Source organism: Amycolatopsis sp. NPDC051716 (genome assembly GCF_040681595.1).
Classification (GTDB): domain Bacteria; phylum Actinomycetota; class Actinomycetes; order Mycobacteriales; family Pseudonocardiaceae; genus Amycolatopsis.
Genome location: NZ_JBFAZA010000004.1, coordinates 190134 through 245911, shown reverse-complemented (window position 1 = coordinate 245911; position 55778 = coordinate 190134). Strand labels below are relative to the sequence as shown.

Sequence of the window (55778 nt, the reverse complement as noted above, 5' to 3'; positions counted from 1 at the left end):
TTGGCCTTCGCGACGTACACCAGCCGCGCGCCGCCGGCCTCGGTGCGGCCCTCGATCGCCCCCAGCAGCACCGCCAGCTGGTACGCCGCCAGCTGCGGGTGCGCCTCGGCCTCCGCGCCGGACACCGGGACCTTGCCCGTCTTGATGTCGACGATCACCGGCCGACCCGAAGCGTCCAGCTCCACCCGGTCGACCCGCCCGCGCAACAGCACCCGCACCTCGTCCGAACCGCCCGCCGGCAGCTCGACCTCGATGTCCTGTTCGACCCCGGCTTCCTTGAGTTCCTTCCGGCTCTGCTCCAGCCAGGTCGTGAAGTTCCGCAGCATCTGTTCGACGCGACGCCGTTCCCGCCGGGAAAACCACGGCGCACCCGCGTCGACGCGCACCCAGGCCTCGTCCAGCGCGGCCTGCAGCTCCGCGTCCGTGCTCCCCGAAGCGACCGCCTGGGCGAGCCCGTGCACGAGCGTCCCCGTCACCGCCGCCAGCTGGGCTGGGTCGCTGCCGCCGTGGCGCTCGATCATCCAGCGCAGCGGGCACTTCGTCAGGATCTCCACCGTGGACGGTGAGATCCGGATGAGGTCGCCCGGCGGGTGCACCGGCTCGTCGCTGGACGCCGGCAGCAGGCCGTACCACGTCGAAGGGTGCGCGCCGGGGACGCGCGCCTCGGCCAGCCGTGCCAGCTGCTTCGCCGCCCGGCGACGGCGTGCGGGGTCGGCCTTGTCGTCGCAGACGACCTCGCGCAGCTCCCCCACCAGCTCGGCGAGCACCAGCGACCGGCCCGGCGGCTTCATCCGCGAGTCGAGCCCGCCGTCGTCGGCGCCGTTCTCCTCCAGGTCGTCGAGGAACCGGGACGGCCGCTCGTCCTCGCCCGACACCGCCGTGACCAGCAGCGTCTGCTTCGCCCGGCTCATCGCGAGGTAGAACAGCCGCCGCTCCTCGGCGAGGATCGGCGCGGTCTGGGAGACGGCGTCGTCGTCGACCCCGGCCATGAGGTCCTTCAGCCGCTCCACGCCGAGCACGGACCCCCGCAGCCGCAGGTCCGGCCACGCGCCCTCCTGGACGCCGGCGACGGCGACGACCGTCCACTCGCGACCGGCGGCGGCGTGCGCGGTGAGCAGCGAGACACCGTCGGACGGGACGGCCGCCGGTGCCAGCGTGTCACCCGCGATCCGTTGCGCGCCAAGGTAATCGGCGAAGGAGGCGACACTCGCGCGCGGCAGCCGGTCGACGTACCGGCCGGCGGCGTCGAACAGCGCGACGACGGCGTCGAGGTCGCGGTCGGCCTGCGCCCCCAGTGACCCGCCGCGCTCGACCTGCTTCAGCAGCTTGTCCTGGAGCCCGCTTTCCCGCCACAGCTGCCACAGCACCTGCTCGACACCCTCGCCGCGCGTCACGGCCTGGTGCGTGACGCGCAGCAGCCCGCCGACGCGCCGCACCGGCTCGGCCTCGGCGTCGGCCAGCCCGGCCAGGATGTCCCCGCCGCGCAACGCTTCCACGAGCAGTTCGTCGCTCGAGCGCTGGCCGCCGCCGGCCAGTTCGAGCCGGCGCAGGCCGCGCCGCAACCGCCGCAGCGCCAGGGGATCCGCACCGCCGAGCGACGACGAAAGCAGCATTTCCGCGAGGTCGATGTCGAGCAGTTCGGGCGACGGCGCGAGCTTCAGCACGGCCAGCAGAGGCCGCACCGCGGACTGCTTGGCCAGCGGCAGCTCCTCGGTCGCCGACCCGATCGGGACGCCGGCCGCGCGCAACGCGCGTTGCAGCACCAGGAAAGTCCGTGCGGGCGACCGGACGAGCACCGCGATCTCCGACCACGGCACGCCGTCGACGAGGTGCGCGCGGCGGAGCTGATCGGCGATCCAGCTCGCCTCGGCCGCCGGGGTCGGCATCACCCTGACCCGGACGTTCCCGCCCGAAGCACCCTCGGGCGGGACGATCTTGCGGTGCGCCGACGCGCCCGGCAGCGTCGCACCGATCCTGGCCACCGCGAGCCGCACGGCCGGGGCGAGCCGGTGGGCCGTGGTGAGCGTGACGGTCCGGCTGCCGTCCGAGTCGGCGTCGGCGAACAGGCTCGCGTCGGCGCCGCGGAAGGAGAACACGTTCTGGTCGGGGTCGCCGGCCACGACGAACTCGGCCGCGGTGTGCCCGATCATCCGGACCAGGCCGGTCTGCAGCGGGTCGAGGTGGTGGGCGTCGTCGACGAACAGGTGCCGGACGCGGGTGCGCTCGCGTTCGCGCAGCTCGTCGTCGTCCTCCAGGGCGAGCAGCGCGGAGGTGACCAGCTCGGCGGCGTCCAGCGCGGGTGCGCTCGCCACGCCGAGTGCGTTGCCGCCCGCGCCCTGCAGCTGCGTGACTTCTTCGTACTGCGCCCAGAACTGCCCGGCGGCGATCCACTCCTCGCGCCCGCGGCGGCGGCCCAGCTCGGCGAGGTCCTCGGGGCCGAGCCCGCGCTCGGCCGCGCGCATCAGCAGGTCGCGCAGCTCTTCGGCGAAGCCGGGAACCATCAGGGCGGGCCGCAGCTGCTCGGGCCAGTATCCGGCCTCTTCGTCGAGGTCACCGGCCAGGAGCTCGCGGACGACGACGTCCTGCTCGGCCCCGGCGAGCAGTCGCGGCGGCGGGAGCTCTTCGGCCATCGCCTCCAGCCGCAGCAGCGAATACGCGTAGGAGTGCACGGTGCGCACCAGCGGCTCGCGGACGGTCCGGGGCAGCGGCCGCTCCAGGTCGGGATCGGCGGTGAGCCGCCGCGTGATGTCGGCACGCAGCGCGTCGGCGGACTTGCGGGACGTGGTGAGCACGAGCACGCTCTCCGGGTCGGCGCCCTCGGCGATGCGGCGGGTGGCGGCCGAGGCCAGCAACGCCGTCTTGCCGGTGCCCGGGCCGCCGAGCACGCGGAGGAACCCGCCGGGTGCGGAGAGCACGCGCCGGGCGCCTTCGTCCCAGGTGAACGAGGGTGTGGCGGTGATCGGCGTGCGCACCAGCCGCGCGTCCGCCTGCGCCGTTCGCCTCCCGTTCACCCCGCGATGGAACCACGCCCGGTCCCCCGGGTGGCGCACCGGCACGGCTTAGCGGGGCTTCGTTCGGTGAAGGCGCCCGGCGGTGCGGCGGACGGCCACGAAAAGTGTCGTACCCGTACGGCAGAGTGTCGGTATGGACGACGTTCTGCACGAGCGCGTGCGGGAAATCATCGAGTCCGTGCCGGCCGGCACGGTCGCGACGTACGGCGACATCGCGGCCCTCGCCGGCGCGCCGTCGCCGCGGATGGTCGGCGCCATCCTGGCCGAGGACGGCCACGACCTGCCGTGGCACCGGATCCTGCGCGCGAACGGCACCCCGGCGCCGCACCTGGTCCACGACCAGCTGGAGCGGCTGCGCGCCGAGGGTGTCCTGGCCGACGGCCAGCGCGTCGACCTGCGGAAGTACCGGTGGAAACCGGACGGAGAGGACGAAACGGGGCCAGAAGGGCTGTTCTAACTCCATATTCTTAGGTTAGCCTCGCCTAATGACGACGCAGGAGGCTCTGACCTACCACCGTGCCCGGGTGAGCGCGATCCGGCCGGTCACGCCGCACATGGTGCGGGCGACCTTCGCCGCGGAGAGTTTCCGCGAGGTGCCGGCCGGGGCGCCCGACCAGTACGTCAAGGTGTTCTTCCCGCTGCCGGGACAGGAGGCGCCGGTGCTGCCGGAAACCGGCTCCGACGTCATGTCCTGGTACCGGACGTACCTGGCGATGCCGGACGACGTCCGCCCGCCGATGCGCACGTACACGGTTCGAGCCCACCGCCCGGAAGCGGCGGAGATCGACGTCGACTTCGTGCTGCACGGCGATTCGGGGCCGGCCTCGGCGTGGGCGTCGCGGGCGGCACCGGGCGACCGGGTGACGTTCGCCGGGCCGTACGGGCTGTACGCGCCGTCTGGGACTTGCGACTGGCAGCTGCTGGTGGGCGACGAGACGGCGCTGCCGGCGATCGGCGCGATCATCGAGCAGCTCCCGCCGGGCGCGCGGGCTTCGGTGTACGTCGAGCTGGCGGACCGCGCGGCGCGGCAGACGTTCGAGACGCGCGGAGCGGTGGAGATCCACTGGATCCTGCGCGGCTCGCGGCCGCTGGGAGAGGCGTTGCTGGAGGCGCTGCGGGGAGCGGTGTTCCCGGGTGGGACGCCGTACGCGTGGGTGTCCGGCGAGGCGGGCGTGGTGAAGTCGGTGCGGCGCCACCTGGTGAGGGAGCGCGAGGTCGGCAAGCGGCTGATCTGCTTCACGGGGTACTGGCGGCAAGGGATGAGCGAGGAAGCCGTGGCCCGGGAAGCCGTGCTGGCCTGACTACCCCTTGCCGAGCTTCGTGACCAGCAGCTTCACCAACGCACCCAGGCGCTGGCGGTCCGGCTGCAGCGTCTCGATGCCCGCCGCCTCCAGCGGGGCCGCCGTCACCGGGCCGACACACGCCACCACCAGCGGGCCGCGCAGCGCCGCCAAAAGCTCGTCGTAGCGGCCGGACGTGCTGGCCAGCGTCAGGAAGTTCGCCGCGGCCGGGGCACTCGTGAAGGCCAGTGCGGCCAGCTCGCCCGTCACGATCGCGTCGATCAGCTCGTGCACGGGGGTCACGTCCGGCGGCGAATGCCAGCGGTACGGCTGCACCTGCACCAGGGACGCGCCGGCCCGCACCAGCGGATCGGTGAGCTCCGGCAGCGGCGTTCCGTGCAGCTGGACGGCGACCCGCTCGCCGGCGACCCCGGCCGCGGTCAGCGCTTCGAACAGTTCCGCGTTGCTCTCCGAGGCGGCCGAAAAGGACTCGCGCAGGCCGGCACCGCGGACCGCGCCCACCGCCTTCGGACCGCGGGCGTAGATCCGGGACGCCCCCAGCGCCGCCACGAGCCGATCGCGCAGATCCCAGCCTTGGGCCGCGTCGAGCCAGCCGCGGAAGCCCGCACCCGTCGTGACCACCGTGAACCCGACCGGGGCCGCCAGCGCGCCTTCGGTGCCCGCGCGCAGCTCGGGGTCGGCGTCCAGGGGCACGATGGTGATCGTCGGCGCGTGGCGGACGTCGGCGCCGTAGCGTTCGAGGGCCGCGATGAATTCGTCCGCTCGTCGCTCGGCCGTGACCCCGATGGCGATGCCGCTCAGCTCACCCATAGAACGCGCCCATCTCTTCGATCGCTTCGGCCAGCTCCGCCCGCAGGTCCGCCGGTTCGAGGACCTCCAGGTGCGGCCCGAAGCGCAGCAGCTCGCCGATGGCCGGTTCGCCCGGCTCCACCGGCAGCTCCACGGTGAGCCAGCCGTCCGCGTCGGGCTCGTTGCGGCACTCGCGCAACGCGCGGGCGCCGACGGAACCTGCGTAGAACGGTACGAGAGCCTGCGCCCGAGGAGAAAGGCGCACCACCGCGACGCGCGGGTACATCCGGCGTTCGAACTGCTCGGACCACTCCTGCCAGTACCGCGCGAGGTCGAACCCGGCCGGCCGCTCGAACACCTCGCCCAGGTCGGTCAGCTCCAGCACCCGCGAAATGCGGTACGTCCGGTCGGTGCCGTCGCAGCGGCCCGCGAGGTACCAGTTACCCGCCTTGAGGATCAGCCCGAGCGGCTCCAGCTCCCGCTCGACGACCCGCTGCCCCCACCGTTCGTAGCGGATCCGGATCCGGTGCGACGACCACACGGCGTCGGCGATCGCCGACAGCGCCGGCAGGCTTTCGATGCCCCGGTGCCAGCCGGGGACGTCCAGGTAGAACCGCTCGGCGACGCGTCCGGCGCGGTCGCGCAGCTCGGCGGGCAGCGCCGCGTACAGCTTGAGCTGCGCCGCCGCCAGCACCGTGCCGAGCCCCAGCTCGGCCGCGGCCACCGGCAGCCCGGCCAGCGACAGCGCCTGGGCCTCTTCCTCGGTCATCCCGGTGAGCCGGGTGCGGTAGCCGTCGACCAGCCGGTAGCCGCCGGTGCGGCCGCGATCGGCGTACACCGGGACGCCGGACGCCGAGAGCGCGTCGATGTCCCGGTAGACCGTCCGCACCGAAACCTCGAGCTCTTCGGCCAGCTCCTCGGCCGTCATCCGGCCGCGGTTCTGCAGCAGCAGGAGGACGGACAGGAGGCGGCTCGCGCGCATGACCCGAATTCTGGCAGAAATACCTGACACAAGCTGACAGGTATGCCCGGCAGAGTGGTCCCCATGAACGGATTCAGCACCAAGACCTGGGAAGAAAAGATCGTCAGCGGCGTCGAGGGCGGCCCGCGGGTGGCCTACGCGCACGCCACGTTCGCGTATGAAGGCGTCATCGAGGGTGAGTCGATCTGTGACCTTCTGCTGTACTACGCGGGCGAAGGCTACGACAGCGGGCGGACGACGTCGCCGAGCTTCGAGCGCTTCGAGGGCAAAGTCGACGGTCGCGAAGGGACGTTCATCGTGCGCCACGAGTACACGTTCGACGCCAAGGGCTTCGCCTCGACGTTCACCGTCGTCCCCGGTTCGGCCACCGGCGGACTGGCCGGCCTGACCGGCAGCGGGACCGCCGGGGGCGCGACCGGCGAGGACAAGGTGGGCTACACCTTCGAGTACGCGTTCTAGGAGCCGCACGTGGACCGCCGTCAGGTACTCGCCTACCGCATCGCCGAGCACGGCCTGCACCGCTCGGCGCGGGACGTCGCCGACCTCGCCGTCGTCCGGGCCGGGCTGCAGGACAGCATGCGTGACACCGCGCTGCTCGCCCTCGCCGCCCGGCTCGACGGCCCGGTGTCCCCCGAGGACGACGAGCGGCTGGTCCTGGCCTGGACGTTGCGGGGTGCGCCGCACTACCACCTGCGATCGGAGCTGCCCGAGGCGATCCGCGCGCTGGTGCCGCTGGACGACGCGGACGCGCTGGCCCGGATGCTGTGGCAGCGCAAGGAAATGGCGGCGACCGGGCTGGCCGCGACCGAGGTGGTCTTCACGGCGGCCGCCGCGCTCCGGAAGGTCGTCACGAAGCCGATGACGAAGGGCGCGGTTTCGACGGCGGTCACGAAGGCGCTGCCGCCGACGTTCTCGCGGTGGTGCCGGGGTTGCCAGGCGACCCACATCCAGGAGCAGCTGATGCGCATCGCGACCCCGCACGCCGGGGTTCGTCTGGTCGCGGGGGCATCGCCGGCGACGCTGGCGCCGCTGGAGGGCCGCGGCCGGTTGCGGAAGACCCCGGACCCGGCCGCGGCGACGGCGGTGATCGAGCGGTACCTGCGGCTCAACGGCCCGGCGTCCCCGGGCGAAGCGGCGGAGTTCGCGGGCACGGCCCGGGCGGTGGTCGACCGCACGTGGCCGGCGGACCTGGCTTCGGTTCGGATCGACGGCAAAACGCGTTTCCTGCCGGCGGATCGCCTCGAGGCGCTGGAGAACCCGCCGGAGCCGGACCTGGTGCGGCTGCTGCCGCCGCTGGACCCGTTCATCCAGGCTCGCGACAAGGCGCTGCTGGTCCCGGATCCGGCGCGGCGCAAGGAAGTCTGGAAGATGCTGGGCAACCCGGGGGTGCTGCTCGCGGACGGCGACATCGCGGGAACGTGGCGCACGAAGGGCAGCGGCGCGAAGCTGACGTTCACGCTGACGGCCTTCGACCCGTTGCGCCCGGCGGCACGCGAGGAGGCGGAAGCCGAGGCGGCCCGGGTGGCGCAGGCGCGGGGCTTCGAGAAGCACGCGGTCACCTGGGCCGGCTGACCCCGGCCCGGCACCGCAAAGACGGCCGGGGACACAGCTTCCCGCGCCGGCCGACCACCGCCGGCGGGGGCGCCCCCCGTTTTCCACGCTACCGCAAGGCACCGACAATCCCGGTCGCCCCAAGCGCCGGCCCACCTCACAGGCTGTGGGCGTCGATGTCGCCGTAGGACGTGGTTGCCCGGATGGTCAGGGCCGCTGTGCCCTCGTTCTTCAGCGCGTTGCGGATCCGGCCGTACGTCGTCCCGGCGTCGAGCGACGCCGAGACCCCGGGAGCCACGCCGACCGTGATGTCTCCCGCCTGGGTGCTCAGCACCAGTTCGCCGCTCGCCGCCTCGGCGATGCGGATGTCGCCCTTGCCCGTGGTGATCTCCGCCGGGCCGGTCAGGCGGCCGACCGACACGTCGCCCGCGTGGGCCCGCAACCGGAGGCTCGCGGCCTCGTCGAAGCCCACCTCGCCGTGGGCGCCCGAGACCATGACGTCGCCGAGGCGGCCGACGCCCCGCAGCTCCACGCTGGCGGCCGTGACCTCCACCGACGAACCCTCGGGCAGCGAAACGGTCACGTCGAAGGCACCGGACGGACCGAAGTACTGGTTCTTGGCCTCGAGCGAAATCCGCAGGACGCCGTCGTCGAACGACACTGACGCCTGCGAAGCCGCCTTCACGTCGCGGCTCTTCGCCGGGTCGGCGGGAAGAACCTGAACGACGGTGTCCTCACGAAGGGAAGCGACGAACCGGACGCGGCCGGCGGGGATGTCGAGAACGGTGGTGATCGCGGCGGGGGTGGTGAACTTCTGCATCGGATTCTCCCTGGTGACTCGGTGTGTGAGACCACCTTCGCCGGGCCCGCTGACACCGGAAGGCCACCGCCCTGACACGGCCGCTGACACGCCGTCAGGCGTCGACAGCCAGCCGGTATCCCCGCTTCACCACCGTCTGGACGACCTTCCCGCCGCCCAGGGACGTCCGCAGCCGCCCGATCGCCGTCTCGACCGCGTGCTCCTCGCCGCCACCCGGCAACGCCGAGATCAGCTCGCGCCGCGACACCACCCGTCCCGGTGACGCCGCCAGGGCACGCAGCAACGCCATCGGTGCCGGGGCCACTTCGCGCCACTCGCCGTCCACGATGGCCGCCTGGCCGCGCAGCTCGATCGAGTGGCCGCCCGCCCGGAGGCGCGGGGAGCGGGCCACCAACGTCTCCGCCACGGTCCGGGCCAGCGCGCCGATGCGGGCGCGGTGCGGCTGGACCGTCGGCACCCCCAGTGCGGCCAGCGGGCCGGCCGTGATCGGGCCGACGCACGCCGCCACCACCGGGCCGGACAACGCCGTGACGAGGCCCGGCAGCCGGCCCGTGCGCCGGGCCAGGGCGATGAGCGACGCCGCCGCCGGCGCGCTCGTGAACGGCAGTGCGTGGATCGAGCCGTCCAGGACGCCGTCCAGGAGCCGGTCCACCGGGCCGGGGTCGACCGGGCCGACCCAGCGGTACACCGGGATCTCGATGACCTCCGCACCGGACGCCCGCAGCGTGTCCACGAAGTACGGCAGCGGCTCGCCGTGCAGCTGGACCGCGATCCGCTGCCCGTCGACCCCCGCCGAGAGCAGGTGCTGCAGCAGCTCCGCGTTGCTTTCCGAGGCGGGCGAATACGACTCCGAAAGCCCGGCCGCCCGCAGTGCGCCGGTCACCTTCGGCCCCCGCGCCAGCAGCGACGCAGTCGAAAGCCGCGAAAGCAGAGAATCCCCCAGTCCCCACCCCTCGGCCGCTTCGAGCCAGCCGCGGAAGCCGATGCCCGTCGTCGCCACCACCGCGTCCACCGGCGCTTCCAGCAGCCGCGACGTCGCCGCGTGCAGCTCGGTGTCGTCCGTCAGCGGCACGATCCGGATCGCCGGGCCGTACCGGACGCTGGCCCCCTTGCGCACCAGCAGCGCGCCGAGCTCGTCAGCCCGGCGCGCCGCGGTGATGCCGATCACGAAACCGGCCAGTGGGAGCACATCGGTCATGGACTCTCCACTTCGACCACGCCCTCTCGCACCCGCACCTCGTATACCGGCACCGAAACGTCCGAAGCGTCCAGGCACTGTCCACTGTCGAGGGCGAACCGTTCCTTGTAGACCGGCGAAGCCACCACCGGAACACCGCCCGCGTCGCCGACGATGCCGCGCGAGAGCACCGCCGCGCCACTGCACGGGTCCCAGTTGGACAGTGCGTACCACCGGTCGCCCGGCAGCCGGAAGATCGCCACCTGCACGCCGTCCAGCAGCGCGGCGACCCCCGAATACTCCGACACGACGTCCGCCGCGCACACCGCCGTCCAGGTTCGTTCGATCGACGTGGTCATCGCCGCACCTCCGGAACTCCCAGCATCACGGGCACTTTCTGCTGCCGCTCCTCGCGGAACGAGATCGCCGGGTCGGGCGCGCCCGGAGCGTTGACGAACGAGGTGAACCGGGCCAGCTTCTCCGGGTCCTCCAGGACGCCCTTCCACTCGTCGGCGTAGTTGTCGACGTGCTTGGCCATCGCCGCGTCGAGGTCCTCGCAGATGCCGAGGGAGTCGTCGACGATCACCGCGCGCAGGTGGTCGAGGCCGCCGTCCAGCTCCTCGATCCAGGGCGCGGTCCGCTGCAGCCGGTCGGCGGTGCGCACGTAGAACATCAGGAACCGGTCGATGGTCCGGATCAGCGTCTCGGTGTCCACATCGGACACGAGCAGGTCGGCGTGGCGCGGGGTGGTGCCGCCGTTGCCGCCGACGTAGAGGTTCCAGCCGTTCTCCGTGGCGATGATGCCGAAGTCCTTGCTCCGCGCCTCGGCGCACTCCCGGGCGCAGCCCGAGACCGCGGACTTGAGCTTGTGCGGCGACCGCAGGCCGCGGTAACGCAGCTCCAGCTCGATCGCCAGCCCGACGCTGTCCTGGACACCGTAGCGGCACCACGTCGACCCGACGCACGACTTCACCGTGCGCAGCGCCTTGCCGTAGGCGTGCCCGGACTCGAACCCGGCGTCCACGAGCCGCCGCCAGATGAGCGGCAGCTGGTCCACCGTCGCCCCGAACAGGTCGATCCGCTGGCCGCCGGTGATCTTGGTGTACAGGCCGAAGTCGCGCGCCACCTCGCCGATCACGATCAGCTTGTCCGGGGTGATCTCGCCGCCGGGGATCCGCGGCACCACCGAGTACGTGCCGTTGCGCTGCAGGTTCGCCAGGTACCGGTCGTTGGTGTCCTGCAGGGTCATCTGCTCGCCGCCGAGCACGTGCCCGTTGCCGAGGGTGGCCAGGATGGACGCCACCGCGGGCTTGCAGATCGCGCAGCCGCTGCCCGAGCCGTAGCGGCCGATCAGCTCGCTGAACGTCGTGATCCGGGTGGCCTGCACGATCTCGAACAGCTCCGCGCGCGACTGCGGGAAGTGCTCGCAGACGGCCTTCGACTGCTCGACGCCGGCCGCGCTGAGCAGCCTGCCCAGCAGCGGGACGCACGAGCCGCAGGCGGTGCCCGCGCGGGTGCACGCCTTCAGCTTGCCGACGGTGTCGCAGCCGTCCTCGTGGATGGCCTGGGTGATCGTGCCCTTGGACACCGCGTTGCACGAGCAGATCTGCGCCGCGTCGGGCAGCGCGTCGACGCCGACCGCGGCGCCGCCGCCCGCCGGGGCGAGGATCGCGCCCGGCTCGGCCGGCAGCGGACGGCCGACCAGCGCCCGCAGGGTGTTGTACTCGGTGGCGTCGCCGACGAGCACGCCGCCGAGCAGCGTCTTGCCGTCGTCGGTGACCACGAGCTTCTTGTACGTCCCGGCGACCGCGTCGTTGACGGCGACTTCCAGAGCGCCTTCGGTCTTGGCGTGCGCGTCACCGAAGGAAGCGACGTCGACGCCCATCAGCTTCAGCTTCGTGGACGTGTCCGGCTCCGGGAACGTCCCGCCCCCGCCGGTGAGCTGCGCGGCGACGATCTCCGCCATCGCGTAGCCGGGCGCCACGATGCCGTACACCTTGCCCTCGACCGCCGCGCACTCGCCGATCGCGTAGATCGCCGGGTCGCTGGTCCGGCAGGACGCGTCCGTGAGGACACCGCCGCGCGGGCCCAGGTCCAGCCCGGACTGCCGGGCGAGGTCGTCGCGCGGCCGGACGCCGGCGGAGAACACGACGAGGTCGACGTCGAGCTCGGTGCCGTTGCCCAGCTTGGCCAGCAGCCGCGAGCCGTCGGCCTCGATGGCGTCGGTGGACGTTCCCGTGTGGACGGTGACGTCCAGCGCCGTGATCATCCGGCGGAGCATCGAGCCGCCGCCCTCGTCGACCTGCAGCGGCATCAGCCGCGGCGCCATCTCGACGACGTGCGGGGACAAGCCCATGTCCCGCAACGCCTTCGCGGCCTCCAGGCCGAGCAGGCCACCGCCGATGACGACGGCCGAGCGCCGGCCGCGGCCCGGCTTGTCGACGGCGGCCGCGCGGATCGCGTCGAGGTCTTCGATGGTCCGGTAGACGAAGCAGCCGTCCAGGTCGTGCCCGGGCACCGGCGGCACGAACGGCCGCGAGCCGGTGGCCAGCACCAGCGCGTCGTACGAGACGACCTCGCCGGACGCCGTGGTGACCGTGCGAGCGTCCCGGTCGACCGAAACCGCCAGCTCACCGAGCCGCAGGTCGACGTGCGCGTCGCCCGCGTAGTCCGAGCCGGGCAGGGCCAGCGCGGCCGGGTCCCAGCTGTCCACGTAGGAGGTGAGCGCCACCCGGTCGTACGCCGGGCGCGGCTCCTCGGACAGGACGACGATGTGCCAGGTACCGGAGGGGTCTTCCGCACGCACCGCCTCCACGAGCCGGTGGGCGACCATGCCGTGTCCGGCGACGACCAAGGTGGGCATCTCAGACCTCCGCTCCCGCGAGCGCCAGACCGCGCTCACTCGTGGGCTGTTCGGCGGGCTTGCGCAGGTAAACCGCCCAGGTGACGGCGAAGCAGAGCCCGTAGAAGATCAGGAATCCGATGAAGGCGGGCACCCCGCTCTTCGTGTCGGCGAACGACTGCCGGAACGCGAGGTTGATGAACAGGCCACCCTCCGCGCCGATCGCGCCGGCCAGGCCGATCAGCGCGCCGGACAGCCGGCGTGCCTTGAGCAGCTCGGCCGCCTCTTCGGCGCCGTTCGCGATCGCCACCTTCGCCTTGGCGCGGAAGATCGCCGGGATCATCTTGTACGTCGAGCCGTTGCCGACGCCGGTGAGCACGAACAGCACGATGAAGGCGATCGTGAACAGCGTCAGGGACTTCGACGTCGACGCGAGGATCAGCACGACCGTGGACAACGCCATCCCGATGAACGTGAAGAAGGTGATCTTGCCGCCGCCGATCCGGTCGGCCAGCCAGCCGCCCGTCGGCCGCGAAAGCGAACCGAGCAGCGGGCCGAGGAAGGTCACCGCGGCCGCCTGCAGCGGGGTCCGGCCGAACTGGTTCTGCAGCACCAGGCCGAAGGCGAAGCTGTAGCCGATGAACGAGCCGAACGTGCCGACGTAGAGGAACGACATGACCCAGGTGTGCGGGTCCTTGACGACCTCGCGCATCGCCTTCGTGTCGCCCTTCACGGTGGCGAGGTTGTCCATGTAGAGGTACGCGCACACCGCGGCGACGACGATGAGCGGGATGTAGACGAAGAGCACGATCCGCGGCGCGGTCGCGCCCACCGTGCCGATCACCAGCAGGCCGACCAGCTGGATCGCCGCGACGCCGAGGTTGCCGCCGCCGGCGTTGAGGCCGAGCGCCCAGCCCTTGTGCTTCTCCGGGTAGAACGTGTTGATGTTCGTCATCGACGACGCGAAGTTGCCGCCGCCGACCCCGCCGAGGGCCGCGACCAGCAGGAACGTGCCGAGCGAAGTGCCGGGGTGCAGCACGACCGCGGCCAGGATGGTCGGGATCAGCAGCAGCGCGGCGGACACGACCGTCCAGTTGCGGCCGCCGAACTTCGCCACGGCGAAGGTGTAGGGCAGCCGCATCAGGCCGCCGATCAGCGTCGGCGTCGAGACCAGGAGGAACTTGTCGGCCGGGGAGAAGCCGTAGTCCTTGCCCATGAACAGGACGATGACCGACCACAGTGTCCAGATCGAGAAGCCGATGTGCTCGGCGAAGACCGAGAACCACAGGTTGCGGCGGGCGATCTTCTTGCCGGTCGACTCCCAGAACTCCTCGTTCTCGGGTTCCCAGTGCTCGATCCAGTGCTTTCCTTGGTGGGCCACGGTGTTCTCCTTCGTGCGGCGGTTCGTGGTGGTCAGTGGGGATCGGTCACTGCGCGGCGAGCCAGTTCGCGATGCCGCCGACGGTGTCGGAGCACCCGCCGCATCCCGTGGTGGCTCGCGTGGCCCGCGCCAGTGCGGGAGTGTCGGTGGCCCCGGCCTTCCAGGCCTCGATGAGCCGGCCCTTGGTGACGTTGTTGCAGCGGCAAATCACCGCCGCGGCCGGGAGGTCGGCCGGGCTGGCCGCCGGGGTCGCGCCGGTGGGCAGCGCGCGGCCCAGCAGGACGCCGAGCCGGTCCTCGGGCAGCAGCGTCCCGCGGTCGTGGAACTGGGTGATGGTCGCGGCCGCGTCGGGCAGGCCGAGCAGGATCGCCCCGGTGACACGGTTTTCGCGGACGACGAGCTTGCCGTACCGGCCGCCGGTGGGGTCGTTGAAGGTCAGCACCTCGGCGCCGCCGTCGGACGCTTCGAGCTGGGTTTCGCCCAGCGCGGCCAGGTCGATGCCGCGGGCCTTGAGCCGGGTCACGGCCGTCGTGCCGCGGTAGCGGGCGGCCGCGTTCGTGCCGGTCAGGACGTCGGCCAGCACCGACGCCTGCTCCCACGCGGGCTGGATCAGCCCGGCCGGGGCGCCGGGGTGGCGGGCGCAGTCGCCGAGGGCGTGGATGCGGCCGTCGCTGGTGCGCAGGGTGTCGTCGACGAGGATCCCCATGTCCACGTCGAGGCCGGCTTCGATGGCCAGGCTCGTTTCGGCGCGGACGCCGGCGGCCACCACGACCAAGTCGGCTGGGACGAGGCTGCCGTCGTCGAGCTTGAGCCCGTCGCCGGGCAGGTAGCGGGCGGCGGTGGCGCCGAACTTGAACGTCACGCCCATGTCGGTGAGCTGCCGGGCCAGCACGTGCCCGGCGGCCGGGTCGAGCTGGCGTTCCATGACGTGCCCCAGCGGGTGCACGACGGTCACCTGGTTGCCGCGCCCGGCCAGGCCCCGGGCGGCTTCGAGGCCGAGCAGGCCACCGCCGAGCACGGCGACCGGCGCGCCGAAGCGAGCCGCGTCGAGGATCTTGGCGCAGTCGTCGAGGCTGCGGAAGGCGACCACGCCGGGCCCGGCTTCGAGGCCTTCGACCGGCGGGATCCACGGGTTCGCGCCGGTGGCGAGGACGAGCGCGTCGTAGTCCACGCATGCCCCGTCGTCGAGTTCGACGCAGCGCTTCTCGCGGTCGATGCGGGCGACGTCGACCCCGAGCCGCAGGTCGATGTTGTGCCGCTGCGCCCACTCGTCGTCGTGCAGGCGGACGCTTTCGGCGCTCATCCCGCCCGCGACGACGGCGGACAGCAGCACCCGGTTGTAGGCCGCGTGCTTTTCGGCGCCGAGCACGGTCAGCCGGACCCGCTCGGCGATCGGGTCGCGACGGCGGATCTCGTCGGCCAACCGGGCACCGGCCATGCCGTAGCCGACGATGACGACTTCACGAGGGCTCACGCGGCACCATCCACAGTAGACAGGGAAACGGCACACACCTTGAACTCCGGCATCCGGGAGACCGGGTCGAGCGCCGGGTTGGTGAACAGGTTGGCGCGCTGCTCACCGGGGAAGTGGAACGGCAGGAAGATCAGGTCGGGCTTCAGCGACTGCGTGAACCGGACGCGCGCCACCGTCTCGCCGCGCCGGGAGCGAACCACCGCGCGGTCGCCTTCTTCGAGACCGGCGCGCTTGGCGGTGTCCGGGTGGACCTCGACGAACGCCTCCGGCACGACGTCGTTCAGCTCGCCGATCAGCCGCGTCTGCGCGCCCGACTGGTAGTGCTGCAGCACGCGGCCGGTGGTGGCCTGCAACGGGAACTCCTCGTCGGGCAGCTCGGCCGGGCCGGTGTGCTCGACCGGCACGAACCGCGCGCGGCCGTCCGGGTGGGCGAAGGCGTCGAGGAACATCCGCGGCGTGCCGGGGTGGTCGTTCTCCGGGACCGGCCAGTGCAGCGCCTCCCCCGCGCGCAGCCGGTCGTAGCTGACGCCGGAGTAGTCGGCGATGCCGCCCTTCGACGCGATCCGCAGCTCCTCGAACACCGTCTCGGCGTCGACCGGGAACCGGTTTTCCGGCTGTCCCAGCCGCTGCGCCAGTCCGTGGAGGACGTCCAGGTCGGAGCGGACCCCCGGCGGCGGCGTCAACGCCTTGCGCCGCAGCAGGACGCGGCCTTCGAGGTTGGTGAGCGTGCCGTCCTCTTCGGCCCACTGGGTCACCGGCAGGACGACGTCGGCGAGCGCCGCGGTCTCCGACAGCACGAAGTCGGCGACGACCAGTAAGTCCAGTTCGGACAGTCGCTCTTGGACGCGCTGCGAGCGCGGCGCCGAGACGATCACGTTGCTGCCGAACACCATCAGCGCCTTCGGGCCGTTCTCCTGGCCGAGCGCTTCGAGCAGTTCGGTGGCCGAGCGGCCGGGGCCGGGCAGGCTGTTCGCGTCGACGCCCCACACGCCGGCGACGTACTCGCGCGCGGCCGGGTCGTCGAGCTTGCGGTAGCCGGGCAGCTGGTCGGCCTTCTGGCCGTGCTCGCGGCCGCCCTGGCCGTTGCCCTGCCCGGTGAGGCAGCCGTAACCGGAGCCCGCGCGGCCGGGCAGGCCGAGGCTCAGCGCGAGGTTGATCCAGGCGCCGACGGTCGCGGTTCCGGTGGCGTGCTGCTCGGTGCCGCGGGCGGTGAGGATGTAGGCGTTGCGGGCGGCGGCGAGTTTCTCCGCGGCGAGGCGCATGTCGGCGGCCGAGACGCCGGTGACGCGCTCGGCGCGCTCCGGCCACCAGCTCGCGGCGATCCGCCACATCTCGGCGAACCCGCTCGTCCGGTCGTCCACATAGGACTGATCGAGGTGGCCGCCTTCGACGACGGCGTGCAGGATGCCCAGGGCCAGTGCGAGATCCGTGCCGGGGGCGGGCGCGAGGTGCAGGCTCGCCAGCTCCGCGGTCGGGGTGCGCCGCGGGTCGACGACGATCAGGTCGGTGCCGCGCAGGTGCTGGGTGAACGGCGGCATCGTCTCGGCCGGGTTCGCGCCGGCGAGCAGCACGACGTCGGCGTTCTTCAGATCCGTGACGGGGAACGGCATCCCGCGATCGGCCCCGAAGGCCTTGATCCCGGCCGCGGCGGCCGAGGACATGCAGAACCGGCCGTTGTAGTCGATCTGCGAGGTGCCGAGCGCGACGCGGGCGAACTTGCCCAGCAGGTAAGCCTTTTCGTTGGTCAGCCCGCCGCCGCCGAAGATCGCGACCCCGTCCGGGCCGTGTTCGGCCTGGATCGCTTCGAGCTTCCGGGCGACGTGGTCGAGGGCGAAGTCCCAGCTGACCGGCTCGAGCGCGCCGTTCACGCGCAGCATCGGCGTGGTCAGCCGCTTCGGGCTCGTGAGGAGGCTCCCCGAGGTCCAGCCCTTCTGGCACAGGCCGCCGGCGTTGACCGGGAAGTCCCGCGGCGTCACGCGGGTACCCTCGAGGCTCATCCCGCACTGCAGCGCGCAGTACGGGCAGTGGGTGTCGACCTGCGGCATTCGGGCACCTCCTCGGCGGTTCGGGCTTGCCCTGACGCTAAGGAGGCCTTGTTAACCGGATTCGACCGAATGTTTCAGGCAGTTGACATTGCGGCGGTACACGCGGCGCCCGGCCGGTGAGATCGACGTCCACGGACCGGGAGTCCGGAGGTCAGCGGCACCTTTCCCGACGTGACGCCCGAGGTCTTGCGACGTGGGTCACAGGCGACCCACGCCGTCCTGCTCGAAGAACCGCCGCTCGAACCACCACTGCCCGTCGTTGAGCGGGTCGGGCACCGTCTGCGCCGCGAACCGCCGGTCGATCCGGGACAGCGCGACGCCGATCAGCGCCCGTTCCCGGCGCGGCAGCTTCTCCAGCACCCTGGCGAGCATCCAGCGGGTGCCGACCGGATCGACCAGGGGGTGCGGGGACACCGGCAGGATCAGCCGGAACGGCGGCCGGGTGCCTTCCTCCCAGTCCTGGAGCAGGTCGGCGACGCAACCGGGCGAGTAGCCGGCGGCGACTTCGGCGAAGGCGAGCTGCCGCATGGCGCGGCGGGAGACGTAAGGGATCTTGTCCGGCGGCGGTCCCGCGACATCGAGTCGCCGGGCGCGGCGCAGGCTTCCGGGGCGCCTACGCGGCATGGCCCTTTCGATAAGTGGTCATGCCGCCATCGTCCCAGAATCACAAGATTCCCGACACCTCCCGCGCCGCGGCCCGCAGGCCGTCCAGCGAGGCCTGCGTCGACCTCGGGTTCAGCGCGTTCGACGCCAGCCGGAACAGCACCGCGCGCAACAGCAGCTGCGGCCACTCCGGCAGGTGCGCCCAGCGTTCCAGGAGGTCACGGCCCGCCCCGCCCCAGGCGAGGGCGTCGACCGCGACGATCGCCGCGCCGTACTCGCCCGGGCGGTAGTACGGCACGAAGTCGACGACACCCGGGACGTCGTCGCCGTCGAACAGCAGGCCGGCCAGCAGCTCGCCGTGGGCCACCTGGTGCGGGAGGATGATGCGGCGGCGGGCGCCGGCGAGGACCTCGAACCAGCGGCCGCCCTTGGTTTCGTCCAGAGGGACCTCGAGTTCCTCCCAGGCGATGCGGTCGGCGACCGCGTCGACGTCGGTGCGCGCGTCGAGGAAGTCCGGCCGCGGCAGGCCGGCCGTGGCCCGGTGCAGCTTCACCGCCGCCAGCACCGACGCGTCGCCGCGGTGCTCCGGCGTGCCGGGGATGAACCGCGACGCCGTCCAGCCGCCGACGATCCAGCGGCCGTCGGTGGACCGGACCGGCTTTCCGACCCGCAGCCCCGGCTCGCGGACGTAGTCGAGCGCGTGGGCGGTCCACAGCGTCCTGACCTTGTCGATGGCCGGCTTGAGCACGAGGTCGCCGCAGCGCCACGCCGTCGAATCCGGCAGGCGTTCGCCGCCGTCGGCGGGGCCGCCGAAGGCCGCGCAAACGTGCGCCGGAGGACGTTCGAGGGTTGACCGCACGGCCGTGACGTTACCCGGGCGGGTGTTCCTCGATCGAGAAGACGCGCTGGTCACACACGGTTTTGCCGAGCGCCCGAAATGCCGCGAAGGCCGCCTCCGGAGCCGGAGACGGCCTTCACGGGCACCACTGTCAGTAGGTCGGCAGGCTCGGGTCGATCTGCTTGGCCCAGGCGAGCACACCGCCGCCGAGGTGCGTCGCGTCCTTGAAGCCGGCCGCGTGCAGGGCGGCGAGGGCCTCGGCGGACCGGGCACCCGACTTGCAGTGCAGGACGATCGGCTTGTCCTGCGGCAGCTCGGCCAGCGCCTCGCCCGAGAGGATCCGGTCCTTCGGGATCAGCGTCGCGCCCTTGATGTTGACGATCTCGTACTCGTGCGGCTCGCGGACGTCGATCAGCGCGAAGTTCTCGCCGCTGTCGAACTTGGCCTTGAGCTCGGCCGGGGTGATCGTGCTCCCCGACGCCGCCTGCGCCGCCTCGTCGGAAACGACCCCGCAGAACGCCTCGTAGTCGATCAGCTCGGTGATCTTCGGCGTGTCCGGGTCCTTGCGGATCTTCACCTCGCGGTACTTCATGTCCAGCGCGTCGTAGCTGATCAGGCGGCCGAGCAGCGGCTCGCCGATGCCGGTGAGGAGCTTGATCGCCTCGGTCACCATGATCGAGCCGATGGACGCGCACAGCACGCCCAGCACGCCACCCTCGGCGCAGGACGGGACCATGCCCGGGGGCGGCGGCTCCGGGTAGAGGTCGCGGTAGTTGAGGCCCTTGCCGTTCGGCGCGTCCTCCCAGAACACGCTGACCTGGCCTTCGAACCGGAAGATCGAGCCCCAGACGTACGGCTTGCCGAGCAGCACCGCGGCGTCGTTGACCAGGTAGCGCGTGGCGAAGTTGTCGGTGCCGTCGACGATCAGGTCGTACTGCTCGAAGATCTCCAGCGCGTTCGACGAGTCCAGCCGGTCGGTGTGCAGGTGCACCTTGACCAGCGGGTTGATCTCCGCGATCGACTCCTGTGCGGACGCGGCCTTGAGCTTGCCGACGTCGGACTGGCCGTGGATGACCTGGCGCTGCAGGTTCGACTCGTCCACGACGTCGAAGTCGACGATGCCGAGCGTGCCGACCCCGGCGGCGGCCAGGTACAGCAGCGCGGGGCTGCCGAGGCCGCCGGCCCCGATCACCAGGACCTTGGCGTTCTTCAGCCGCTTCTGCCCGTTCACCCCGACGTCCGGGATGATCAGGTGACGGCTGTACCGGGCCACCTCTTCCTTGGTGAGCTCGGCAGCCGGCTCGACGAGCGGCGGCAGTGCTGACATGGGTCCTCCATCTCGCGCGGATCGCGTCCATCCCACTATGCACAACGCGCTCAGGCAAATAAGCCTTCCCACGTCCGGATGGTGGGACGTGCTGTTCGGGGGGTCCGGGTGGCGAAGCCCCGGATGGCACAGCGCCCTACTGCGGGGTGGGGTTGGGCCAGGAGTTGGTCTTGCAGATGTTGCCGTCCTTGGCGACCTTGCCCTTGTCGCCGCCGGGGATGTCGTTGAGCATCGCGACGTAGTCGTCGTTGACGCCGAAGGACTGCTGCATCATCACCGGCGCCGGCTGGTCGGTGCCGGGGCAGCCGACGTGCTGGTTGCCCAGGGCGTGCCCGACCTCGTGGTTGATGGCGTACTGCCGGTACCCGGTCATGTCGGGGCCGTAGGCCTTGGCGCCCCGCACCCAGCGGGCCAGGTTGATCAGCACGCGGCCCAGGCTCTTGCGGTAGCAGGAGGCCTCGAACTTGATCTGGAAGCCGCAGGCGTCCGGCCGGTGGGTGGTCTCCGGCGTGGTCAGGCTCACCCGGAAGGAGGGGTTCGGGAAGTTGGCGTCCACCCGCTGGAACGCGATCTTGCCGTCCCAGGTCCAGCCCTGGGTCGAGTTCGACAGCGTGCCCTCGACGGTCGAAGCGAAGGCGTCGTCACCGGCGTAGCTCGCCGGGTCGACGCCGTCTTCGACCTCGATGGTGTAGGTGTACAGCTTCCCGTTGCCGATCTTCGGGCCGCTGCCCGGCACGACGTGCCACTTGCCGGCGCCGGCCTGGGTGAAGGGGATGCCGTTCGGCAGGTCCGCGGTCGGCACCTTGAGGTCGACGGGGGTGGCCGGGTTCTCCGGGATGGGCTGCTCGCCGTTGCCGTCGATGGCACCGCCGCCGGAGGTGTCGCCACCCGCGGGGTCGATGCCGGACCCGGCACCCGTGCTCTGCTCGGCGATCGGCTGGGCCGGGCTGTTGGCGGTGTTGACCACGACGAGCACGGTCAGCACGACCAGGATCGGCAGCGCGTAGACGCGCCAGCCGTAGGTCTTCGTGAGCTGGGCGATGCCCGGCTTCGGCGGTGCCTCGGCCGGCTTCTCGCGCGGGGTTTCGACGTGCGGCTTCCAGGAGGCGCTCAGCGGCTCGGCACTGGTCCGCCGGCCACCGGGGCGGTAGCGGTCCTCTTCGACGCGCTGGGCCGGCGCCTTCGACGAGGGGCGGTACTGCCCGGTGCGGGGGTGGTCCTCGGCGTCCGGCGTCCGGCGGGCCGAGGCGCGGTGGGGCGTCCGCCGATCTTCGCCTCGCGCGTCGTGCTTCACCCGGTCCACCGCACCAGGGTGCCACAGCGGCGGGGCACCGCTCTCGCCGACTGGCGGATCATCGAGTGAACTCGCCACCGCCCGATCGGGCTACCAGGTGCCCGCTTCGACGTGCTCCCACATGCCCAGCACGGCCTTCGCGACGACGACCGGACGCTCCATCTGAGCCACGTGCCCGGTGCGCGGCAGCACGAGCAGCCGGGCTCGCGGGATCGCCCGCGCGGTCCGCACGGCGCGTTTGACGGAGATGACGCGGTCCTCCCTGCCCCAGACGACCAGGGTCGGCGCCTTGACCCGCGGCGCGACCGACCACAGCGACGCCTTCCCGAGCGTCGACCAGGCCCGGAAGATGGCGAACGTGCTGCGCGCCATCGCGGGCGCGGCCCAGGCGAACCCGGCGCGGGCGCCGTGCTCCTCGGTCAGCTCGTCGAGCCGGCTCTCCGGGAACCGCGACGGATCGGCGAAGCACAGCTTGATGACCTGCGCGGCGCGTTCCCGCGGCCCGAGCGCGGCCAGCTGGGCCCGCACGCGCGCGCCGACCAGCGGCAGGTAGGCGAGCGCCATCCGCGGGTCCGACAGCCGCCGCGGGTCGAGGCGCAGGTCCGGCACGGCCGGCGAAATGAGCGTCAGCGTCTTCACCAGCTCCGGCTTCTGGGCGGCGACGAGCAGGGCGATCGCGCCGCCCATCGAGTTGCCGAACAGGTGCACCGGGCCGCCGACGGCTGTGACATCCGGGGCTTCGCCCCGGGCCGGGGGCTCCGCCACCCGGACCCCCGAAAAACCGGTTTCGATGTGCTTCACAACGACGTCAGCGTGCGCCTGGAGCGTGAAGTCGAAGCCCTCTTCGGGCTCGGAGTAGCCGAATCCGGGCAGGTCGGGTGCCGTGCCGCCGGCGACCGGCGCGAGCAGCGCGGCCAGGTCGGTCCAGTTCGTCGACGAGCCGCCGAGGCCGTGGACGTAGACGGCGGGCACGCCGTCGGGGCCGGGCGTGCGGCGGACGTGCAGCCGGGCGGTGCCGACCTCTTCGAACGCCGTCGGCCACGGCGGCGGGACCGGGTCGAGCGACGGCAGGGCCCGGTTCGACAGCGGCACGTGGGTCAGTGGCGGCCGGGCTCGCACGGGGGTGTTCACGGATCCAGAATGCCCGACCCTTGGCGCGGCACACGTACCGGCGAGTAATCTTCAGGGCGACTTCACGCGGTGGCGACCCCGCCCGTCGAAGAAGCGATGACGGGAGGATGAGCATGACGGAGATGACGCGCCTGCAGCAACGTGGGGTGCGGCTGCCCCGGACCGAGCGCCGGGCTCAGCTCCTCGCCGCGGCGCAGCGGGTCTTCGCCGAGAACGGCTACCACGCCGCCGCGATGGACGAGATCGCCGAGGTCGCGGGCGTCTCGAAGCCGGTGCTGTACCAGCACTTCCCCGGCAAGCTGGACCTGTACATCGCGCTGCTGGAGAGCCACGTCGACGAGCTGGTCAAGCGCGTCCAGAACGCCCTGGACTCGACGACGGAGAACAAGCAGCGCGTCCCGGCGACGGTCGGCGCGTTCTTCGACTTCGTCAGCAACGACGCGGGCGCGTTCCGGATGGTGTTCGAGTCCGACCTGCGTGGCGAGCCGGCGGTCCAGGAAGCGGTCGACCGGGCGACGACGGCGAGCGTGGACGCGATCACGGAGACGATCACCGCGGACGCCGGCCTCGACGAGGACAAGGCGCGGCTGCTGGCGGTCGGGCTGGTCGGGATGAGCCAGGTCAGCGCGCGGTTCTGGCTGGCCCACCACCAGTCGATGAGCCGCGAGGAAGCGGTTGCCCTGACGGCCAACCTGGCCTGGCGCGGCATCGGCGGCGGCTTCCCCCTCAAGGACGGCTGACCCCAACCGCCCCAATGTGGCCTTCGGTGCGTTGAACGCACCGAAGGCCACATTGGGTGCGTTCAACGCAACCAAGGCCACATTGGGGCGCTGGTCAGCGGGCGGCGATCCGGACCAAGGCCGAGATGCGGCGGGCCACCTCGTAGGGACGTTCCTGCGGCAGCATGTGCCCGGCGCCCGGGAACCGGACGAACTCCGCGTGCGGCAGCTCGTCCGCGATCACCTTCGCGTGCGGCAGCGGGCACAGCCGGTCCTTCTCCCCCGCCAGCACCACCGACGGCACGTCGCACAACGCGCCCAGCCCGCCGACGCCGCGGTGGGCCGCGATCGCGTCCAGGAACATCCCCGCGCTCGCCGGGTGCGCGCACAGCAGCTGCTCGACGACGCTGTCCACCTGCGCGCGCCCCGGCCGGTCGCCGAACACCAGCCGCCGGGCACCCGAGCGGACCAGGCCCGGCCGCAGCCGCAGCGTGTCCGACCGCAACCGGGCCAGCAGCCGGGCGACCCTCGGCTCGAACCGCGTCACGCTCCGGCCGACCAGCCCCGGGAACCCCAGCGTCAGCTGGTCCATGTCCCCCGACGACGTCGCGACGAACGCCGCGCCCGCCAGCCGGTCGGCGACCAGTTCCGGGTGCCGCTCGGCGAGCACCATCAGCGTCATGCCGCCCATCGAATGCCCGGCCAGCACCAGCGGCCCCGCCGGGACGCGCTCGGCGATCAGCTCGGCGAGGTCGTCGGCGAGCCGGGCGATCGTGGCGCCGCCGCGCCGGGCCGGCGCCGAGCCGCCGTGACCACGCAGGTCGTAACGCAGCACGCGCAGGCCGGGGTCGAGGTGCGGGAGCACGAAGTCCCACGTCCGGTGGTCCTGCGTCCAGCCGTGGACGAGCATCAGCGTCACCGCGGAATCGGCCGGCCCGGACTGCTCGACGTGCAGCGCGGCGCCGTCGCTGGCGACGAACCGGTGCTCGACCGACGGGTTCCGCAGCCGCGACGCGGTCGTCATCGGCCCGCCGGGAGCAGGAACGACTTGCGCCAGAAGTACTTCCCGGGCAGCCCGACCAGGCCGGACTCCTCCAGGAACGGCATGATCTTCTCCCCCGCCCACGCGATCGTCCCCTGCCAGTGCGGGTTGTTCAGCGCCGCTTCGACGCCGTCGCGCGGCCGGATGCCGACCGCCTTGTAGACGTCCGGGTTGATGAACGCCCGCGTCACGAAGTACGAGATGACCGCGATGATGAACTGCTGGTAGCCGATCTCGGCCTTCGACAGCTTCGCCATGCCGCGCGTGACCTCTTCGCGGGCGAAGGTGACGTGCCGGGCCTCTTCCAGGACGTGGATCCGGTTGACCATCCGGACCAGCGGCTGGACGCCTTCGTCGTTCATCTGCTCGCGCTGCAGCCGGTCCAGCACTTCCTCCGCGACGAGGATCGCGCCGTAGCGCGCCGGGCCGTAGGAGATCGTCGGCATGAGCTTCGCGAGGCGCCGCAGCCACGGCACCGGGCCGTAGGCGGGGCAGCCGATCCGCGACGCCATCCGCGCGAACATCGTCGAGTGCCGGCATTCGTCGGCGATTTCGGTGAGCGCGAACTGGGCGTGCGCGGACGTCGGGTCCTGCTCGTAGACCTCCTTGAGCAGCATCTGCATCAGGAGGATCTCGAACCACAGGCCGGTGGTGGCGACGCTCGCGACCTCGTGCTTGCCCAGCTCGATGCGCTGCTCGGGGGTCAGTTTTTCCCAGAGTTCGGTCCCGTAGAGCGAGGACCGCTCGTCGAGGATGAACCGCTTGCCCTCGACCAGCGGCGCGGCCCAGTCGATGTCGACGTCGGGGTCGTAGAACTTGTTGGCCGACGACTTCAGCAGGCGGTCCGCGGTCTTCTCGCGATCCGGTTCCTTCAGCGTCCGCGTCATCGCCGACACCCCTTCCGGGACATGTAACTTGAGGTAACAGTTACCTGTGCGTAGCATGACCCTCGTGATCGAACGTGTCAAGCGCTCCGGCAAGCCGTCCAGCAGGTCCTCCCGCGGCGAGGAGGCGACCGGCGACGCCCGGCGCGACCGCTGGCGCAAACACCGGATCGCCCGGCGCAAGGAGTTCGTCGAGGCGGCCCTGCGGGCGCTCGACACGCACGGCCCGGACCTCGGCATGGAGGACGTCGCCGCGGAAGCCGGCGTCACCAAGCCGGTGCTGTACCGGCACTTCGACGACAAGGCCGACCTGTACGTGGCCCTCGGCCAGCGCGGCACGGAAATCCTCTTCGAGCGGCTGATCCCGGCGATCAACGCCGAACTGGCCCCGGTCCCGCGGATCCGGATGGCGCTCGACGCGTTCTTCACCGTGATCGAGGAGCACCCGAACCTCTACCGGCTGCTGGCGCACGGACGGCCGGAGAAGCCGGTCTCGTCGGACGTCGTGGCCGAGGACAAGGAACTGATCGCGACGGCGCTGACCGCGCTGCTCGGCGACTACATGCGGATGTTCAACATGGACTCCGGCGCGGCCGAGCCGTGGGCGCACGGCATCGTCGGCATGGTCCAGAACACCGGCGAGTGGTGGCTGGACCGCCGTTCGATGAGCCGCGACGCGGTCGTCGAGTACCTGACCCAGATCATCTGGGCGGCCATCGACGGGCTGACCCGCCAGAACGGCGTGGTCATCGACCCGAACCTGCCCCTGGAAGCCAACAAGGTGGTCCAGCTGGGCCGCGCCCCGGAGTCGTTGGAGGAAACATCATGAGCGAGCACGACGAAGACGGTTACCGCGGTCCGGCCACCCTGGTGGTCGACGGCGTTTCGCTGCCGGTGACGGTCGAGCTGCGCGGCTACTTCCAGCCGATCGACGGCTATTACCGCTGGTACGGCCGGGTAGCGGTGAACGAGGAGCTGACCCGGTTGGCGGGCGGCAAGAAGAAGGCCGTGTCCCTCCAGACGGGCTCCCATTCGGCCGCGGGTGAGCTTTCCGATCCGGACCCGTGGGGCCGGTACCGGATCATGGGCACGAGCACGCCGCCGTTCCACGTCCCGACGACGCTGGAGGAACTGAACGCGTAGTGGTCCCCGCGCGGGACCGCTACGCGCGGCTGGTTCAGGGCAGGCGGGTCCCGGCAGCTCCACGCCGTACGCGATGTCCGTGGTTTCAGCCCGAGCCTCGGGTCCGGTTACCGCAGCTCGCAATAGGCGAAGGCCGCCGGACGCCCCAGCTCCGCAAGTCGGACCGGGGCCGAGTTTTCCCGAGCACCCGGGCCTGCTTGGCGAGCGACGCGACCGCGTCGGAAGCCGTCCCGGCCAAGCCGCACCGACCGCACAGCGGCCGAACCGGGTGACTCAAGGCAGGCGCGGGCCAGGCAGCTCCACGCCCGGCAGCACCCCGTTCGCGATGTCCGTGGTTTCAGCCCAAGCCTCGGGTCCGGTTACCGCAGCTCGCAATAGGTGAAGGCCGCCGGACGCCCAGCTCCGCAAGTCGGACCGGGGCGAGTTTTCCCGAGCACCCGGTCCGACTTGGCGAGCGACGCGACCGCGTCGGAAGCCGTCCCGGCCAAGCCGCACCGACCGCACAGCGGCCGAACCGGGTGACTCAGGGCAGGCGCGGGCCCGGCAGCTCCACACCCGGCAGCACGCCGTTCGCGATGTCCGTGGCCCGCCACTTCGGCACGTTCAGCCGGACCGCCGTGACCGGTGCCCCCAGGAACGCCGCGGCCTCCGGGACCTTGGCGACGAGCAGCTCGCGCACCCGCGCGTCCTCATCACCGCCGACGAGCTCGGCGAACGCCTGGGCCTGCAGGAACGGCTGCATCGGCGAGCCGGTCGAGACGACGACCGAGACCACCGGGTTCTCCCGGATCGCGGCCAGCGTCCGGCCGCGGTCCTCGAGCACCAGGTCCAGGGTGAACTCGCCGCGTTCGGCGAAGTACATCCCGCCGACCCACGGCCCGGTGTTGCCCGCGGTGGCGAGGAACAGCGACTTGTGCGCGGCGAGGGTGTTCCGCACGAGATCCGCGACGGCGGTCGGTTCGAGAGTGGTCACCGGCCGAAGCTAGGCGGCGGAAAAGCGACACTCCAAGCAGAACACCACAATCCGGTGAAACCTCCGGGCACGCGAAAGCCACCCCGGGAACGTCCCGAGGTGGCTCTTGCGGGCTGGTGGGTCAGTCGCCGACGCCGAAGCCGACCTTGCGGACGTCGGAGGGGGCGATCTCGACGTACGCGATGCGGTCGGAGGGGACGATGTACTTGCGCCCCTTCTCGTCGTTGATGCGGAAGAGCCCGTCACCGGCCGTCAGGGCCTCGGCGACCAGCTTCTCCACCTCTTCGGGAGACTGGCCACTGGACACCACCAGCTCGCGCGGCGTGTCCTTGATGCCGATCTTGACCTCCACGTGGGACCTCCGCTGGAAATTCGTAAGGGATGTGCCGGCCAAGGCTAACCGAACCGGCTCGTTCCGGTGGCGCATGTGCGCGCCCGACCGCGTTGTCACTTCCGGGTACTCCATCGGGTTCAGCCCAGGCCGAGCGCCTGCATGCGCTTCGTGTGCCCTTGTTGCAACCGCCGGAACAGCGCGGCGATTCCGGAGAGGTCGCCCGAGCCGCCGATGATGAGCTCGGCCAGCCCGTCGCGCTCGGCGACGACGTACTGGGCCTGGGTCAGCGCCTCGCCGAGCAGGCGGCGGCCCCACAGGGCGAGCTTGCCGCGGGTCTTGGGGTCGGCCTCGATGCCGGCCGCGACCTCGCGTTCGGCGAAGGCCGAGTGGCCGGTGTCGGCCAGCACGGTCAGCACCAGGTCCTTGGTCTCCGGGTCGAGCCAGCTGGCGATCTCCCGGTAGAGGTCGGCGGCCAGTCCGTCCCCGACGTAGGCCTTGACCAGCGACTCCAGCCACGACTTCGGGGGCGTCGACGCGTGCCAGGCGTCGACCTGGGCGACGAACGGCGCCATCGCGTCCTCGATCTTGACGTCCTGGGCGGCCAGGTGCTGGGCGAGCAGCCCGTAGTGACCGATCTCGGCGGCCGCCATGGTCGCCAGCGCGGCCCGGCCGGCCAGCGTGGGGGCGCTGCGCGCGTCTTCCGCCAGCCGGTCGAACGCGGACAGTTCGAGGTAGGCGATCACACCCAGAAGGTCTACTACGCCTTCGGAGATCTCTTGGGGCTCGGTCACGGGGGCAGGGTATCGCCGAAGCACCCGGGCGTGTCGGGACGAGACCGATCACACTGGTTCCGGCGCGCCGGGTACTGTCGAAAAACTGCTGACCAGGTACACTGGCGTGCGATAACAAGCTTCCGTACGCCATACCGGCGACGGGAACAGGCAGGTCACGCGGCTTGCCGACGTACTGCAATGTGCGTGCACGCCTCTTCCGGCATTCCCGGGACGGACCGGTTCCGCGCTTGAAGATCAGCGCCAGGGACCAGGGTTTACTCCCGGTCGAGTGTCGAGCGGACCCACGGCTGTGCGCGCTGGTCACGAGAGAGGCGATCACCCTGACCGCAGAAATTCCCACAACCGAACAGACCCCCGCCGTCGCGCTGGAGCACAGCGAGACCGGCCCGGCCGCGCTCGACATCTCGCACCCGCTGCAGGCGGGCGTCGAGGTCGAGCCCGAAGCCCCGACCTTCGCGTCCTTCGGCGTCAAGCCGGAGATCGTCAAGGCCCTCGGCGAGGCCGGCATCGAGCGCACCTTCGCGATCCAGGAACTCACCCTGCCGCTGGCGATGGCCGGCGACGACCTCATCGGCCAGGCCCGCACCGGCATGGGCAAGACGCTGGGCTTCGGCGTCCCGCTGCTGCACCGCGTGCAGGTCCCCGGCGACGGCACCCCGCAGGTGCTGGTCGTGGTGCCGACCCGCGAGCTGTGCATCCAGGTCGCCAACGACCTCAAGGGCGCCGGCAAGCACCTGGGCATCCGCACCCTGGCCATCTACGGCGGCCGGCCCTACGAGCCGCAGATCGAGGCCCTCCGCAAGGGCATCGACGTCGTGATCGGCACCCCGGGCCGCCTGCTCGACCTGGCCGAGCAGCAGCACCTGGTGCTCGGCAAGGTCCGCGGCCTGGTCCTGGACGAGGCCGACGAGATGCTCGACCTGGGCTTCCTGCCCGACATCGAGCGCATCCTCCGGATGGTGCCGGACGAGCGGCAGACCATGCTGTTCTCGGCCACCATGCCCGGCCCGATCATCACGCTGGCCCGCACGTTCCTGCGCCAGCCGACGCACATCCGCGCCGAAGAGAACGACGCGAGCGCGATCCACGAGCGCACCACCCAGTTCGTCTACCGGGCGCACTCGATGGACAAGCCCGAGGTCATCGCCCGCGTCCTGCAGGCCGAGGACCGCGGCCTGACGATGATCTTCAGCCGCACCAAGCGCACCGCGCAGAAGGTGGCCGACGACCTGGTCGAACGCGGCTTCGCGGCCGCCGCCGTGCACGGTGACCTGGGCCAGGGCGCCCGCGAGCAGGCCTTGCGCGCGTTCCGCTCCGGTAAGGTCGACGTCCTGGTCGCGACCGACGTCGCGGCCCGCGGCATCGACATCGACGACGTCACCCACGTCATCAACTACCAGTGCCCGGACGACGAGAAGACCTACGTCCACCGCATCGGCCGCACCGGCCGCGCGGGCCGGACCGGCGTCGCCGTCACCCTCGTCGACTGGGACGAGATGCCGCGCTGGAAGCTGATCTCGGACACCCTCGGCCTCGACAAGCCGGAGCCGGTGGAGACGTACTCGTCGTCGCCGCACCTGTTCGAGGACCTGGGCATCCCCGAGGGCACGAAGGGCCGGCTGCCGCTGGCCAACCGCACCCGCGCGGGCCTGGCCGCCGAGGAGGAAGAGGACCTGGGCGGCAAGAAGCGCGGCCGAGGCCGTGGCCGGACCGGCGAGGCCGCCGCCGCGCCGGAAGAGGACGCGCCGCGCAAGCGCTCCCGGACCCCGCGCAAGCGGACCCGCGGTGGCTCGCGGGCGGCCGAAGCGGTCGAGGCCGCGGACAACGCCGCCGCGTCCGCTTCACCGGACGCCGAGGCACCCGCGTCGGAGGGCCGCACCCGGGGCCGCCGCCGCACCCGCAGCGGCAACGCCCCGGAGGCGACCGGCCCGGCCGTCGAAAAGGAGGCCGGCGAGAACGCCGAGCGTCCGGCTCGCCGCCGCCGGCGTCGCCGTCCGGCCGCGACTTCTGATACACCTGCTTCGGCAGACTGAGGCTTCTCCATCGGGGGTTCGGGTACGTGAGCGACGTCGAGAAGGCGACTGAAGAGACGCCTGCCTACGGGTCCGAGGACGTACTCGAAGACGCTCCCGAGAGCACTCCGCCCGCCCCGCGGGTCAAGGCGCGTCGTTCGCCTTGGAACCGCGGGCGGGACAGGGTGATCGCCGCCCTGATCGCGGTGGCCGTGGTCGCCGTCGCGCTGGTCATCGGCACGACGAGCGACAGCGCGGCCACCGACCGGACCGAGGCGGCGCCACCTCCGGCGTTGCCCGCGGCCCCGGACAAGGTCCCCGGGTCGCTGGCGGAGATCTGGAGCGCCCCCAGCGGCGCGACCCCGATCCCGGTCGTGGCCGGCGAATCGGTGGCCACGGCGGACGGCGGCGACGTCGCCACCCGCGACCCGCTGACCGGGCAGATCCGCTGGCACTACGCGCGTGACCTGCCGTTGTGCACGCTGGACCAGGTGTGGGGGCGGCTGAACGCCGTCTACCACAAGAGCCGCAACTGCAGCGAGGTCACGCAGCTGGACCCGGCCACGGGCCGGATCACGGCGCAGCGCAACGGCAACGCGGAGCTGGGCACCCAGCTGATCGACGACGGCTCCCACGTGACCGCCACGGGCAAGACGCTCCTCACGACGTGGCGCGACGACCTGGTCCAGAGCGCCGAGTACGGCCAGGTCCCGGCGCTGGTCAACGCGGGCAAGCAGCCCCGCACGGGCTGCACGTACGGCACGGTCGCGGCGGCGTCGGGCAAGATCGGCGTGATCGAGCGCTGCCCGGGCGACCCGAACGACCGTCTCACGGTGTACAAGGCGGCCCCGGAGAAGGACGACGAGCCACAGGTCAGCTTCAGTTCGGTGCTGGCGGGCAAGCGAGCCCGCGTGATCGCGATGTCGGGCGACCTGACGGCGGTGGTCCTCCCGGACCAGAAGCTCCTGGTGACGTTCAACGGCGACGGCACCCAGCGCGCGGCGTACCCGCTGGACCTCCCGGCGGCCGACCTGGCTGCCGACCCGCCCTCCGGAGTCGAGGCAACGACCCAGACGGCGGCGAACATGTACTGGTTCAGCGGGTCGAAGGTGGTGGCCCTGTCCCGCGACGACCTTTCGCCGCGCTGGACGCTGAGCAGTGCAGTGGGCCCGGGAGTCACGTACGCCCAGCAGCTGGTGGTCCCCATCAAGGGCGGCTTGGCGGTGCTGAACGAGAACGACGGGTCCACGATCCGCACGGTGGGCGTCGAGCGCCGCGGCTATACGGGAGCGGTCCGGCTGGCCGCGGCCGGCCCGGTCCTGCTCGAGCAGCGCGGCGCCACCCTCACCGCCCTGAAGTAGCCCGCTCCGCGTGTTGACTCCCCAATCACGCGAGATGACTCTCCAATCACGCGTGATGGCCGCCTGATCACGCGAGTCGGCCTGCGATCTCGCGAGTTCCGAGCTCAGTCACGCGAGTTCTGGTCCCGAGCACGCGCTGCGAGATGAGATCGCCGAGAGCGGGGGCATCTCGCGTGTCTCAGCAGGCATCTCACGGGACTGGGCAGGCTTCTCACGTGATTGAGCGGGCTTCTCGCGTGATTGGGCGGCCATCACCCGTGATTGAGCAGGCATCTTGCGTGCGGGGAGGCGGGACTCGCGTGATGGGGGCGGGTGCGGGTCAGGTGAGCCAGAAGAGGGTCAGGGCGGAGACCGTGAACAGGACCACCGCCACGCCTGCTCCTGCTGCGGGTGGGCCGGTGCGTCGGTCGGCGACTCGCTGAGCCAGCAGGGCCAGTACCGCCGCGACCGGGTGGCCGACCAGCAGGGTTGGGCCGGGGCCGGGAGCTCCCGTGAACAGGCAGATGCCTGCCACCGCGAGCACGCCGATCGCGAGGACGGTGAGACCGGCCGCCAGGGAGCCGGTGAACCCGCGCCACCAGCGGCCGCGGTCTTTCGCGGGCTCGGTCGGCGCGCTCGCCTCGACCTCCGGGGCCGTAACCTCCGGGCCGGTAGCCTCCGGCTCGATCCGCTCAGGGGCGACCCGCTCCTGCTCGACGGTCGGCTCGCCGGCCGCACCGGGTGCCTCGGATCGGGCGCCCGCAGGCTCGCGAAGTGCCTCAGGTCGAGCGGCCGCACCCTCGCGAGATTCCTCGGGTCGGGCGGCCGCAGCCTGGTGAAGCGGCTCAGGTTGAGCGGCCGCAACCTCGCGAAGTTCCCCGGGTCGGGCGCGCTCAGCCTCGCGCGGCGCCGCCTCGGTCAGCTCCGCACCCGCCTCGGTCCCCTCCGGCCGCACCGCTCCGGCCTCGCGCGGCGCCGCCTCGGTCCGTTCCGGACCGGCCTCGCCCCGCGGCGTCGGCGCGGCTCTGCGGGCCGGCACCTGGCCGGCTTCGGGCTGTCCCGCGGGCAACGGCACTGTCGCCAGTTCGTCGGTGTCCGGTGAAGCCACGTTCCCTCCCGTTCAGGGCGCGAGCAGGTCCCACGGCTGCGCCTGCGGGGCCGCTTCCTGGCCCGCCGCGCAGCTCGGCCTGAAGTCGCACCAGGCGCAGCGGCGGTCCGGGCGGGGTGGGAACAACACGTCCCCGTCGCCGCCCGCGTCCAGGGTATCCGTGGCCAGGCGCAGGTCTCCGGCGGTCTCTTCCGCGCGCTGCAGATGCCGCTGCAAACTCTCCGGGGTGTGCTCCGCCGCCGCGATCGTGCCCGTCGGCAGGTGGTGCAGCTCCACCGCCGTGCACGGCATCCGCAACGTCCGGGCCGCCGCCACCGCGTACAGCGCAAGCGCTTGCGACGCGCGGGCCTCGTACTCGTCCGGCGGCCGGCGGCCTGTCTTGTAATCCACGATCACCAGCGAGCCGTCACGCGCGTCGATCCGGTCCGTGCGGCCCTCGATGATCATCGACGGCCGCTCCCCCGGCGTCCCGCTGACCGGCGCCGACACCCACCGCTCCAGCCCCACCGGGTCGTGCGAGACGTCGTTGTCCTCGACGTACTCCGCCACCCACCCCTTCGCCCTTGCCCGGTAGCGCGCCGCCTGCTCTTCGGTCTCGAAGCCCGCGTCCTTCCAGAACTCGGCCACCAGCGCCACCGCGCGCTGCGGCACCCGCTTGAGCACGGGCAGGTCGAACAGCGCCCGCAGCGCGTTGTGCACCACCGCACCCAGCGTGCTGTGCGCCCACGGCCCGGTGCGCTGCGGGGTCGGCCGTTCGAGGTACGCGAGGCGATACCGGCGCGGGCAGTCGTCGAAGGTCGCCAGCCGCGCCGGCGAAACCTTCGTGAGCCGCACCGGTTGCGCGACGCCGAAGTCGAAGCCCATCTGGTCCTTCACCGCGCCCACGCTACGCACCACCACCGACACTTTCCGCGCGGGGCGAGCCGCCCCGCGCGGAAAGCCCGGCTATCGCACCACAAGCACCGTGTGGGTCCCGCCGGAAACGGTCAGCGGACCCGCCGCGCGAAGCGGACGCCCGTCCAGCAGCACCAACCGGCCGCCGGGCACCACGAGCGACCCGGAGGTCCCGCGCGGGGCGGTCACCGTCAACGAGAACACCGAACCCTGCTGAGACCACGAAGCCGACAACGCGCCCTTCGGCGTCGGCACCGCTCCCCGCGCCCACGAAACCGCGCCCGGGTGCGGCGAAACCGTCCAGGTCGCGAAGCCCGGCGACGTCGGCGAGACGCCCAGCAACTCGTTCGTCAGCGCGGGCACGACCCCGGTCGACCAGCCGTGCGCGGCCGAGGTGTACCCCTGCTCGTAGTGCGAACCGCCCTCGCCGATGCCCTCCCACGCCGTGATGCCCGGGTCGTGCGTGGCCATCCAGCCGTACATCCGCTTGATCTGGTCGATCGCGGACGCCGTCTGCCCGGTCCGGAACCGCGCCTGCAGCTCGGGGAACGACGTGAACGCGTACACGCGCTTCGTGCCGTCGCCGACCAAGGTGTCGTTGTCCATGAACGGGTTCCCGTACGGCAACGCACCCGCCGCGAGCCGCGCCAGCGCCGAAGTGGCCTGCGCGGGAGACGCGATCCCGGCCAAAACAGCGTGGCTGTTGCCGTCCTGGCCGTGGCGCACCGCGCCCGTCGCCGAATCGAGGTACGCGCCGGCCGCCGGATCCCACAAATAAGCATTCACCGCCGCCGAGACGCCCGAAGCCCGCGAAAGCCACCGATCCGCGTCGGCCGGGTGCCCCGTCGCGCGCGCCAGGCCGGCCGCGCCTTGAAGCGCCCGGACGTACAACGCGTTGTAGTACGTCACCTCGCCCGTACGCGGCAGGAAGGCGTAGTCGCCGTAGCCGCCGGTGCCGTTGAGGCCCTTCGCGAGCAACCCGCGCGAATCGGTCACCGACGGATACCAGCTGTCGAGCGCCTTCACGAGGTGCGAGTAGTACGAAGCCGCGTACGCGGTGTCGCCGGAGTAGAGGACGTAGTCCCAGCTCGAGGTCACCCACCAGAGCGGATAGTCGAACAGCGGCAACGTGTAGTTGTTGATGGACGCGGGCGGGATCCAGCCGTCCGCGCGCTGGTGGTCGGCCAGGTCGGCGAGGACGTTGCGCGCCGCCGTGCCGTCCTGATGCGTCAGGTACTGCGTCAGGCCGGAGACCGCGACGTCGCCGACGTACGGGTCCCGGTCACGCTTCGCGCCGTCGTGCAGCACCAGCTTCCCGTCCAGTGACGGCGAGAACGCGCCCCGAGGGTCCACATCGGACTCCCGGAAGGTGTCCATGCCCAGCTCGTTCGTGTAGGACGCCGCGTACCAGTACTTGTTGAGGTCTTCGTCGGACGACTCGAACCAGCCGCGGTAGGTCGACGGCGTGCCGAGGAACGGCGTGAACTCGAGCGAGACGCCGCTGATGCGCACCTCGCCGGACGGCTGAGCCAACGGTGCGTCCGAGGCCAGCGCGTCGAGGCTGATCCGCAGGTAGCGGAAGCCGTGCAGGCCGTCCGCGCACACCTGCGTCCCCGACGCGCAGCCCTTGGTGTCCCGCCAGACCGTCGGCGCCGCGGGCACGGCGAACTGGTCCGTGCCCGGCCCGCCGGAGAAGTCCGAACGGGTGAAGTCGGAGCGTTCGCCCAGGTACTGGAGGGTCTCCGAGAACGCCAGCCGCACGCCGGGCCGGTTCGCCGACGCGCCCGCGAACGCGATCTTCGGGTACCCCGCGACGACCTGGCCGAAGTCGACGACGGCGGTCGGCACCGGCGGGTCGGCGACCACGCCGGGCCACACCTCGGCGACGCGGCTGAACTCGCCGGACGGGGTGCTCTGGTCCTTGGTCACGGTGATCCGGACCTGCGCCGCAGACACCGGCCGGTCGAAGGTGACCGCCCGCTGCACCGCCGTGTTGCCGCTGACCGTCGCGGCCACCCGCCACGCGCCCGCGTCCAGCACCTCGACCGTGAAGTCCTGCGGCACGCCGTCCACATTGGACAGCACCGTGACGCCCGGCAGCGTGACCGGCGCGCCCGCGGTGATCGTCAGGACGTCGGGGTAGCCGCCGATCGTGTCGTCGTTCCAGAACGTGCCGGTGTTGCCGTCGACGGCGTTGCCGGGATCGTAGGTCCGGGGCTGCCCGTTGCCGCCGTTGTTCGGCGCGTGGAACGACGACGCGGCCGCGGTGGTGCCCGCGGGCCACACCGGCTTCGGCGGCGGCGCCTGCCGCTTCAGCACGGCGACACCGCGGCCGAGCAGGCCGTTCGGGTTCGCGACGTCTCCGGTGGTGGACAGCACCTTCACCGGCCGGACGTCCCGGCTCGCCGGTGCGACGACGTACTTCTGCCAGCCGGGCGCGGCATCGGCGGGCGCGGCGACCACGCCGCTCGCCACCAGCACCGTGACCGGCAGGACTGCTCTGAGCCACTTCATCGAGGCCTCCGCAGGCGCATTGAATCGTTTCAAACACTGAGCTGAGATTCAATCTGCGATAGCGGTGCCAACGATGTCAACGGACCGGGCGCATCCTGTCCGGCAGGACAACCCGGGTGGCGGCTCAGTTCCCGCCGGCGATGAACCCGCGGACGGAGTTCGCGACGAGCTCCACGGCGATGGCCGCGAGCAGCAGGCCGGCTACCTTGGCCAGCAGCGTGATGCCGCTTTCCTTGATCAGCCGGATGACGAGACCGGAGTACCGCATGCAGAGGTAGATGACGAAGTGGGTGGTGACGATCGCGAGCGCCAGGGCGATGTACGCGCCGATGTGCCCGTCGGCCTGCCGGACGAACACGATGGTCGCGGCGATCGCGCCGGGCCCGGCCAGCAGCGGGGTGCCGAGCGGCACGAGGGCGACGTTGACGTCCTCGGCCGCCGCCTCGGGCTCGTGGCCGTTGCTGGTGAGCAGCTGCAGGGCGATCAGCAGGAGCAGCAGCCCGCCCGCGCCCTGCAGCGCGGGGATGCCGATGCCGAGGTAGGCCAGGATCGCCTGGCCCGCGACCGCGAACAGGCTGATGACCAGCAGTGACACCAGGACGGCCTGCCGGGCGGCGCGCGCCCGGGTCGCCACCGGCTTGCGGCCGACGAGGCTGAGGAACACCGGCACCGTGCCGGGCGGGTCCATGATGACGATCAGGGTGATCGTCGCGCTCATGAAGAGCTTGGCGTCGAAGACGTCGGCGAGCGCCATGTCAGCCCTTCACGACCTGGAACCCCGTGGCGCGCGAAGCGAGCTCCTCGAACTGCCCGGGGTCGGTGGTGCACTCGCCGAGCGCGATCGTCTTGTTGGTGCCGTGGTAGTCGCTGGACCCGGTGAAGACGAGCCCGAGCTCGCCGGCCAGCTCGCGGGTGCGGGCCCGCGTCGGCGCGTCGTGGTTCGGGTGGTCGGCCTCGACGCCGGTGAGCCCGCGCGCGGCCAGCCCGGCGAGGGTGTCCTCGCTGATGGTGGCGCCGCGGCTGAAGGCGAAGGGGTGCGCGACGACCGTGACGCCGCCGGCCGCGGCGATCATGTCGATGGCCTCTTCGACCGGCGTGTCGCGCCGGGCGACGTAGTAGCCGCGGCGGGGGCTGAGGTAGTCGGCGAAGGCCTCGTCGACGGACTTGACCAGCCCGGCCCGGACCAGCGCCTGGGCCAGGTGGGGGCGCCCGGGCGGGGAGTCCTCGGGCAGCAGGCCGAAGATCTCGTCGATGTCGATCGGGAGGCCGTCGGCGGCCATCCGCTCGGCCATCCGCCGCAGCCGCGTGCGGCGCTCGAGCCGCAGCCGGGTCTGCTCGGTGACGACGGGCTCGGACGTCGGGTCGAAGAGGTAGGCGAGCAGGTGGACGCTGATTTGCCGGCCGGTCTCGGGGTCGGTCGACACCGTGGACAGCTCGGCGCCGGGGACCAGCGTCAGCCCTGGTGACACCGCTTCGGAGGCGGGCGCCCAGCCCGCGGTGGTGTCGTGATCGGTGATCGCGACGACGTCGAGCCCGGCTTTCGCGGCCGCGGCGACGAGCCCGGCCGGCGTGTCGGTGCCGTCGGAAGCGGTGGAGTGGGCGTGCAGGTCGATGCGCATCGTGTCCATTGTCGACGATGCGGTGCGTCACACTGCGGCCGGGACACCCCGGCGCACGTCACCCGACCGGCTTCTTGCCCCGGGCGGCCCGCTGGGCCTTGATCATGGAGAAGCGTTCGGCCTGCTTTTGCTTGTCACCGAAGACCAGCTCGGAGATCGTGTCGTAGAACTCTTCGGGCCGCGGCAGGAAGTCGATCTTGTTCAGCGCCTGGATCTGACCGGCCGACTCGACCACCATCGTGCCGTAGCCCATCATGCGGCCGGTGGCCGTGCGGACGTAGCTGAGGTCGGTGACCTTGCTGATCGGCATCATCAGCACCTTGGTGGTGAACACCCCGGTGGTCATGACGAACCGCTTGTCGGTGACCACCAGGCGCTCGACCCACCACTCCATCACCACGTAGGCGAACCGCAGCACGACGAGCAGCGCCACGTACCAGAGGATGTTCTGGCCGATGTACAGCGCCGGTGGCAGCAGGTAGGACACCAGCACGCAGACGGCCAGCAGCGCGGCCGCCTCGAAGGTGTCCCAGAGCAGCACCGCCCAGTGGCGGCGGATCCGGATGACCCGCCGCTCGGTGTCGAGGAGGTACTCGTCGGGGTCGCGTGGCGCGAACATGGTTCGAGGGTAGCCCCCGATCAGCCCTTGAACACGTTGCTGACGAAGGTGATCACCGATTCGGCCGAGCTGCGGAGGAATTCGATGATGTTGCCGACGAGGCCGGCGGCCTGCCCAGGCTGGGCGATGACGAAGAACAGCACCAACGCGATACCGGCGAGGCCCGCAATCTTCTTCACGTTCACCGCGATCAAATCCCGTCTCTTACGGTGACACCGGACAACTGCAGAGAACTTGACTTTTTACGTTGTACCGCACTGAACAGGCGCAGGGGAGGAAAGTCCCGCGCTTGGGTCAGCACGCGGTCCGAAGTGTACCGTATGGCTACTCTCCGTGTACAGGACATCGGTTTTCACCTCGGTCACGTCTACCCTTCGGGACATGCAGAGCCTTCCCGGCACCACAATCCGCTGCGTCGGCGGGGTCGTGTTCGACCCCCGGGGCCGGTTGTTGCTCATCCGGCGCTTGAACAACCCCGGTTCGGGGCAATGGTCGCTGCCGGGTGGCCGAGTCGAACCGGGCGAAACGGACAAAGAGGCGGTGGTCCGGGAGCTTTCCGAGGAGACCGGGCTGGACGTGATTCCCGGCACACTGGTCGGCGCGGTGCGGCGGGGGCCGTACGAGATCTTCGACTACGCCTGCGAGGTCGAGGGCGGGGTTCTCACGGCCGGTGACGACGCATCGGAGGCCCGTTGGTCCGATGCGGCAGACCTTGCCGCGCTGGAGGCCGCCGGGGAGCTCGTCGACCTCCTCTACGTCACGCTCCGCGACTGGAACGTGCTCCCGGCCGCCTGAACTACAGCGGCAGCCAGGTCATCCGCTGCCCGTGCGGCGCGGTCCGCGCCAGGGCGTGCGCCTCGGCCTTCCCGTCCTCCCACCGCACGACGCCCAGCGTCGCGAGCCCGTCCGCGCCCGAAAGCTCGTCGCGGCCCGGCAGCACGAGCTCCAGCCCGGCCCCGTAGAACTCCTCCGAGACCCACCACACCGGCCGCGAGGACGCCAGCTCGGCCAGCGCCGAGACGAACGCCGCCCGCTTCTCGGCCGCGAAGTACCCCAGGGCGTGGCTCGTCAGCACCACCAGGGGGCCGTCCAGCGACGCCGCCGCCGAGGCCAGGTCGTCCACTCCGTCCCCGGCGATCAACCGCGGCCGGTGCTTCGCCTGCTCGGCCGCCGCCGTGCGCAACAGCCGGATGCGGTCCGGCTGGTCCGCCCAGACGCACGCCTCCAGCCACGCCAGCTCGTCCTCGTCCGAGAGGTCCACCGGGGCCCGGTCGAGGCCCGCCCGGTCGAGCAGGGCCAGCTTCTTCGGCAGCTTCGGCACCACCGCACCCGGCACCAGGTCGAGCGCGCAGTGCAACCCGACCGCCGCCTTGGCCGGCCCGGCCGTCAGCTGGTCGCCGCCGTCGCACTGGTAGCGGTAGCCGAACCGGTCCAGGCCCAGCAGCAGGCCCGCGCTGCAGCCGACCTCCAGCAGCGAAACCTTCCTGCCCGCTTCCTTCGCCGCCCGCGCCACGCCCGGGTACAGCAGCGCCGCCCGGCGAACCTCGTTGGTCTGCGTGTAGCGCGCCGAAATCAGCGCCCGGGCCTTCTCGGCCCGCTCCAGCAGGAACGACCGGAACAGCGGCCAGGTCTCCGAGTCGACGCCGTCGAAGCCGCCCAGCGACGGGTAGTAGCGCGAGAGCGGGTGGATGGGGTCGGCCTGCACGAGGCGGTGCGCGACCGCCATCAGCAGCGTCCCGCGCACCTCGCCGTCGCGCGCGACCGACAGCAGCCCGGCGACGTCGTCGTCCGCGGCGGCCCGCAGCGCCAGGTGTTCGTACAGCGGCGAGACCCCGCGGGCCTCGACTTCCGCGAACGTGCGGAGTATTCCCTTGATCCCGTCCAGGTCCATCAGAGCCTCATTCGTGCGGCACCGGCCGGCCCGGCTGCTCGCCGCCCCGAGTCTCCCCGTACGAGCGCTTCGGCACCATCACCTTCCGCCGGAAAGTGCACACGATCAGGCCGTCCTGCTTGTAGCCGCGCGTCTCGACGTACACGACGCCACGGTCGTCCTTGGACTTCGACGGCGTCTTGTCGAGCACCTCGGTCTCGCCGTAGATCGTGTCGCCGTGGAAGGTCGGCTTGACGTGCTTGAGCGACTCGACCTCGAGGTTCGCGATGGCCTTGCCGGAGACGTCGGGCACCGACATCCCCAGCAGCAGCGAGTAGACGTAGTTGCCGACCACGACGTTCTTCCCGAAGTCGGTCGTCTCTTCCGCGTAGTGCGCGTCGAGGTGCAGCGGGTGGTGGTTCATGGTGATCAGGCAGAACAGGTGGTCGTCGTATTCGGTGACCGTTTTGCCCGGCCAGTGCTTGTAGACCGCACCGACCTCGAACTCCTCGTAGTACCGACCGAACTGCACTCGTTCTCTCCGTCCCCGTAACGCCGTGTGAGGCTGGTACGACACGCATCCGTAGTGAGGAGTACCCTCAACCATCGGTGTTCGCGCGTCAACGCGAGCCCCACCACTGTTGCCGCCCGACCGAAGGAGGTGAGGAACTCGATGAGTAGTGGCGATAGTCCGCTCCCTAGTAGTCCCAGCGTTCCCACCTCACCGGCCGGCCGGCTCATCTCTCGGTAGGCCTTCTCCTCCGGGAACGCTGGTGTGTCGCCGGGCGGACGCGTTTCCCGCCCCTGGTCCGTCGTCTCGCACGACCACGCACGACACCAGGAGATCCCATGCCTGCCATTCCCTCGCTCGGCGGCCTTCGCGGCCGCGGCAACAAGAGCGCCGGCCCGGTCCGCCCGATTCCGGTACCGCTGTCCGCGTACGTCGTCGATTGCGCGGTGTACGTCGGCGGTGAGCGCCTGCCCGGCCGCTGGACCCACTCCGAGGCGATCAAGGAGGTCCGGAAGCGGCACGAAGGATTCGTCTGGATCGGCCTGCACGAGCCGGACGCCCAGCAGATCCAGGGCGTCGCGGACACGTTCGGCCTGCACGAGCTGGCGGTCGAGGACGCCCTCGAAGCGCACCAGCGGCCGAAGCTGGAGCGCTACGACGACACGCTGTTCCTGGTGGTCAAGACCGTGCGGTACGTCGAGCACGAGTCGCCGACGACGGCGAACGAGATCGTCGAGACCGGCGAGCTGATGGTGTTCCTCGGCCGCGACTTCGTGATCACCGTGCGGCACGGGAACCACTCGGGGCTGGCGCGGCTGCGCCGCGAGCTGGACGAGGACCCGGAGCGGCTGCAGCTGGGCCCGTCCGCGGTCGTGCACGCGATCACCGACCACGTCGTCGACCACTACCTCGACGTCACGGGCCGGATCGAAAACGACATCGACGTCATGGAGGCGCAGGTCTTCGCGCCCCGCTCGCAGGTCAGCGCCGAGCAGATCTACCTGATGAAGCGGGAGGTCCTCGAGCTGCGCCGGGCGGTGATGCCGCTGGCCACGCCGATCCAGCGCCTGGCCGAGGGCTACACGCGGCTGGTGCCGGACGACGTCCGCTCGTACTTCCGCGACGTCGCCGACCACCTCACGACGGTGTCCGAGCGGGTCGCGGCGTTCGACGAACTGCTGTCCACCCTGGTCGACGCGACCGTCGCGAAGATTTCGCTGCAGCAGAACACCGATATGCGCAAAATCACGTCGTGGGCGGCGATCATCACCGTGCCGACGATGATCGCGGGCATCTACGGGATGAACTTCGACTACCTGCCCGAGCTGCACTGGAAGTTCGGGTACCCGCTGGTCATCACCGTGATCCTGGCGATCTGCCTGTTGCTGTACCGAATATTCCGGAAGAACGGCTGGCTCTAGGTCCCCCTTTCTTTCCCACCGGATTCGGAGAATTCGTGATGCCTCGCATGCTGTCCAACTTGAAGTTCTGGGCGCTCGCGCTCAGCCTCGTCTGGATCTTCGTCATCACTTTCGTCATCGTCGCCGACCCGGGGTTCGCGCACGGCATGAAGTGACGGCCCGGGGTCGTACCCTGGGTCCATGCCGAAAGCGCTGGTCGTCTCCGACGAGGTCGACGAGCGGTTGTGGACCGACGCGGTCCGCACCGTCTCCGTCGACCTCGTCATCGCCGCCGGCGACCTGCCCTACGACTACCTGGCGTTCCTGGCGAGCGCGCTCGACGTGCCGTGCGTGTTCGTGCCCGGCAACCACGACCCGGACCTGAGCGGCTACACCCGCTACGGCGGGCTGTCCATGAAGGACGGTTTCCCCACGGTGTGGCCCGGCCCGGCGGGCGGCATCAACGCCGACGGCCGGCTCGTCGACGTCGCCGGGCTGCGGTTCGCCGGGCTCGGCGGCTCGATCCGCTACAACGACGGGCCGAACCAGTGGACGCAGCGCCAGCAGGCGCGGCGGGCCCGCGGCCTGGTCCGGCGCGCCCGGCTGCGGCGGTGGCGCGACGGGCGGGACGTCGACGTCCTGCTGACCCACTCGCCGCCGCTGGACCTGGGCGACCGCCCGGACCCGCCGCACCGCGGGTTCAAGTGCCTGCACCCCACGATCGCGGCGCTGCGCCCGAAGTGGCTGCTGCACGGGCACATCCACCCCCACGGCGAGCCGGTGCCGGACCGGGTCGTCGGCACGACCCGGATCCGCAACGTGGTGGGCCACCGGATCATGGAGTTCTCATGAAAGAGACGGGATTCCCCCGCGCCGACGCGGAAAACGACTTCCTCCGCGCGCGCCGGGGCCAGGTGCTCTCGCGGCTTTCGACGTGGCTGCGCCGCGAGCCCGACGACGTCAACATCATGCTGCCGTTCCACGAGGTGGTGGAGGCGCTCGGCTACCTCGGCGAGCACCGGATCGGGCTGCGGGTCATCAAGCTGGAGTCGATCGTCGGCACGGTCGACCGCAGCCGCGACTTCGACCGCCGCTTCCGCCCGACGTCGGCCCGCGTCCGCGAGCGCTGGGAACGCCTGGCCCTGGCCGCCCGCCGCGGCGAGGAGATCCCGCCGATCGAGGTCTACCGCGTCGGCGAACTGCACTTCATCATCGACGGCCACCACCGCGTGTCGGTCGCGCTCGCGCAGGGACTGTCCACAATAGAGGCATTCGTGACGGTGGTCCGCACCAAACTGGACCCGAGCGGCATCCGCCACCGCGGCGACCTGATCGTCAAGGACTACCGGCGGCTGTTCCTGGAGCGCGTCCCCCTGACCGGCCACGCGCGCGCGTCGGTGATCGTGTCGGACCCGTGGGACTACGCGAAGCTGGGCGAGCACGTGGAAGCCTGGGGCTTCCGGCTGATGCAGGACGAGGGCAAGTTCAGCGACCGGCCGAGCGTGGCGCAGCGCTGGTTCGAGGAGGAGTTCGTCCCGGTGGTGGGCATGCTGCGCCAGGCGGGCCTGATCGGCGACCGGACGGACGCCGAGGCGTACATGTGGGTGGCGGCGGAGCGGTACCGGCTGATCCGGACCCACCGCTGGGACGACGACGTGATCGAGAAGCTGCGGTCGCGGGAGCACTAGAACCGTCGGTCGGACCGCCGGAAACTACCGCCGCAGCCGGAAGACCGACGAGAAGGTTGATGGTGCTCAAGATCTTGACCTGGGCGAACCGAACGACCGAACCGGCGCCGGATACCGCCTCAGCACGTCAGAAACCCAACCCCGGCGTCAACGCCAAGCGCCGCACTTGCGCGAGGGTCAGCGTCGGCTCCGGGCGCTGCTTCGGCAAGCGGACGCCGGCGCGGTCCAGGACTCCGCTGTTGTTAGACCAGAACTGCACGACCGCCTCCGGCGTGGCCAGTGCCACGCGGTGGGTCAGGATGTCGGCGGAACTGAGCGTCGACATCCACAGCAAGCCCTGCGGGGTCGGTTCCGTGCGGCAGAGGATCTCGTCCGGTTCTTCGCACGGCGGGCCGCCCGAGTTGGGGCTGGGCACGATCAAGAGGTACACCGATCCGGAACCGCGTGCGTCGGTCACCCGGACCCCCATGTGGAACAACGCGTCCCGGGGCGCGTCCCCGGCCGGGTCGGCGATCAGGCGGAACGGGTCCGCCGGCGGGGTCTCCCCCGGGAGCGTCAGCCGGGTGATCTGCGCGTCCGGCGGCAGCAGCGAGCGCACCGCGCGCCCCACCGCGCAGCTCAGCCGGTCGACCAGGGCCGCGCGCGTGTCCGAGGCCGTCGGGCAGGGCGTGTTCGCGACGTCGCCCCGGTGCGGCAGCACCACCACCGCCAGCCCCAGTGCCAGCACGATGACGGCCACGGCCACCGCCGCCGTGAGCAGGTGCCGGCGGCGGGACCGGCGGGCCGCGGCGAGCACCGCCGCCCCGGACAGGCCGATCGGGGGCTCGTCCTCGGTGACGTACGCCGTCAGCAACGACCGGACCTCTTCCATCACCACTCCTCTCCGGTCTGCGACGGCAGGACCGCGCGCAAGGCTTCGACCCCGCGGGCCGTCTGGGACTTGACCGTTCCGTCCGCGATCCCCAGCAGCGTCGCGACCTCGCTCACCGGAAGGTCTTCGAGGAACCGCAACACCACCATCGCCCGCTGCCGGGGCGTCAGCCCGGCCAGCGCCCGCTCCACGTCGAGACGCAACGACGTGTCCCGGCCCGACGGCGACTCCCGCTCCGGCACCGACGAGGTCACGTACTCGCGCCCGGAATCCCGCCGCCCGGCCAGGAACAGGTTCAGCAGGACGCGGCGCGCGTAGGCGTCGACCGTGCCCGGCCGGATCCGGCGCCAACGCCGGTACAGCTGGACGAACATCGCCTGGACCAGGTCTTCGGCCGCGTGCCAGTCCCCGCAGAGCGCGAACGCCACGCGACGGAACCGCTGGACCCGCGCGGCGAAGTACTCGCTGAAATCGAGGTCTCTCGGCACCCCACCCTCCTTCTCCCCCCTTACTAGTGCGCGAAGGGCCGGAAAGGTTCAAGCGTCCCCCGTGCGAGCTACGCGCAGGTGCCCACCCGATGGGGACGATTCCCGCACGCCGCGGCCCTAGCGTTCGGGCACAGGCCGCGGGACGGACGCCGCGGGTGGGACGAAGGGGTTTTCATGAGGGTCGTTTGGCAGCTGCTGGCCGTGGCGGCGGTCGCGTTCGTGGGCAGTCAAGGCATTGCCGCGGTGGACAACCCGTGGTTCACGCTGGTCTTGGGTGGCCTGACCGCCGTGCTGGCGGTGGTCGTCTACCGGTGGGTGGTGCGGCGGACCGAACACCGGCCGGTCACCGAGCTCGCTCGGCCGGGCGCCGGGCTCGCGACCGGGCGCGGGGTGCTGATCGGGCTCGCGCTCTTCGGCGCGGTCATCGCGAACATCGCCCTCCTCGGCGACTACCAGGTCCGCGGCTGGGGCTCCGTTCCGGGCGCGGTGGGCCTGCTCGGCTTCATGGCCGCCGCCGCGGTGACGGAGGAGCTGCTGTTCCGCGGCGTCCTGTTCCGGATCGTCGAGGAGCGCACCGGCACCGGGATCGCGCTGGTGCTGACCGGCGTGCTGTTCGGGCTTTCGCACCTGTTCAACCCGCACGCCAGCCTCTGGGGCGCGATCGCCATCGGGATCGAAGCCGGCGGCCTGCTGACCGCCGCGTACGTGGCGACGCGCCGCCTGTGGGTGCCGATCGGCGTGCACTTCGGCTGGAACTTCGCCGCGGCCGGGCTCTTCGGCACGGAGGTCTCGGGCAACGGCACCCCGCAAGGACTCCTGGACGCCGTGACGTCCGGGTCGCCGATCGTCACCGGCGGCGACTTCGGTCCGGAAGGAAGCCTGTACTCGGTGCTGGTCTGCGCCCTGGCGACGTGCGCGTTCCTGTGGCTCGCCCGCCGGCGCGGCCTCCTGGTCCCCCGCCGCAAGCGCGCCGAGCGGGTCGACGCCGTCACTACACTCGCCCCGTGATCGATCACCGGCGGCTCCTGGCACGCTGGCGCCGGCTGGACCCCGTGCTCCGCGATCTGCCGCTCGGCCTGCTGTTCCTGGCGTCGGCGTTCGTGCCCGCGCTGCGCAACCACGGGACGGAACTCGGCGGCCTGCCGGCCCGGTCCTTCGACGCGCCGGCCATCGGGGTGCTCCTCCTCGAAACCCTCCCGCTCGCCGTGCGCCGGCGGTGGCCGGTGCTGTGCCTCGCCCTGGTCTCCCTCGGCTTCGCCCTCGACCAGCTCCGCGGCTACCACTCGGTCGCGGGCACCGCGCTCGCCGTCGCCCTGGTGAGCGCGGGCGCCTACGTCAACCGGCGCCGGCGCACCACCGCACTGCTGTTTTCCGCGGCGTACGCGCTGCTCGCGGTCGTTCTCCTCCGGTTCGGTTCCGAGCCGCTGGTGGAGTTCGGCACGTTCTACCTCCTGCTGGCGTTCGGGTGGGGCATCGGCGCGTGGCTGCGCTCCACCCGGGCGGCGGAAGCGGACCGCCGCCGCCGCGTCGCCGAGGACACGCTCGCCGCGGAACGCACCCGCATCGCCCGTGAGCTCCACGACGTCGTCACCCACCACGTGACGGCGATGGTCGTGCAGGCCGAGGCGGCCCGGTACCTGACCGCCGCACCGGACCGGCTCGACCGGACCCTGACGGCGATCACCGACACCGGCCGGCGGGCCATCACCGACCTGCGGCACCTGCTCGACCTGCTCAACCCCGACCACGAGGCCAAGGCGCCGGCCGAAGGCGGCCTGCTCGCCCTCGTCGAGCAGGCCCGCCAGGCCGGGCAGCCGGTGGAGTTCACCGAGGAGGGCACGCCCGCGGAGTCCGCCGGCAGCGCCGACCTGGTGGCCTACCGGGTCGTGCAGGAATCCCTGACGAACGCCCTCAAGCACGCCCGCGGCAGCCGCACCTCGGTCGAGGTGCACCACGGCGAACGCGAAATCGCCGTGGCGGTCAGCACGGCCGGTTCCGGGAGCACGTCACCGGGCGGGAGTGGCCGCGGTCTCGCCGGGCTCCGGGAACGGGTCGGCGTCCTGGGCGGCGACTTCAGCGCGGGCCGCGACGGCGCCGGTTTCACCGTGTGCGCCCGGATCCCCACCGGGAACCCGGCGTGAGCGCGCCGCTGCGGGTCCTCGTCTGCGACGACCAGATGCTGATCCGCACCGGGCTGGTGACGATCATCGGCGCCCAGCCCGGCTTCGAGGTGGTCGGCGAGTGCGGCGACGGCCGGGCCGCGGTCGACCTCGCCGGCCGGCTGCACCCGGACGTCGTCGTGATGGACGTGCGGATGCCGGTGCTCGACGGCATCGAAGCCACCCGCCTGCTGGCCGGGGCCGGCGTGCCGCACCCGGTCAAGGTGCTCGTGCTGACGACGTTCAACCTAGACGAGTACGTCTACGAAGCACTGCGCGCGGGCGCCAGCGGGTTCCTGCTCAAGGACGCGCCGCCGGACCGGCTGCTGCACGGGATCCGGACCGTGGCCACGGGCGCGGCGCTGCTGGACCCGGAGGTGACGCGCCGGCTCGTGGGCCGGCACGCCGCCCGGATCCGGCCGGCACCGGGTGCCGCACCGGAGGTCCCGCTGACACCGCGCGAGCTGGAGGTCCTGCGCCTGCTCGCCGAGGGCCTCTCCAACAGCGAAATCGCCGTGCGGCTGGTGATCAGCCAGGAAACCGTCAAGACGTTCGTGTCGCGCATCCTCACCAAGCTGGACCTGCGCGACCGCGTCCAGGCCGTCGTCTACGCCTACCGCCACGGCTTGGCGACGTGAACGGGCCTCCCCGGAGGGAGGCCCGTTCGACGCGAGGAACTACATGTGCACGGCGCCCGGCGCCGCTTCGCCCTTCGGGACGCCCGGGCGCAGCAGCAGGCCGCTGAGCACCGCACCCGCCACGTAGATCACCGCGGCCCAGGTGAACGCCGTCGTGTAGCTCTCGATCGACGCCTCGGCCGCCAGCTGCGGCGTCGGGGTCTTGCCCTCGATGTAGGCCGCGGCCGCGTTGCCGGCCAGCGTGCTCAGCAGCGCCGTGCCGATCGAACCGCCGACCTGCTGCATCGTGTTCACCGCGGCCGACGCGACGCCCGCGTCGTGGGCCTCGACGCCGAACGTCGCGACGCTCATCGCCGGCGCCATCGCCAGCCCGATGCCCAAGCCCATCACCAGCAGCGGGCCCAGGACACCGGACGCGTACGTGCTGTCCAGGCCGATCCCGCTCAGCCAGAAGAGACCGCCGGCGGCGATCGCCATGCCGGTCGGCACCAGCGGCCGGGGGCCGAACCGCGGCAGCAGCACGGCCGTCGCCGAGGTGGCGGCCAGCATCAGCGTCGCCACCATCGGCAGGAACCCGAGGCCGCTCTGGATCGGCGTGAACTGCAGGTTCTGCTGCACGTAGAACGTCAGGAACAGGAAGATCGCGAACATCCCGATGGCGAGCAGGAACATCGCCAGGTAGGAGCCGCCGCGGTCCCGGTCGAGCAGCACGCGCAGCGGCAGCAGCGGGTGCGCGACGCGCTGCTGCAGCCAGACGAACACGCCCAGCAGCGCCACCCCCGCGACCAGGAAGCCCCAGACCGACACCGCCGACCACGAGTCCGACTCGGCGTTGGCGAAGCCGTAGACCAGGGCGAACAGGCCGGCCGACGCCGTCACCGTGCCCGGCAGGTCGAGCTTCGGCCGCGGGCCCGCGTCCCGCTGGTTGCGCAGCAGCGCCGAGCTGCCGGCGAACGCGATGACGGCGAAGATGATGTTGACGAACATGCACCAGCGCCAGTCGAGGTACTCGGTGAGCACGCCGCCGAGCAGCAGCCCGACCGCCGCGCCGCCACCGCCGATGGCGCCGAACACGCCGAACGCGCGGCCGCGCTCCTTCGGGTCGGTGAACGTCGTGGTCAGCAGCGAAAGCGTGGCGGGCGCGAGCAGCGCGCCGAACACGCCCTGTGCTGCGCGGGCGACCAGCAGCATCTCGATGTTGGTCGCGAAGCCGCCGAGCGCGGACACCGCGGCGAAGCCGGCCAGGCCGACGAGGAGGGTGTTCTTGCGGCCGAAGAGGTCGGCGAGCCGGCCGCCGAGCAGCAGCAGGCTGCCGAACGCGAGCGCGTAGGCCGTGACGACCCACTGCCGGGCGTCGTTGGAGAAGCCCAGGTCGACCTGGGCCGAGGGCAGCGCGATGTTCACGACGGTCGCGTCCAGCACGACCATCAGCTGCGCGACGCCGATCATCACCAGGATCAGCCAGCGTCTGGCGTGGTGCGGGTTTTCGCCGGCGCGCGTGTCCCCCGACGGCGCGACGGCAAGTGTGGACTCGGGCATGGAGTGTCCTCACGGAAAGTGATCAAAAGACTATGTGGAGTAGATATCTCCCCTTACTCGACCCAAGGTACACAAGAACCGGAGAGGACGCCTCTACTTCAGGAGCTAGACTGGGGGCATGGCACGGGACGCTGGTCCCGCCGCACCGGCGCGGCCGCTGCGGCGTGACGCTGAACTCAACCGCCGTCGCATCCTGGCGTCGGCCCGCGAGGTGTTCGGCCGGCGCGGGCTCGAGGCCACGCTGGACGACATCGCGCACCACGCCGGCCTCGGCGTCGGCACGGTCTACCGCCGCTTCCCCAGCAAGGAACACCTGGTCGAAGCGATGTTCGCCGAGCGGATGGAAGAAATCGGCACGCTGGCGGAGAAAGCGCTGAAGGCCGAAGACCCCTGGCAGGCGTTCGTCGACTTCACCTGGAAGTCGATCGAACTCCACTCGGGCGACCGCGGCCTGCGCGAGATCATGCTGTCGAACAAGTTCGGCCACGAGCACGTGGCCGAGGAAAAAGCGCGCTTGGTGCCGTTGATCACACGGCTCGTCGAGCGGGCCCAGGAGGCGGGCGGCCTGCGCGCCGACTTCTCCCCGACGGACACCCCGCTGCTGCACATGATGATCGGCTCGGTGATCGAGTTCACGTCCGCGGTCGAGCCGGACCTGTGGCGCCGCTGCCTCGCGATGCTGCTCGACGGCCTGCGCGCCCAGCCCGGCAAGCCGTCGAAGCTGCCGAGACCACCGCTCGGCGTGGACGAGGTCGACGAGGCGATGTCCTGCTGGCGCCCCTGACGCACGAAGCGCCGGCGACCCCCTCGGATCACCGGCGCCCCGGACGATGCGGCATCACTCGGACGGGATGACCGCCCACATGATCAGGTAGGCCACGAACTGCGGCCCGGGCAGCAGGCACGACAGCACGGCCAGCAGCCGCACGGTGCCGGTCTTCATGCCGTACCGCTGGGCCAGACCCGCGCAGACGCCGCCGATCATGCGACCGTGGCGGGGACGGGACAGTCGTCGGGTGACCGGTGCGCTCATCGTCGTTTCCTTTTCCCTCGAAGTTCGATAGCTCCACTTCACCACTCGAGTACCCGCTTCCGCATCGCTCGCGGGATGGATCGCTCCCTTAGGGGACGGCAAAGCCGAAAATGATTCAGGACGGCGGCGAAACCCGCTCGCCCGCTCCGGAATCCGCCTGAACTGCGGGTTCGGCCGGAGCGATCCGGAGAATATTGAAAGATGTCCCCGTCAGGGCTGGTTTTTCCGCGCGATGTGGTGATACTTGCACCCCGTGTACCCGCGTCCGAAAAGCTTGGCCGTCGCGATGCTCTGCGCCCTCCTCGCCGCTGGGTGCGCCACCACCCAGGCCGCGCCCGAGCGGGATTCCGGGCCCACGCCGCTGACCGCCGCCGGCGCGCTCGGGGACTTCGGCGACGTCGACTACTGCAGCCTGCTGGACGTGCCCAAGGTGGCGCCCGGCGCGGTCGCCGTCCCGACGTTCGAGAGCTGCCACGCCACCGCCGGCCCGCGCACGATCCTCGTCGGGCCGCTGGCCTTCGACTCCGACCCGAACATCCAGCCCTACGACTACGCCGGGCCGGTGCCCGACGGCGTCGCGGTCCAGCAGTCGATGTTCAACGACCGCAGCGCCTGCACCCGCGCGATCACCTTCGCCGACGGCAACCGGCTCGACCTCTCGGTCGCCGACGACGCCGGCGACCAGGCCGCCCGCTGCGAGGTGGCGGACGCCGCCGTCGGTTCGGCGCTGGCCGCGATCACCGCGCACCGGGTCGGCCGGCTGACGTTCCCGGACCGCTCGTGGGGCCGGGTGGCGCCCTGCGCCCTGCTCGACGACCACGACCTCGACGCGGCCGCCGGTCCGGGCAGCCAGCCGGCGACCGGGCTGTCCGGGCACAGCTGCATCCGCGGCAAGGTGAGCCTGAAGCTGACGGTGGAGACGACGCCCCCGGACGGTCCGGCCGAGCAGCTCGGCGGCCGCGAAGCCCGCGTCCGGCTGGCCGAAGCGTTCTGCGTGGTCGACACCACCCAGCCGGCCCCGGGCCTGCCGGGGCGCCGTGAACTGGCCGAGATCAGCGTCGTCGAGACAGCCGGTATGGCGGGCGACGGCACGTGCGCGGCGGCCCGCACCGCGGCGGCGTCGATCCTCCCACGCCTCCCCACGCCCTGACGGGTCGTGAGTGGTAAGGCGGGTTAGAACCCGCCTTACCACTCACGACCGCTGCGGCAGACCTAGTCCTCGTAGGTGAGGTTCTTGCCGTTCGACGGGTCGAACAGCTTGATCTTGTCCGCGTCGTACCAGATCTCGAGGTCGGCGTTCTCCGCCGCCGACGACTCCGCCGAAAGGCGGGCCACGACCTGGGACTCCGCGCCCGGCACGTCCGCGGACCCGCTGTCCGCGGCCAGTTCGGCCAGCTCCGCCGCGGTGGCGGCTTCGCCTTCCAGCGTGAAGTGGGCGAACTTCTCCGAGCCCATCGACTCGAGCACGTCGATGTGCGCGGTGAACGTGCCACCGCCCGTCTTCTGCCCGGCCTCGACCAACGTCGCGTCCTCGAAGTGCTCCGGCCGGATGCCGACGATGACGTCGCGGGGCGCGTTCGCCCGCTCCACCAGCCGCCGGACGCGGTCGGTCAGCGGCGTGGCGCCCAGTGCGCTGCGCAGCTCGTTGTTCTCCATCGTCGCCGGGACGAAGTTCATCGACGGCGAGCCGATGAACCCGGCCACGAACAGGTTCGCCGGGTTGTCGTAGAGGAACTGCGGCGAGCCGATCTGCTGCACGTACCCGCCCCGCAGCACCACGACCCGGTCGCCCAGGGTCATGGCCTCGGTCTGGTCGTGCGTCACGTACAGCGTCGTCGTGCCGAGCTGCTTCTGGATCTTCGACACCGACGTGCGCATCTGGCCGCGGAGCTTGGCGTCCAGGTTGGACAGCGGCTCGTCCATCAGGAACGCCTTGGGGTTGCGGACGATCGCCCGGCCCATCGCGACGCGCTGGCGCTGGCCACCGGAGAGGTTGGCCGGCTTGCGGTCCAGGTGCGGGGTCAGGTCGAGGATCGTCGCCGCTTCCTCCACCTTCGCCCGCACGGTCTTGTCGTCGACCTTGGCCAGCCGCAGCGGGAAGGCCATGTTCTCCCGGACGCTCATGTGCGGGTAGAGCGCGTAGGACTGGAACACCATCGCGATGTCCCGGTCCTTCGGCGCCTTCTCGTTGACGCGCTGCCCGTCGATCCGCAGCTCGCCGGAGGAGATGTCCTCCAGGCCGGCCACCATGTTCAGCGTCGTCGACTTCCCGCAGCCGGACGGGCCGACCAGGATGATGAACTCGCCGTCGGCGATGGTGATGTCCACTTCGGACACGGCGAGGGCACCGTCGGGGTACTTCTTCGACACCTTGTCGAGCACGATCTCTGCCATAGCGCTACCCCTTCACCGCACCGGAGGTCAGCCCCGCCACGATGCGACGCTGGAAGAACAACACGAACACAATGATCGGGACGGTGATGACGACCGCGGCCGCGCTCACCTGCCCGGTCGGGTCCTCGAACTGCGAGGCCCCGGTGAAGAACGACAGCGCCGCCGGCACCGTGCGCGACGCCGTGGTCGACGTCAGCGAGATGGCGAACAGGAAGTCGTTCCAGCAGAAGATGAACACCAGGATCGCCGTGGTGAACACGCCCGGCGCGGCCAGCGGCGCGATCACCCGGCGGAACGCCTGTGCCGGCGTCGCGCCGTCCATCTTCGCCGCCTTTTCCAGCTCCCACGGGATCTCCCGGAAGAACGCCGACAGCGTGTAGATCGACAGCGGCAGCGCGAACGTGATGTAGGGCAGGATCAGCCCCGGCCACGTGTCGAACAGCCCGATGTTCCGCTCGATGTTGAACAACGGCGTCACCAGCGACACCTGCGGGAACATCGCGATCAGCAGCGACAGCCCGACGAGCAGCTGCTTGCCGGGGAAGTCCAGCCGGGCGACCGCGTACGCGGCCATCGTGCCCAGCACCACCGCGATCACCGTCGAGATGATCGCGATGCCGATCGAGTTGACCAGCGCCAGCAGGAATTCCGACGTCTGGAAGATGTCCGCGTAGTTCTGCCAGGTCCACGCCTGCGGGATGAACGACCCGTCGGTCAGCGTGTCCTTGGTCTTGAACGACAGCGAAACCACCCAGAGCACCGGCACCAGCGCGAACACCAGCACGAGGATGTCGACGAGGCCCCAGCGAACTTTGCGGCCCGTCGTGACGGTTCCCATCGCCATCAGCGCTTACCCCCACTGTCCGAACCCGGTGCGGCCGTGCCGAACACCTTGATGAAGAGGAAGGCGATGATCGCCACCGTGATGAAGATCAGCACCGCCATCGTCGACCCGATGCCGAGGTTGAGCCCCTTCACCAGATTGTCGTAGGTCTGCATGGACACCGATCCGGTGTCCTGCGCGCCGTTGGTGAGCACGTAGATGTTGTCGAAGATGCGGAACGCGTCGAGCGTGCGGAACAGCAGCGCCACCAGGATGGCCGGCTTCATCACCGGCAGCATCACCTTCGTGAACCGCTGCCACGCGCTCGCGCCGTCCATCGCCGCCGCCTTGAGCAGGTCGTCCGGCACCAGCGCCAAGCCGGCCATCAGCAGCAGCGCCATGAACGGCGTGGTCTTCCACACCTCGGCGCCGATGATGATGAACAGCGACGGCCACTGGTCGGTCAGCGGCGCCGCGTCGGACGCCAGCATGTTCGCCAGGTACCCGGTCTTGGGCGTCCACGCGTAGTACCACGAGAACGCCGCGACGACCGTGACGATGCCGTACGGGATCAGCGCGACGGTGCGGACCAGGCCGCGGCCGACGAGCGTCCGGTGCATGATCAGCGCCAGCGCCATGCCGAGCACGAACTCGATCGCCACCGACACCACGGTGAGGAACATCGTGGTGCCGAACGCCGTCCACCAGTACGAACTGGACAGCACGGCGGCGTAGTTGTCGAAGCCGATGAACTGCTGCTGCGCCGGGAACCGCAGGTCGTACCGCTGCAGCGACAGCCAGATCGAGTAGAGGATCGGGTAGCCGGTGACCGCGATCATCACGAAGAACGCGGGCGCGCACAGCCACAGCCCGAGCCGCCGCTCGGCCTTCTTCCCTTCGGAGAGGGCGGGTTTGCCCTTCTTGCCGGTGGTCGCCTCCCCGGCGACCGTGGCTCCGGCGGTGCCGGCCGGGGTCGAGTCCTGGACGGTCACGGGATCACTCCCTTCGACTGGAGCGCGTCACCGAGCTCCTCGCGCAGCCTGTCCGCGGTGGCCTTCGGATCGATTTCGGACGGCGGCGACAGAACCTTCGACATCACCGTCGACATGTTCTGGTACGCCGGGGTCAGTGGCCGCACCGCGGCGGTCTTGAGCGCGGCGAGGATCGCTTCGCGCATCGGGTACTGGCTCGCCATGTTCGGGTTGTCGGCCGACGCCGGCTTCCCCGGATCGAGCGGAACGTCGTTGTGGTACACCGATTCGATGCTCGGCGGCACACCGTCGTTGATCGCGGAGATCTTCTGGCTTTCCGGGCTGCGCAGGCACAGAGCCGCCTCGAACGCCTCCGGCTTGTGCTGCGAATAGGTGCTCACCGCCAGGTCGAACCCGCCGATCGTGGTCCGGGCGGGCATGCCGGGCGCGGCCGCCGGGTAGACCGCCCACTTGAAGTGCGGGAGGTCCGCCTTCTTGTCCTTGGCGTAGGCGGCGTAGACGTACGGCCAGTTGAGCTGGAACGCGGCCTGGCCGCGCTGGAACGCCTGCCGGATGTCGTCTTCCTTCATGTTGCTCAGCGACGGGTCGGTGAGCCCCGAGGTCGAGACCTTCTTGAGCAGTTCCAGCGCCTTCACGGCACCTTCGTCCATCACCACGGACTTGCCGTCGTCGGACAGGATGTGCCCGCCCATCGACGCGACTAGCGTGTTGTAGAAGACGACCAGGCCTTCGTACTGCGCGCCGGTGAACACGATTTCGTAGGGCTTGCCCTGTCCCTTGAGCTCCTGGGACTCCCGCATCATTTCGTCCC

General features: G+C 71.3%; 55 protein-coding genes (2 of these 55 cut by a window edge). 18 read left to right on the top strand and 37 right to left on the bottom strand.

What is annotated here, in order from left to right; translation table 11 throughout:
* Positions 1-2972, bottom strand: the 5' portion of a protein-coding gene (locus tag AB0M30_RS07265; RefSeq protein WP_364581253.1) for an ATP-dependent DNA helicase. The gene continues 202 nt to the left of window position 1, outside the view; the window shows 2972 of its 3174 coding nt (coding positions 1-2972); it begins with the start codon at positions 2970-2972; its stop codon lies beyond the left edge, outside the window.
* 172 nt (positions 2973-3144) lie between these two features.
* Here AB0M30_RS07265 and AB0M30_RS07260 point away from each other — a divergent pair, with 172 nt between their 5' ends.
* Complete coding sequence (locus tag AB0M30_RS07260; protein WP_364581021.1) at positions 3145-3468, top strand: MGMT family protein; 324 nt, start codon at positions 3145-3147, stop codon at positions 3466-3468.
* A gap of 28 nt (positions 3469-3496) precedes the next feature.
* Positions 3497-4312 carry a siderophore-interacting protein gene (locus AB0M30_RS07255; RefSeq protein ID WP_364581018.1) on the top strand — a complete coding sequence of 272 codons (816 nt, stop codon included), beginning with the start codon at positions 3497-3499 and terminating at the stop codon, positions 4310-4312.
* Here AB0M30_RS07255 and AB0M30_RS07250 read toward each other — a convergent pair whose 3' ends face one another.
* Together AB0M30_RS07250 and AB0M30_RS07245 are read right to left on the bottom strand one after the other, a co-directional pair.
* Positions 4313-5122 carry a uroporphyrinogen-III synthase gene (locus tag AB0M30_RS07250; RefSeq protein ID WP_364581016.1) on the bottom strand — a complete coding sequence of 270 codons (810 nt, stop codon included), beginning with the start codon at positions 5120-5122 and terminating at the stop codon, positions 4313-4315.
* The gene (locus tag AB0M30_RS07245) at positions 5115-6083 is read right to left on the bottom strand and encodes a YafY family protein (protein ID WP_364581014.1); all 969 of its coding nucleotides are present in this window, start codon (positions 6081-6083) and stop codon (positions 5115-5117) included. The genes AB0M30_RS07250 and AB0M30_RS07245 overlap by 8 nt, the downstream gene beginning before the upstream one ends.
* Positions 6084-6146: 63 nt before the next feature.
* Here AB0M30_RS07245 and AB0M30_RS07240 point away from each other — a divergent pair, with 63 nt between their 5' ends.
* Complete coding sequence (locus AB0M30_RS07240; protein WP_364581011.1) at positions 6147-6542, top strand: DUF3224 domain-containing protein; 396 nt, start codon at positions 6147-6149, stop codon at positions 6540-6542.
* Between the two features lie 9 nt (positions 6543-6551).
* A complete protein-coding gene (locus AB0M30_RS07235) occupies positions 6552-7655 on the top strand; it encodes a crosslink repair DNA glycosylase YcaQ family protein (protein ID WP_364581009.1) in 1104 nt (367 codons plus the stop codon).
* 136 nt (positions 7656-7791) lie between these two features.
* On the opposite strand, the gene AB0M30_RS07230 is transcribed toward AB0M30_RS07235, so the two are convergent.
* From AB0M30_RS07230 to AB0M30_RS07175, 12 genes are all read right to left on the bottom strand, one after another.
* A complete protein-coding gene (locus AB0M30_RS07230) occupies positions 7792-8454 on the bottom strand; it encodes a DUF4097 family beta strand repeat-containing protein (RefSeq protein WP_364581006.1) in 663 nt (220 codons plus the stop codon).
* A 94-nt stretch (positions 8455-8548) separates the two neighbouring features.
* Positions 8549-9652, bottom strand: coding sequence for a uroporphyrinogen-III synthase (locus tag AB0M30_RS07225; protein WP_103336611.1), 1104 nt, complete (start codon positions 9650-9652; stop codon positions 8549-8551).
* Positions 9649-9990, bottom strand: coding sequence for a nitrite reductase small subunit NirD (gene nirD, locus AB0M30_RS07220; RefSeq protein WP_364581003.1), 342 nt, complete (start codon positions 9988-9990; stop codon positions 9649-9651). The genes AB0M30_RS07225 and nirD overlap by 4 nt, the downstream gene beginning before the upstream one ends.
* Complete coding sequence (gene nirB / locus AB0M30_RS07215; RefSeq protein WP_364581000.1) at positions 9987-12494, bottom strand: nitrite reductase large subunit NirB; 2508 nt, start codon at positions 12492-12494, stop codon at positions 9987-9989. Before nirB ends, nirD begins: the two co-directional genes overlap by 4 nt.
* Position 12495: 1 nt before the next feature.
* A complete protein-coding gene (locus tag AB0M30_RS07210) occupies positions 12496-13854 on the bottom strand; it encodes a nitrate/nitrite transporter (protein ID WP_364580997.1) in 1359 nt (452 codons plus the stop codon).
* 46 nt (positions 13855-13900) lie between these two features.
* Entirely contained in the window at positions 13901-15328 is a 1428-nt protein-coding gene (locus AB0M30_RS07205; protein ID WP_364580994.1) for an FAD-dependent oxidoreductase, read from the bottom strand.
* Entirely contained in the window at positions 15325-17373 is a 2049-nt protein-coding gene (locus tag AB0M30_RS07200) for a molybdopterin oxidoreductase family protein (RefSeq protein ID WP_364580992.1), read from the bottom strand. Before AB0M30_RS07200 ends, AB0M30_RS07205 begins: the two co-directional genes overlap by 4 nt.
* 198 nt (positions 17374-17571) lie before the next feature.
* Positions 17572-17997, bottom strand: coding sequence for a hypothetical protein (locus AB0M30_RS07195; protein ID WP_364580989.1), 426 nt, complete (start codon positions 17995-17997; stop codon positions 17572-17574).
* A gap of 40 nt (positions 17998-18037) precedes the next feature.
* Positions 18038-18835 (bottom strand): TIGR02569 family protein, encoded by a 798-nt coding sequence (locus tag AB0M30_RS07190; RefSeq protein ID WP_364580986.1) that lies wholly within the window; start codon positions 18833-18835, stop codon positions 18038-18040.
* 130 nt (positions 18836-18965) lie between these two features.
* On the bottom strand, positions 18966-20141 hold the full coding sequence (gene moeZ, locus AB0M30_RS07185; RefSeq protein ID WP_093948636.1) for an adenylyltransferase/sulfurtransferase MoeZ: 1176 nt from the start codon (positions 20139-20141) through the stop codon (positions 18966-18968).
* A gap of 136 nt (positions 20142-20277) precedes the next feature.
* Positions 20278-21444: a DUF3152 domain-containing protein gene (locus AB0M30_RS07180; protein ID WP_364580983.1), complete on the bottom strand. Its 1167-nt coding sequence runs from the start codon at positions 21442-21444 to the stop codon at positions 20278-20280.
* 81 nt (positions 21445-21525) lie between these two features.
* Positions 21526-22566 (bottom strand): alpha/beta hydrolase, encoded by a 1041-nt coding sequence (locus AB0M30_RS07175; RefSeq protein WP_364580980.1) that lies wholly within the window; start codon positions 22564-22566, stop codon positions 21526-21528.
* Between the two features lie 113 nt (positions 22567-22679).
* On the opposite strand from AB0M30_RS07175, the gene AB0M30_RS07170 reads away from it, so the two are divergent.
* Positions 22680-23306: a TetR/AcrR family transcriptional regulator gene (locus tag AB0M30_RS07170; RefSeq protein WP_103336620.1), complete on the top strand. Its 627-nt coding sequence runs from the start codon at positions 22680-22682 to the stop codon at positions 23304-23306.
* A 94-nt stretch (positions 23307-23400) separates the two neighbouring features.
* Here AB0M30_RS07170 and AB0M30_RS07165 read toward each other — a convergent pair whose 3' ends face one another.
* Both AB0M30_RS07165 and AB0M30_RS07160 read right to left on the bottom strand, forming a co-directional pair.
* Positions 23401-24309: an alpha/beta hydrolase gene (locus tag AB0M30_RS07165; RefSeq protein WP_364580977.1), complete on the bottom strand. Its 909-nt coding sequence runs from the start codon at positions 24307-24309 to the stop codon at positions 23401-23403.
* Positions 24306-25214, bottom strand: a complete 909-nt coding sequence (locus AB0M30_RS07160; protein ID WP_199191127.1) for a diiron oxygenase — start codon at positions 25212-25214, stop codon at positions 24306-24308. Before AB0M30_RS07160 ends, AB0M30_RS07165 begins: the two co-directional genes overlap by 4 nt.
* 55 nt (positions 25215-25269) lie before the next feature.
* On the opposite strand from AB0M30_RS07160, the gene AB0M30_RS07155 reads away from it, so the two are divergent.
* Together AB0M30_RS07155 and AB0M30_RS07150 are read left to right on the top strand one after the other, a co-directional pair.
* Positions 25270-26040 carry a TetR/AcrR family transcriptional regulator gene (locus tag AB0M30_RS07155; protein WP_103336623.1) on the top strand — a complete coding sequence of 257 codons (771 nt, stop codon included), beginning with the start codon at positions 25270-25272 and terminating at the stop codon, positions 26038-26040.
* Positions 26037-26354: a DUF4873 domain-containing protein gene (locus AB0M30_RS07150; protein WP_103336624.1), complete on the top strand. Its 318-nt coding sequence runs from the start codon at positions 26037-26039 to the stop codon at positions 26352-26354. Before AB0M30_RS07155 ends, AB0M30_RS07150 begins: the two co-directional genes overlap by 4 nt.
* 523 nt (positions 26355-26877) lie before the next feature.
* On the opposite strand, the gene AB0M30_RS07145 is transcribed toward AB0M30_RS07150, so the two are convergent.
* The 3 genes from AB0M30_RS07145 to AB0M30_RS07135 all read right to left on the bottom strand — a co-directional run bounded on the left by AB0M30_RS07145 (position 26878) and on the right by AB0M30_RS07135 (position 28452).
* Complete coding sequence (locus AB0M30_RS07145) at positions 26878-27327, bottom strand: pyridoxamine 5'-phosphate oxidase family protein (protein WP_364580973.1); 450 nt, start codon at positions 27325-27327, stop codon at positions 26878-26880.
* Positions 27328-27448: 121 nt separating this feature from the next.
* Positions 27449-27679 carry a DUF3107 domain-containing protein gene (locus AB0M30_RS07140; protein ID WP_013223016.1) on the bottom strand — a complete coding sequence of 77 codons (231 nt, stop codon included), beginning with the start codon at positions 27677-27679 and terminating at the stop codon, positions 27449-27451.
* Positions 27680-27798: 119 nt separating this feature from the next.
* Positions 27799-28452: a ferritin-like fold-containing protein gene (locus AB0M30_RS07135; protein WP_364580970.1), complete on the bottom strand. Its 654-nt coding sequence runs from the start codon at positions 28450-28452 to the stop codon at positions 27799-27801.
* A 230-nt stretch (positions 28453-28682) separates the two neighbouring features.
* Here AB0M30_RS07135 and AB0M30_RS07130 point away from each other — a divergent pair, with 230 nt between their 5' ends.
* Both AB0M30_RS07130 and AB0M30_RS07125 read left to right on the top strand, forming a co-directional pair.
* Positions 28683-30488 (top strand): DEAD/DEAH box helicase, encoded by a 1806-nt coding sequence (locus tag AB0M30_RS07130; RefSeq protein WP_364580968.1) that lies wholly within the window; start codon positions 28683-28685, stop codon positions 30486-30488.
* A 26-nt stretch (positions 30489-30514) separates the two neighbouring features.
* Positions 30515-31828, top strand: coding sequence for a hypothetical protein (locus AB0M30_RS07125; protein WP_364580965.1), 1314 nt, complete (start codon positions 30515-30517; stop codon positions 31826-31828).
* Positions 31829-32147: 319 nt separating this feature from the next.
* Here AB0M30_RS07125 and AB0M30_RS07120 read toward each other — a convergent pair whose 3' ends face one another.
* From AB0M30_RS07120 to AB0M30_RS07090, 7 genes are all read right to left on the bottom strand, one after another.
* Positions 32148-32915 (bottom strand): hypothetical protein, encoded by a 768-nt coding sequence (locus tag AB0M30_RS07120; RefSeq protein WP_364580963.1) that lies wholly within the window; start codon positions 32913-32915, stop codon positions 32148-32150.
* A gap of 12 nt (positions 32916-32927) precedes the next feature.
* A complete protein-coding gene (locus AB0M30_RS07115; RefSeq protein WP_360173238.1) occupies positions 32928-33779 on the bottom strand; it encodes a PD-(D/E)XK nuclease family protein in 852 nt (283 codons plus the stop codon).
* 81 nt (positions 33780-33860) lie between these two features.
* The gene (locus AB0M30_RS07110) at positions 33861-36323 is read right to left on the bottom strand and encodes an alpha-L-rhamnosidase C-terminal domain-containing protein (protein ID WP_364580960.1); all 2463 of its coding nucleotides are present in this window, start codon (positions 36321-36323) and stop codon (positions 33861-33863) included.
* A gap of 124 nt (positions 36324-36447) precedes the next feature.
* Positions 36448-37077 carry a MarC family protein gene (locus tag AB0M30_RS07105; protein ID WP_013223009.1) on the bottom strand — a complete coding sequence of 210 codons (630 nt, stop codon included), beginning with the start codon at positions 37075-37077 and terminating at the stop codon, positions 36448-36450.
* A gap of 1 nt (position 37078) precedes the next feature.
* Complete coding sequence (locus tag AB0M30_RS07100; RefSeq protein WP_364580956.1) at positions 37079-37951, bottom strand: PHP domain-containing protein; 873 nt, start codon at positions 37949-37951, stop codon at positions 37079-37081.
* A 49-nt stretch (positions 37952-38000) separates the two neighbouring features.
* Entirely contained in the window at positions 38001-38561 is a 561-nt protein-coding gene (locus AB0M30_RS07095) for a PH domain-containing protein (RefSeq protein ID WP_003095467.1), read from the bottom strand.
* Between the two features lie 20 nt (positions 38562-38581).
* Complete coding sequence (locus AB0M30_RS07090; RefSeq protein ID WP_199191129.1) at positions 38582-38746, bottom strand: hypothetical protein; 165 nt, start codon at positions 38744-38746, stop codon at positions 38582-38584.
* Positions 38747-38942: 196 nt separating this feature from the next.
* Here AB0M30_RS07090 and AB0M30_RS07085 point away from each other — a divergent pair, with 196 nt between their 5' ends.
* Entirely contained in the window at positions 38943-39356 is a 414-nt protein-coding gene (locus AB0M30_RS07085; protein WP_364580953.1) for an NUDIX domain-containing protein, read from the top strand.
* A gap of 1 nt (position 39357) precedes the next feature.
* Here the strand turns inward: AB0M30_RS07085 and AB0M30_RS07080 are convergent, their stop codons facing one another.
* Positions 39358-40452 carry a DUF2332 domain-containing protein gene (locus tag AB0M30_RS07080; RefSeq protein WP_364580951.1) on the bottom strand — a complete coding sequence of 365 codons (1095 nt, stop codon included), beginning with the start codon at positions 40450-40452 and terminating at the stop codon, positions 39358-39360.
* Positions 40453-40459: 7 nt separating this feature from the next.
* Positions 40460-41038 carry a MaoC family dehydratase gene (locus AB0M30_RS07075; RefSeq protein ID WP_364580948.1) on the bottom strand — a complete coding sequence of 193 codons (579 nt, stop codon included), beginning with the start codon at positions 41036-41038 and terminating at the stop codon, positions 40460-40462.
* A gap of 242 nt (positions 41039-41280) precedes the next feature.
* Between AB0M30_RS07075 and corA the strand changes: the two genes are divergently transcribed.
* The 3 genes from corA (at position 41281) to AB0M30_RS07060 (ending at position 44030) form a co-directional block, all read left to right on the top strand.
* Complete coding sequence (gene corA / locus AB0M30_RS07070) at positions 41281-42363, top strand: magnesium/cobalt transporter CorA (RefSeq protein WP_103336635.1); 1083 nt, start codon at positions 41281-41283, stop codon at positions 42361-42363.
* Positions 42364-42543: 180 nt separating this feature from the next.
* A complete protein-coding gene (locus tag AB0M30_RS07065; protein WP_364580945.1) occupies positions 42544-43194 on the top strand; it encodes a metallophosphoesterase in 651 nt (216 codons plus the stop codon).
* Positions 43191-44030 carry a chromosome partitioning protein ParB gene (locus AB0M30_RS07060; protein WP_364580943.1) on the top strand — a complete coding sequence of 280 codons (840 nt, stop codon included), beginning with the start codon at positions 43191-43193 and terminating at the stop codon, positions 44028-44030. Before AB0M30_RS07065 ends, AB0M30_RS07060 begins: the two co-directional genes overlap by 4 nt.
* Before the next feature lie 127 nt (positions 44031-44157).
* On the opposite strand, the gene AB0M30_RS07055 is transcribed toward AB0M30_RS07060, so the two are convergent.
* Together AB0M30_RS07055 and AB0M30_RS07050 are read right to left on the bottom strand one after the other, a co-directional pair.
* Positions 44158-44901 (bottom strand): hypothetical protein, encoded by a 744-nt coding sequence (locus AB0M30_RS07055; RefSeq protein WP_364580940.1) that lies wholly within the window; start codon positions 44899-44901, stop codon positions 44158-44160.
* Complete coding sequence (locus AB0M30_RS07050; RefSeq protein ID WP_364580937.1) at positions 44901-45389, bottom strand: SigE family RNA polymerase sigma factor; 489 nt, start codon at positions 45387-45389, stop codon at positions 44901-44903. The genes AB0M30_RS07055 and AB0M30_RS07050 overlap by 1 nt, the downstream gene beginning before the upstream one ends.
* A 174-nt stretch (positions 45390-45563) precedes the next feature.
* Between AB0M30_RS07050 and AB0M30_RS07045 the strand changes: the two genes are divergently transcribed.
* From AB0M30_RS07045 to AB0M30_RS07035, 3 genes are read left to right on the top strand one after another with little or no spacing between them, the layout of a single operon-like run.
* On the top strand, positions 45564-46397 hold the full coding sequence (locus AB0M30_RS07045) for a type II CAAX endopeptidase family protein (protein ID WP_364580934.1): 834 nt from the start codon (positions 45564-45566) through the stop codon (positions 46395-46397).
* Positions 46394-47530 carry a histidine kinase gene (locus AB0M30_RS07040; protein WP_364580931.1) on the top strand — a complete coding sequence of 379 codons (1137 nt, stop codon included), beginning with the start codon at positions 46394-46396 and terminating at the stop codon, positions 47528-47530. Before AB0M30_RS07045 ends, AB0M30_RS07040 begins: the two co-directional genes overlap by 4 nt.
* Complete coding sequence (locus AB0M30_RS07035; RefSeq protein WP_360173119.1) at positions 47527-48186, top strand: response regulator transcription factor; 660 nt, start codon at positions 47527-47529, stop codon at positions 48184-48186. The genes AB0M30_RS07040 and AB0M30_RS07035 overlap by 4 nt, the downstream gene beginning before the upstream one ends.
* Before the next feature lie 39 nt (positions 48187-48225).
* On the opposite strand, the gene AB0M30_RS07030 is transcribed toward AB0M30_RS07035, so the two are convergent.
* Positions 48226-49725: an MFS transporter gene (locus tag AB0M30_RS07030; RefSeq protein WP_364580928.1), complete on the bottom strand. Its 1500-nt coding sequence runs from the start codon at positions 49723-49725 to the stop codon at positions 48226-48228.
* A 118-nt stretch (positions 49726-49843) separates the two neighbouring features.
* Between AB0M30_RS07030 and AB0M30_RS07025 the strand changes: the two genes are divergently transcribed.
* Positions 49844-50509: a TetR/AcrR family transcriptional regulator gene (locus tag AB0M30_RS07025; protein ID WP_364580926.1), complete on the top strand. Its 666-nt coding sequence runs from the start codon at positions 49844-49846 to the stop codon at positions 50507-50509.
* Between the two features lie 54 nt (positions 50510-50563).
* Here AB0M30_RS07025 and AB0M30_RS07020 read toward each other — a convergent pair whose 3' ends face one another.
* A complete protein-coding gene (locus AB0M30_RS07020) occupies positions 50564-50758 on the bottom strand; it encodes a PspC domain-containing protein (RefSeq protein WP_093948666.1) in 195 nt (64 codons plus the stop codon).
* A 286-nt stretch (positions 50759-51044) separates the two neighbouring features.
* On the opposite strand from AB0M30_RS07020, the gene AB0M30_RS07015 reads away from it, so the two are divergent.
* Positions 51045-51908 (top strand): hypothetical protein, encoded by an 864-nt coding sequence (locus AB0M30_RS07015; protein WP_364581249.1) that lies wholly within the window; start codon positions 51045-51047, stop codon positions 51906-51908.
* Positions 51909-51970: 62 nt separating this feature from the next.
* Here AB0M30_RS07015 and ugpC read toward each other — a convergent pair whose 3' ends face one another.
* The 4 genes in view from ugpC to AB0M30_RS06995 are tightly spaced (at most 4 nt apart) and all read right to left on the bottom strand, a layout consistent with a single transcriptional unit that may run on beyond the window.
* Complete coding sequence (gene ugpC, locus AB0M30_RS07010; protein ID WP_364580923.1) at positions 51971-53152, bottom strand: sn-glycerol-3-phosphate ABC transporter ATP-binding protein UgpC; 1182 nt, start codon at positions 53150-53152, stop codon at positions 51971-51973.
* Between the two features lie 4 nt (positions 53153-53156).
* Positions 53157-53996: a carbohydrate ABC transporter permease gene (locus AB0M30_RS07005; protein WP_364580921.1), complete on the bottom strand. Its 840-nt coding sequence runs from the start codon at positions 53994-53996 to the stop codon at positions 53157-53159.
* The gene (locus tag AB0M30_RS07000; protein WP_364580919.1) at positions 53996-54967 is read right to left on the bottom strand and encodes a sugar ABC transporter permease; all 972 of its coding nucleotides are present in this window, start codon (positions 54965-54967) and stop codon (positions 53996-53998) included. The genes AB0M30_RS07005 and AB0M30_RS07000 overlap by 1 nt, the downstream gene beginning before the upstream one ends.
* A protein-coding gene (locus tag AB0M30_RS06995; protein WP_364580917.1) for an ABC transporter substrate-binding protein crosses the window boundary here: on the bottom strand, positions 54964-55778 show its 3' portion. The gene runs 508 nt beyond the window's last position; 815 of the gene's 1323 nt are visible here — the last part of the coding sequence; the start codon falls outside the window, past its right edge; it ends in the stop codon at positions 54964-54966. Before AB0M30_RS06995 ends, AB0M30_RS07000 begins: the two co-directional genes overlap by 4 nt.

Bases quoted from the DNA above. Each gene is read 5' to 3' on its own strand.
- AB0M30_RS07075 (WP_364580948.1), bottom strand. From the start codon at position 41,038: ATGGTTGAGGGTACTCCTCACTACGGATGCGTGTCGTACCAGCCTCAC.
- AB0M30_RS07020 (WP_093948666.1), bottom strand. From the start codon at position 50,758: ATGAGCGCACCGGTCACCCGACGACTGTCCCGTCCCCGCCACGGTCGC.
- AB0M30_RS07110 (WP_364580960.1), bottom strand. From the start codon at position 36,323: ATGAAGTGGCTCAGAGCAGTCCTGCCGGTCACGGTGCTGGTGGCGAGC.
- AB0M30_RS07015 (WP_364581249.1), top strand. From the start codon at position 51,045: ATGCTCTGCGCCCTCCTCGCCGCTGGGTGCGCCACCACCCAGGCCGCG.
- nirD (WP_364581003.1), bottom strand. From the start codon at position 9,990: ATGACCACGTCGATCGAACGAACCTGGACGGCGGTGTGCGCGGCGGAC.
- AB0M30_RS07155 (WP_103336623.1), top strand. From the start codon at position 25,270: ATGACCCTCGTGATCGAACGTGTCAAGCGCTCCGGCAAGCCGTCCAGC.
- AB0M30_RS07165 (WP_364580977.1), bottom strand. From the start codon at position 24,309: ATGACGACCGCGTCGCGGCTGCGGAACCCGTCGGTCGAGCACCGGTTC.
- AB0M30_RS07005 (WP_364580921.1), bottom strand. From the start codon at position 53,996: ATGGCGATGGGAACCGTCACGACGGGCCGCAAAGTTCGCTGGGGCCTC.
- corA (WP_103336635.1), top strand. From the start codon at position 41,281: ATGCCTGCCATTCCCTCGCTCGGCGGCCTTCGCGGCCGCGGCAACAAG.
- AB0M30_RS07105 (WP_013223009.1), bottom strand. From the start codon at position 37,077: ATGGCGCTCGCCGACGTCTTCGACGCCAAGCTCTTCATGAGCGCGACG.
- AB0M30_RS07200 (WP_364580992.1), bottom strand. From the start codon at position 17,373: ATGCCGCAGGTCGACACCCACTGCCCGTACTGCGCGCTGCAGTGCGGG.
- AB0M30_RS07030 (WP_364580928.1), bottom strand. From the start codon at position 49,725: ATGCCCGAGTCCACACTTGCCGTCGCGCCGTCGGGGGACACGCGCGCC.
- ugpC (WP_364580923.1), bottom strand. From the start codon at position 53,152: ATGGCAGAGATCGTGCTCGACAAGGTGTCGAAGAAGTACCCCGACGGT.
- AB0M30_RS07080 (WP_364580951.1), bottom strand. From the start codon at position 40,452: ATGGACCTGGACGGGATCAAGGGAATACTCCGCACGTTCGCGGAAGTC.
- AB0M30_RS07025 (WP_364580926.1), top strand. From the start codon at position 49,844: ATGGCACGGGACGCTGGTCCCGCCGCACCGGCGCGGCCGCTGCGGCGT.
- AB0M30_RS07100 (WP_364580956.1), bottom strand. From the start codon at position 37,951: ATGGACACGATGCGCATCGACCTGCACGCCCACTCCACCGCTTCCGAC.
- AB0M30_RS07250 (WP_364581016.1), bottom strand. From the start codon at position 5,122: ATGGGTGAGCTGAGCGGCATCGCCATCGGGGTCACGGCCGAGCGACGA.
- AB0M30_RS07085 (WP_364580953.1), top strand. From the start codon at position 38,943: ATGCAGAGCCTTCCCGGCACCACAATCCGCTGCGTCGGCGGGGTCGTG.
- AB0M30_RS07115 (WP_360173238.1), bottom strand. From the start codon at position 33,779: ATGGGCTTCGACTTCGGCGTCGCGCAACCGGTGCGGCTCACGAAGGTT.
- AB0M30_RS07255 (WP_364581018.1), top strand. From the start codon at position 3,497: ATGACGACGCAGGAGGCTCTGACCTACCACCGTGCCCGGGTGAGCGCG.
- AB0M30_RS07225 (WP_103336611.1), bottom strand. From the start codon at position 9,652: ATGACCGATGTGCTCCCACTGGCCGGTTTCGTGATCGGCATCACCGCG.
- AB0M30_RS07160 (WP_199191127.1), bottom strand. From the start codon at position 25,214: ATGACGCGGACGCTGAAGGAACCGGATCGCGAGAAGACCGCGGACCGC.
- AB0M30_RS07095 (WP_003095467.1), bottom strand. From the start codon at position 38,561: ATGTTCGCGCCACGCGACCCCGACGAGTACCTCCTCGACACCGAGCGG.
- AB0M30_RS07260 (WP_364581021.1), top strand. From the start codon at position 3,145: ATGGACGACGTTCTGCACGAGCGCGTGCGGGAAATCATCGAGTCCGTG.
- AB0M30_RS07240 (WP_364581011.1), top strand. From the start codon at position 6,147: ATGAACGGATTCAGCACCAAGACCTGGGAAGAAAAGATCGTCAGCGGC.
- AB0M30_RS07060 (WP_364580943.1), top strand. From the start codon at position 43,191: ATGAAAGAGACGGGATTCCCCCGCGCCGACGCGGAAAACGACTTCCTC.
- nirB (WP_364581000.1), bottom strand. From the start codon at position 12,494: ATGCCCACCTTGGTCGTCGCCGGACACGGCATGGTCGCCCACCGGCTC.
- AB0M30_RS07045 (WP_364580934.1), top strand. From the start codon at position 45,564: ATGAGGGTCGTTTGGCAGCTGCTGGCCGTGGCGGCGGTCGCGTTCGTG.
- AB0M30_RS07170 (WP_103336620.1), top strand. From the start codon at position 22,680: ATGACGGAGATGACGCGCCTGCAGCAACGTGGGGTGCGGCTGCCCCGG.
- AB0M30_RS07245 (WP_364581014.1), bottom strand. From the start codon at position 6,083: ATGCGCGCGAGCCGCCTCCTGTCCGTCCTCCTGCTGCTGCAGAACCGC.
- AB0M30_RS07150 (WP_103336624.1), top strand. From the start codon at position 26,037: ATGAGCGAGCACGACGAAGACGGTTACCGCGGTCCGGCCACCCTGGTG.
- AB0M30_RS07055 (WP_364580940.1), bottom strand. From the start codon at position 44,901: ATGGAAGAGGTCCGGTCGTTGCTGACGGCGTACGTCACCGAGGACGAG.
- moeZ (WP_093948636.1), bottom strand. From the start codon at position 20,141: ATGTCAGCACTGCCGCCGCTCGTCGAGCCGGCTGCCGAGCTCACCAAG.
- AB0M30_RS07230 (WP_364581006.1), bottom strand. From the start codon at position 8,454: ATGCAGAAGTTCACCACCCCCGCCGCGATCACCACCGTTCTCGACATC.
- AB0M30_RS07195 (WP_364580989.1), bottom strand. From the start codon at position 17,997: ATGCCGCGTAGGCGCCCCGGAAGCCTGCGCCGCGCCCGGCGACTCGAT.
- AB0M30_RS07065 (WP_364580945.1), top strand. From the start codon at position 42,544: ATGCCGAAAGCGCTGGTCGTCTCCGACGAGGTCGACGAGCGGTTGTGG.